This window comes from Buchnera aphidicola (Drepanosiphum platanoidis), assembly GCF_964020165.1.
Classification (GTDB): Bacteria; Pseudomonadota; Gammaproteobacteria; order Enterobacterales; family Enterobacteriaceae; genus Buchnera_J; species Buchnera_J aphidicola_BL.
The window spans coordinates 346,029-403,699 of the sequence record NZ_OZ026537.1; the positions used below are offsets into that span (position 1 = coordinate 346,029).

Annotated in this window: 45 protein-coding genes, 1 tRNA gene and 1 pseudogene (2 of these 47 cut by a window edge); 30 read left to right on the forward strand and 17 right to left on the reverse strand. The window is 18.7% G+C overall.

Annotated elements, in window-relative coordinates:
- Positions 1-423 carry the 3' end of an NADP-dependent phosphogluconate dehydrogenase gene (gndA, locus tag AACL42_RS01685; protein ID WP_340147421.1) on the forward strand. Its footprint begins 993 nt before the window's first position, so the window shows 423 of its 1,416 coding nt (coding positions 994-1,416); its start codon lies beyond the left edge, outside the window; the stop codon is at positions 421-423.
- 166 nt (positions 424-589) lie between these two features.
- On the opposite strand, the gene AACL42_RS01690 is transcribed toward gndA, so the two are convergent.
- The 4 genes from AACL42_RS01690 to leuB form a co-directional block, all read right to left on the reverse strand.
- The gene (locus AACL42_RS01690) at positions 590-2,146 is read right to left on the reverse strand and encodes a 2-isopropylmalate synthase (protein WP_340147422.1); all 1,557 of its coding nucleotides are present in this window, start codon (positions 2,144-2,146) and stop codon (positions 590-592) included.
- 74 nt (positions 2,147-2,220) lie between these two features.
- The gene (leuD, locus tag AACL42_RS01695; protein ID WP_340147423.1) at positions 2,221-2,847 is read right to left on the reverse strand and encodes a 3-isopropylmalate dehydratase small subunit; all 627 of its coding nucleotides are present in this window, start codon (positions 2,845-2,847) and stop codon (positions 2,221-2,223) included.
- Positions 2,848-2,860: 13 nt separating this feature from the next.
- A complete protein-coding gene (gene leuC, locus AACL42_RS01700) occupies positions 2,861-4,276 on the reverse strand; it encodes a 3-isopropylmalate dehydratase large subunit (protein WP_340147424.1) in 1,416 nt (471 codons plus the stop codon).
- A gap of 1 nt (position 4,277) precedes the next feature.
- Complete coding sequence (gene leuB / locus AACL42_RS01705) at positions 4,278-5,372, reverse strand: 3-isopropylmalate dehydrogenase (RefSeq protein ID WP_340147425.1); 1,095 nt, start codon at positions 5,370-5,372, stop codon at positions 4,278-4,280.
- A 324-nt stretch (positions 5,373-5,696) separates the two neighbouring features.
- Here leuB and metG point away from each other — a divergent pair, with 324 nt between their 5' ends.
- Positions 5,697-7,310, forward strand: a complete 1,614-nt coding sequence (gene metG, locus AACL42_RS01710; protein WP_340147426.1) for a methionine--tRNA ligase — start codon at positions 5,697-5,699, stop codon at positions 7,308-7,310.
- 26 nt (positions 7,311-7,336) lie between these two features.
- Here the strand turns inward: metG and tilS are convergent, their stop codons facing one another.
- Together tilS and AACL42_RS01720 are read right to left on the reverse strand one after the other, a co-directional pair.
- Positions 7,337-8,650 carry a tRNA lysidine(34) synthetase TilS gene (tilS, locus tag AACL42_RS01715; RefSeq protein ID WP_340147427.1) on the reverse strand — a complete coding sequence of 438 codons (1,314 nt, stop codon included), beginning with the start codon at positions 8,648-8,650 and terminating at the stop codon, positions 7,337-7,339.
- A 127-nt stretch (positions 8,651-8,777) separates the two neighbouring features.
- Positions 8,778-8,850: transfer RNA gene (locus AACL42_RS01720), tRNA-Val, on the reverse strand.
- A gap of 715 nt (positions 8,851-9,565) precedes the next feature.
- Between AACL42_RS01720 and tyrS the strand changes: the two genes are divergently transcribed.
- The gene (gene tyrS, locus AACL42_RS01725) at positions 9,566-10,858 is read left to right on the forward strand and encodes a tyrosine--tRNA ligase (RefSeq protein WP_340147428.1); all 1,293 of its coding nucleotides are present in this window, start codon (positions 9,566-9,568) and stop codon (positions 10,856-10,858) included.
- A gap of 74 nt (positions 10,859-10,932) precedes the next feature.
- Here tyrS and AACL42_RS01730 read toward each other — a convergent pair whose 3' ends face one another.
- Positions 10,933-11,295 carry an iron-sulfur cluster assembly accessory protein gene (locus AACL42_RS01730; protein WP_340147429.1) on the reverse strand — a complete coding sequence of 121 codons (363 nt, stop codon included), beginning with the start codon at positions 11,293-11,295 and terminating at the stop codon, positions 10,933-10,935.
- 480 nt (positions 11,296-11,775) lie between these two features.
- On the opposite strand from AACL42_RS01730, the gene AACL42_RS01735 reads away from it, so the two are divergent.
- From AACL42_RS01735 to pheT, 7 genes are all read left to right on the forward strand, one after another.
- Positions 11,776-12,822, forward strand: a complete 1,047-nt coding sequence (locus AACL42_RS01735) for a 3-deoxy-7-phosphoheptulonate synthase (RefSeq protein WP_340147430.1) — start codon at positions 11,776-11,778, stop codon at positions 12,820-12,822.
- Positions 12,823-12,944: 122 nt separating this feature from the next.
- Complete coding sequence (gene thrS, locus AACL42_RS01740; protein WP_340147431.1) at positions 12,945-14,864, forward strand: threonine--tRNA ligase; 1,920 nt, start codon at positions 12,945-12,947, stop codon at positions 14,862-14,864.
- Positions 14,865-14,867: 3 nt separating this feature from the next.
- Positions 14,868-15,404 carry a translation initiation factor IF-3 gene (infC, locus tag AACL42_RS01745; protein WP_340147700.1) on the forward strand — a complete coding sequence of 179 codons (537 nt, stop codon included), beginning with the start codon at positions 14,868-14,870 and terminating at the stop codon, positions 15,402-15,404.
- Between the two features lie 36 nt (positions 15,405-15,440).
- The gene (rpmI, locus tag AACL42_RS01750) at positions 15,441-15,638 is read left to right on the forward strand and encodes a 50S ribosomal protein L35 (protein WP_340147432.1); all 198 of its coding nucleotides are present in this window, start codon (positions 15,441-15,443) and stop codon (positions 15,636-15,638) included.
- Positions 15,639-15,676: 38 nt separating this feature from the next.
- Positions 15,677-16,030, forward strand: a complete 354-nt coding sequence (rplT, locus tag AACL42_RS01755) for a 50S ribosomal protein L20 (protein ID WP_340147433.1) — start codon at positions 15,677-15,679, stop codon at positions 16,028-16,030.
- Positions 16,031-16,191: 161 nt separating this feature from the next.
- Complete coding sequence (gene pheS, locus AACL42_RS01760) at positions 16,192-17,178, forward strand: phenylalanine--tRNA ligase subunit alpha (RefSeq protein ID WP_340147434.1); 987 nt, start codon at positions 16,192-16,194, stop codon at positions 17,176-17,178.
- 14 nt (positions 17,179-17,192) lie between these two features.
- A complete protein-coding gene (gene pheT, locus AACL42_RS01765) occupies positions 17,193-19,607 on the forward strand; it encodes a phenylalanine--tRNA ligase subunit beta (RefSeq protein ID WP_340147435.1) in 2,415 nt (804 codons plus the stop codon).
- Positions 19,608-19,689: 82 nt separating this feature from the next.
- Here pheT and glyS read toward each other — a convergent pair whose 3' ends face one another.
- Together glyS and AACL42_RS01775 are read right to left on the reverse strand one after the other, a co-directional pair.
- Positions 19,690-21,756: a glycine--tRNA ligase subunit beta gene (gene glyS, locus AACL42_RS01770; protein WP_340147436.1), complete on the reverse strand. Its 2,067-nt coding sequence runs from the start codon at positions 21,754-21,756 to the stop codon at positions 19,690-19,692.
- A gap of 74 nt (positions 21,757-21,830) precedes the next feature.
- Entirely contained in the window at positions 21,831-22,706 is an 876-nt protein-coding gene (locus tag AACL42_RS01775; protein ID WP_340147437.1) for a glycine--tRNA ligase subunit alpha, read from the reverse strand.
- Between the two features lie 368 nt (positions 22,707-23,074).
- Here AACL42_RS01775 and nfo point away from each other — a divergent pair, with 368 nt between their 5' ends.
- Both nfo and rplY read left to right on the forward strand, forming a co-directional pair.
- On the forward strand, positions 23,075-23,929 hold the full coding sequence (gene nfo, locus AACL42_RS01780; RefSeq protein ID WP_340147438.1) for a deoxyribonuclease IV: 855 nt from the start codon (positions 23,075-23,077) through the stop codon (positions 23,927-23,929).
- Between the two features lie 73 nt (positions 23,930-24,002).
- The gene (gene rplY, locus AACL42_RS01785) at positions 24,003-24,302 is read left to right on the forward strand and encodes a 50S ribosomal protein L25 (protein ID WP_340147439.1); all 300 of its coding nucleotides are present in this window, start codon (positions 24,003-24,005) and stop codon (positions 24,300-24,302) included.
- Between the two features lie 96 nt (positions 24,303-24,398).
- On the opposite strand, the gene AACL42_RS01790 is transcribed toward rplY, so the two are convergent.
- Complete coding sequence (locus AACL42_RS01790) at positions 24,399-25,019, reverse strand: DedA family protein (protein ID WP_340147440.1); 621 nt, start codon at positions 25,017-25,019, stop codon at positions 24,399-24,401.
- A gap of 442 nt (positions 25,020-25,461) precedes the next feature.
- Here AACL42_RS01790 and AACL42_RS01795 point away from each other — a divergent pair, with 442 nt between their 5' ends.
- Positions 25,462-26,784, forward strand: a complete 1,323-nt coding sequence (locus tag AACL42_RS01795; RefSeq protein WP_340147441.1) for a peptidylprolyl isomerase — start codon at positions 25,462-25,464, stop codon at positions 26,782-26,784.
- 65 nt (positions 26,785-26,849) lie between these two features.
- A complete protein-coding gene (gene rsmA, locus AACL42_RS01800; RefSeq protein WP_340147442.1) occupies positions 26,850-27,659 on the forward strand; it encodes a 16S rRNA (adenine(1518)-N(6)/adenine(1519)-N(6))-dimethyltransferase RsmA in 810 nt (269 codons plus the stop codon).
- Between the two features lie 146 nt (positions 27,660-27,805).
- Here the strand turns inward: rsmA and carB are convergent, their stop codons facing one another.
- The 4 genes from carB to ileS all read right to left on the reverse strand — a co-directional run bounded on the left by carB (position 27,806) and on the right by ileS (position 36,207).
- Positions 27,806-31,000, reverse strand: a complete 3,195-nt coding sequence (gene carB / locus AACL42_RS01805) for a carbamoyl-phosphate synthase large subunit (protein ID WP_340147443.1) — start codon at positions 30,998-31,000, stop codon at positions 27,806-27,808.
- A 20-nt stretch (positions 31,001-31,020) separates the two neighbouring features.
- A complete protein-coding gene (gene carA, locus AACL42_RS01810; protein WP_340147444.1) occupies positions 31,021-32,172 on the reverse strand; it encodes a glutamine-hydrolyzing carbamoyl-phosphate synthase small subunit in 1,152 nt (383 codons plus the stop codon).
- A 52-nt stretch (positions 32,173-32,224) separates the two neighbouring features.
- On the reverse strand, positions 32,225-33,031 hold the full coding sequence (gene dapB, locus AACL42_RS01815) for a 4-hydroxy-tetrahydrodipicolinate reductase (protein WP_340147445.1): 807 nt from the start codon (positions 33,029-33,031) through the stop codon (positions 32,225-32,227).
- 332 nt (positions 33,032-33,363) lie between these two features.
- The gene (gene ileS, locus AACL42_RS01820) at positions 33,364-36,207 is read right to left on the reverse strand and encodes an isoleucine--tRNA ligase (RefSeq protein WP_340147446.1); all 2,844 of its coding nucleotides are present in this window, start codon (positions 36,205-36,207) and stop codon (positions 33,364-33,366) included.
- Positions 36,208-36,534: 327 nt separating this feature from the next.
- Between ileS and rpsT the strand changes: the two genes are divergently transcribed.
- Entirely contained in the window at positions 36,535-36,822 is a 288-nt protein-coding gene (gene rpsT / locus AACL42_RS01825) for a 30S ribosomal protein S20 (protein WP_340147447.1), read from the forward strand.
- Positions 36,823-36,968: 146 nt separating this feature from the next.
- Here rpsT and dnaJ read toward each other — a convergent pair whose 3' ends face one another.
- Together dnaJ and dnaK are read right to left on the reverse strand one after the other, a co-directional pair.
- The gene (gene dnaJ / locus AACL42_RS01830; protein ID WP_340147448.1) at positions 36,969-38,111 is read right to left on the reverse strand and encodes a molecular chaperone DnaJ; all 1,143 of its coding nucleotides are present in this window, start codon (positions 38,109-38,111) and stop codon (positions 36,969-36,971) included.
- A 130-nt stretch (positions 38,112-38,241) separates the two neighbouring features.
- Positions 38,242-40,167, reverse strand: a pseudogene (gene dnaK, locus AACL42_RS01835) (molecular chaperone DnaK); the annotation flags it as partial.
- Positions 40,168-40,904: 737 nt separating this feature from the next.
- Between dnaK and ndhC the strand changes: the two are divergent.
- The 15 genes from ndhC to AACL42_RS01910 all read left to right on the forward strand — a co-directional run bounded on the left by ndhC (position 40,905) and on the right by AACL42_RS01910 (position 57,164).
- Positions 40,905-41,291: an NADH-quinone oxidoreductase subunit A gene (ndhC, locus tag AACL42_RS01840; protein ID WP_340147450.1), complete on the forward strand. Its 387-nt coding sequence runs from the start codon at positions 40,905-40,907 to the stop codon at positions 41,289-41,291.
- 60 nt (positions 41,292-41,351) lie between these two features.
- Complete coding sequence (locus AACL42_RS01845) at positions 41,352-42,014, forward strand: NADH-quinone oxidoreductase subunit B family protein (protein ID WP_340147451.1); 663 nt, start codon at positions 41,352-41,354, stop codon at positions 42,012-42,014.
- Between the two features lie 175 nt (positions 42,015-42,189).
- Positions 42,190-43,947, forward strand: a complete 1,758-nt coding sequence (gene nuoC, locus AACL42_RS01850; protein ID WP_340147452.1) for an NADH-quinone oxidoreductase subunit C/D — start codon at positions 42,190-42,192, stop codon at positions 43,945-43,947.
- A gap of 25 nt (positions 43,948-43,972) precedes the next feature.
- Positions 43,973-44,473 (forward strand): NADH-quinone oxidoreductase subunit NuoE, encoded by a 501-nt coding sequence (gene nuoE, locus AACL42_RS01855; protein ID WP_340147453.1) that lies wholly within the window; start codon positions 43,973-43,975, stop codon positions 44,471-44,473.
- Entirely contained in the window at positions 44,470-45,777 is a 1,308-nt protein-coding gene (gene nuoF, locus AACL42_RS01860; RefSeq protein ID WP_340147454.1) for an NADH-quinone oxidoreductase subunit NuoF, read from the forward strand. The genes nuoE and nuoF overlap by 4 nt, the downstream gene beginning before the upstream one ends.
- A gap of 90 nt (positions 45,778-45,867) precedes the next feature.
- Positions 45,868-48,582: an NADH-quinone oxidoreductase subunit NuoG gene (gene nuoG, locus AACL42_RS01865; RefSeq protein WP_340147455.1), complete on the forward strand. Its 2,715-nt coding sequence runs from the start codon at positions 45,868-45,870 to the stop codon at positions 48,580-48,582.
- A 21-nt stretch (positions 48,583-48,603) separates the two neighbouring features.
- A complete protein-coding gene (nuoH, locus tag AACL42_RS01870; RefSeq protein ID WP_340147456.1) occupies positions 48,604-49,584 on the forward strand; it encodes an NADH-quinone oxidoreductase subunit NuoH in 981 nt (326 codons plus the stop codon).
- A gap of 29 nt (positions 49,585-49,613) precedes the next feature.
- Entirely contained in the window at positions 49,614-50,159 is a 546-nt protein-coding gene (nuoI, locus tag AACL42_RS01875; RefSeq protein ID WP_340147457.1) for an NADH-quinone oxidoreductase subunit NuoI, read from the forward strand.
- 16 nt (positions 50,160-50,175) lie between these two features.
- Positions 50,176-50,667, forward strand: a complete 492-nt coding sequence (locus AACL42_RS01880) for an NADH-quinone oxidoreductase subunit J (protein ID WP_340147458.1) — start codon at positions 50,176-50,178, stop codon at positions 50,665-50,667.
- 35 nt (positions 50,668-50,702) lie between these two features.
- The gene (gene nuoK, locus AACL42_RS01885) at positions 50,703-50,987 is read left to right on the forward strand and encodes an NADH-quinone oxidoreductase subunit NuoK (protein WP_340147459.1); all 285 of its coding nucleotides are present in this window, start codon (positions 50,703-50,705) and stop codon (positions 50,985-50,987) included.
- 13 nt (positions 50,988-51,000) lie between these two features.
- A complete protein-coding gene (locus AACL42_RS01890) occupies positions 51,001-52,875 on the forward strand; it encodes an NADH-quinone oxidoreductase subunit L (RefSeq protein WP_340147460.1) in 1,875 nt (624 codons plus the stop codon).
- Positions 52,876-52,966: 91 nt separating this feature from the next.
- Positions 52,967-54,451 (forward strand): NADH-quinone oxidoreductase subunit M, encoded by a 1,485-nt coding sequence (locus tag AACL42_RS01895; protein ID WP_340147461.1) that lies wholly within the window; start codon positions 52,967-52,969, stop codon positions 54,449-54,451.
- A 176-nt stretch (positions 54,452-54,627) separates the two neighbouring features.
- Positions 54,628-55,929 carry a proton-conducting transporter membrane subunit gene (locus AACL42_RS01900; RefSeq protein ID WP_340147462.1) on the forward strand — a complete coding sequence of 434 codons (1,302 nt, stop codon included), beginning with the start codon at positions 54,628-54,630 and terminating at the stop codon, positions 55,927-55,929.
- Between the two features lie 148 nt (positions 55,930-56,077).
- Positions 56,078-56,548 carry a CvpA family protein gene (locus AACL42_RS01905; RefSeq protein ID WP_340147463.1) on the forward strand — a complete coding sequence of 157 codons (471 nt, stop codon included), beginning with the start codon at positions 56,078-56,080 and terminating at the stop codon, positions 56,546-56,548.
- A gap of 121 nt (positions 56,549-56,669) precedes the next feature.
- A complete protein-coding gene (locus AACL42_RS01910) occupies positions 56,670-57,164 on the forward strand; it encodes a TIGR00645 family protein (protein ID WP_425333441.1) in 495 nt (164 codons plus the stop codon).
- Between the two features lie 171 nt (positions 57,165-57,335).
- Here AACL42_RS01910 and AACL42_RS01915 read toward each other — a convergent pair whose 3' ends face one another.
- Positions 57,336-57,671 carry the end of a ribose-phosphate pyrophosphokinase gene (locus tag AACL42_RS01915; RefSeq protein ID WP_340147465.1) on the reverse strand. It continues 612 nt past the right edge of the window, so only the last 336 of its 948 coding nucleotides appear in the window; the start codon falls outside the window, past its right edge; the stop codon is at positions 57,336-57,338.

Here is a 57,671-nt window from a genome sequence, read left to right on the forward strand (position 1 = left end):
ATTATTGCTTATTCTCAAGGATTTTCTCAATTAAAGTCTGCTTCTAAAAAATATAATTGGAATCTTAATTATTCAAAAATTTCAAAAATATTTCGAGAAGGATGTATTATTCGAGCAAAATTTTTAGAGAATATTATTATTGCTTTTAAAAAAAATAATAATTTATTAAACATTTTGTTAGATTCTTATTTTTATGAAATTTCTAACAAGTATCAATCTTCTTTAAGAAAAGTTGTGTCTATTGCTATTAAATTAGGTATTCCTGTTCCTGCTTTCTCTTCTGCAATATCTTATTATGACTCTTATAGATCAAAATTTTTATCTACTAATTTGATACAAGCCCAAAGAGATTATTTTGGATCACATACATATAAGAGAAATGATAAAATTGGAAATTTTCATACTATTTGGGAAAAAAATTAAAAATATAATATTATAAATATAATAATTATATATATTTTTTTAAAATTTATAACGTTTTTTTAAAAAACCTTCTTATTTTATTTATTAAACAAAATTATTTTTTTAATAATTTTAATTATTTAATTAATAAGAAAGGTTTTTTAATAAAAATTTTTATGTATATTTTTTATTTTTTAAATATTTTTTCAGATATTTTTTTAGATATTTTTATAGATTTGTATATTTTGTTAAAAGATTTTATTAAAGACAAAATATAAGATTGATAGAATTCTAATGTTTTACTTTTTCCATAAAATTTTTGATTTTTATAATTTAAAAATATTTTACATATATAAAAAATTTTATTGTTTTTATTTATATTTTTAATTTTATTTTTTATTAAAGTGCATTTAATTTTAGTTAATTTTTTAAAAAATAAAAAAATTTTTTTTAAAATAAAAAAATTTTTTTTTAAATATAGTTTTTTTATTTTTTTTTTAAATATAACTTTTAATCTAATTAAAATTTTTTTGTTTAATTTAATTTTTATTTTTAGATCATGTAGTTTTAAAATTTTTATATTTAATTTTTGATTTTTCATAAACGCTAATTCTTCTAAATGATAGTTCAGTACCTCTCCTTTTTTATCAGCAAATTTTAAAAAATTTTTGTAAAGTGTATTTAAATCATAATCTTTTAAAGAATAACCCATTTTTTTCATTTTATATTTAACTGCAGCTCTTCCTGATCTAGAAGTTAGATTTAAGGTATTTTTTTTTCTTCCAATTAGATTTGGATTAATAATTTCATAATTTTCTCTATTTTTTAAAATTCCATCTTGATGTATTCCAGAAGAATGACAAAAAGAATTTTTTCCAATTATTGATTTGTTTATAGGAATTTTAAATTTGCAAATTTTACTAATTTTTTTACTAGTTTTATAAATATTTTTGCATTTTATTTTTGTATATAACGAATGAAAAATTTTTTTTTTTATTTTAATTATTGTTATTATATCTTCTAATGAAGTGTTCCCAGATCTTTCACCAATCCCAGTAATTGTTCCTTCTATTTGTCTAGCGCCTGCTTCAATAGCTGAAATGGAATTTCCTACTGCCATATTTAGATCATTATGACAATGTGCAGAAATAATTGCTTTGTCAATATTTGGAACATTATTTTTAATATTTTTTATTATTTTTTTAAATTCTGAAGGGCAAGTAAATCCAACAGTATCAGGAATATTAATAGTGTTTGCTCCTGAATTTATTGCAATTTCTATAAATTTATATAAATTAAAAATATTTGTTCTTCCAGCATCTTCACAAGAAAATTCTATATTTTCGGTATATTTTTTAGCATATTTAATAGAACTTTTCATCATTTCTATAATTTCTAAATAATTTTTTTTAAGTTTAGATTTAATATGTAAATTAGAAGTTCCTAAAAAAAGATGTATTCTAAAATTTTCTGAATTTTTCATAGCTTTTGCAGCTATTTTAATATCTTTTTTTATACACCTAGATAAACTACAAATAGTACTTTTTTTTATTATATTTGATATTAATTGAACGGCTTTAAAATCTTCAGGTGAAGATATTGGAAATCCAGCTTCGATTATATCTATATTCATTTTTTCTAATAATAGCGCAATTTTTAATTTTTTTTTAGCGCTTAAACTAAATTTTAAAGATTGTTCTCCATCACGTAATGTAGTATCAAAAATAATTATTTTTTCTTTCATTTTTTTTTCTTCATTTAAAATATTAATTTTATATATACATTAAATTAAATATATTTTTATAATTAGATTAATTTTTAACAATATAAATTTCTATTTTTTAATAAAAAAGTATTAAAATTTTTTTTTTCATATTTTAAAATTTGTTTTTCATTTTGTAATGTAATTTCAATTTGATCTAAACCATTTAATAATTTAAAACGATAAAATTTATCAAGTTTAAAAATATAATTTTTTTTTTTGATTTGTATATGATTTTTTTTAAGATTAATTTTGCATAGAACTTTTGGATTTTTAATAATTTTTTTTAAAATTTTTTTAATAACTTTTTTTTTTAAAGTAATTAATAAAAGATTATTATTTATACTATTATTATAAAAAATATCAGAAAATTTTTCAGAGATAATAACTTTAAATCCAAAATCTTGTAAAGCCCAAACAGCATGTTCTCTTGAAGAGCCACATCCAAAATTTTTCCCGGCAATTAAAATAGTAGATTTTTTATAATTTTTTAAATTTAGTATAAATTTTTTATTTTTGATTTTACCTTTTTTATCTAAAAATCTCCAACTATAAAATAAATTTTTTCCAAAATTTTTTTTATGAGTAACTTTTAAAAATTGTTTTGGAATCAATACATCTGTATCAATATTATCTATTATAATTGGAACAATAGTTCCAATATGAATTTTAAATTTTTTCATTTTTTTTATGTTTTTATTTTTTTTTTTTTAAATATTTTTGAATGTTTATAAATTTTCCAAATATTGCTGCTCCAGCTGCCATAATAGGGCTAACTAAATGTGTTCTGCTTTTTCTACCTTGCCTTCCTTCAAAATTTCTATTACTAGTAGAAGCACATCTTTCATATTTTTTAAGACTATCAGAATTCATTCCTAGGCACATAGAGCATCCTGCATATCTCCATTGAAATCCAGATTTTAAAAAAATTTTATCTAATCCTTCTTTTTCAGCATTTTTTTTTACTTCATTAGATCCAGGGACAATTATTGCTTCTACAGATTTATGTACTTTTTTATTTTTTACGATTTTAGCTACTTCTCTTAAATCTTCAAGTCTAGAATTTGTGCAAGAACCAATGAATACTTTATTAATAGGTAAATTTATTAATGAGGATTTTGGTTTTATATTCATATATTTAAAAGATTTTTTTAAAGTTTGTTTGTTATCATTTTTTTTTATTTTTTTTATTGAAGGAGTTTTTTTATTGATGGAAATTATTTGATCTAAATTAGTCCCCCAAGTAATTTGAGGTGATAGATTAGAAATATTTATTTTTACTATTTTATGAAAATAAGAGTTTTTATCGGATTTTAAAGATTTCCATTTTTTTATAGCTTTTTTCCAATTTTTTTTCTTAGGTGAAAAATGTTTATTTTTTAAATATTTGAATGTAACATTATCAGGGGCAATAATTCCAGATTTTGCTCCCATTTCTACCGCCATATTACAAATTGTCATTCTAGATTCCATACTCATAGAAGTGATTGTATTTCCAGAAAATTCGATTACATATCCATTTCCTCCTGAAGATCCTATTTTTTTAATTATTTTTAAAATGATATCTTTAGAAGTTATTCCTTTTTTTATTTTTCCTTTTACAATAATTTTCATATTTTTAAATAATTTTTGTTGAATTGTTTGTGTAGACAAAACATGTTCAACTTCAGAAGTTCCAATTCCAAATGCTAAAGCTCCAAAAGCTCCATGTGTTGAAGTGTGAGAATCTCCACATACAATAGTCATTCCAGGTAAAGTCATTCCTCTTTCAGGGGCAATTACATGAACTATTCCTTGGTATGGATTATATAAGTCATATATTGGAATATTATACTTTTTACAATTTTTAGACAATGTTTTCATTTGAAGCTTAGCCATTTTTCCAGAAGCATTTATATCTTTTTTTATAGTGGAAACATTATGATCCATAGTAGCAAAAGTTTTTTCTGGACATCTAATTTTTCTTTTTTTTTGTTTAATTTGAGAAAAAGCCTGAGGAGAAGTGACTTCATGAATTAAATGTAAATCAATATATAAAAGTGATAAATTTTTTTTTTTTGTTTTGATAAGATGAGCTTTATATATTTTTTCATATAAAGTTTTATTTTTCATATTAAAGTTCCTGAGCAAGAAATTTTAGTATAATATCACCCATTTGATTAGTATTTAAAAAATTTTTTTTTGTTTCATCTAAATCATATGTTTTGTATCCTTGTAATAAGGATTTTTCTACACAATAATTAATTTTTGTTGAAATTTCTTTTAAATTAAAACTATATTTTAAAAGCATAGATAAAGATAATATTTGAGCTATAGGATTTGCGATGTTTTGTCCCGCAATATCTGGAGCAGAACCTCCGGCAGGTTCATATATTCCAAAATTTTTTGTATTTAAACTAGCTGATGGTAACATTCCAATTGACCCAGTTAAAATTCCACATTCATCAGAAATTACATCACCAATTAAATTTGGACATAATAGTATATCAAAAATTTTTGGATTTTTGATAATTTGCATAACAGCATTATCAAAATATAAATGTGATAAATTAACTTCAGGATATTTTTTAGAAGTTTCTATTACAATTTCTTTCCATAATTTTGAAGTTTCTAAGACATTAGATTTATCTATAGAAGTAATTTTTTTTTTTCTTTTTAAGGCTAATTGAAAGGCAAAATTAGCAATTCTTTCAATTTCTTCTTTTTTATATATTGATGTATCAAATGCATAATAAGATTTTTTAGTTTTTTTTCTTCCTTTAGGTAATCCATAATAAATTCCACTAATTAATTCTCGAACGCAAATTATATTAAATCCATATTTTACAATTTTTTTTTTTAATGGAGAAAATTTATAAAGTTTAGGGTGAAGATATGAAGGTCTTAAATTGACAAATAAATTAAAATATTTTCTTAAAGGAAGCAAAGATGCAATTTCAGGTTTTTTATGTGCTTCTATATTCGTCCATTTTGGACCTCCAACTGAACCTAAAAGTATTGAATCAGAATTTTTACATCCATTTAATGTATGCTTTGGAAGAGCTTCATTATATTTATCAATTGCAATTCCTCCAATGTCATATTCATTAATTTCAATTTTAATAATTTTTTTTTTATTTAATAAATCAATAATTTTAATTGATTCTTTCATTATTTCTGGTCCAATTCCATCTCCAGATAAAATTGCAATTTTAAAATTTTTTTTCATATATTTTTTATTTTTTAAAGACAAAGTTTTTTATTTTTTTTAGATTTTTAGAAAATTTGAGAATTATAGTTTATTAGATCCTATCATATATATAATGTTAGTTTAACATTTTTAAATATTTTTGTAGAAATGTTTATAATATAAAATTTTTATATAAATAAAATTAAATATTTTTTATATAAATAAAAAAATTTTTTAATTTTTTTTAATTTTTTTTATTTATATATTTTTATTACTTTTCAATGTTAATATATCTATATTTGGTCGATGTATTATTAATAAAAAAAATTTTTTTTAAAAAATAGAGATAAGATAAATCAAATTATGAATACAAAAAAACCTTTTTTAGTTACATGTGCTTTTCCATATTCTAATGGTGATATACATATAGGTCATTTGTTAGAACATATACAAGCTGATATTTGGGTAAGATATCATAGAATGCAAGGAAGATCAGTTTTTTTTATTTGTGCAGATGATACTCATGGTACTCCAATTATGATTAAAGCTAATAATATGAAAAAAACTCCTGAAGAATTAATTAGCATAACATTAAAAAAACATATTTTAGATTTTTCAAGATTTAAAATTTCATATGATAATTATTATCATACTAATAGTAAAGAAAATTTATATTTTTCAAATAAAATATATTTATTATTAAAAAAAAATGGTTATATTAATAAAAAAAAAATTTTTCAATTATATGATAATTCAAAAAAAATTTTTCTTCCGGATAGATTTGTTAAAGGACAATGCCCTAATTGTTTTGCAAAGGATCAATATGGAGATAATTGTGAAAAATGTAGTTTTATATATGATGCTATTGATTTAATTAAACCTAAATCATTATTATCCAAATCTTCTCCTGTTTTAAAAGAATCTCTTCATATTTTTTTTAATTTACCTAGATTTCAAAAATTTTTATGGATTTGGATTCATTCAGGGGTTTTATCTAATTCTGTCAAAAATAAGTTAATAGAATGGTTTAAACATGGTTTGAAAGAATGGGATATATCTAGAGATTTTCCTTATTTTGGTTTTAAAATACCTAATTATTTGAATAAATATTTTTATGTTTGGTTAGATGCTTCTATCGGTTATATTAGTACATTTAAAAATTTATGTAATCATAATAAGAATATAAATTTTAATGATTTTTGGAAAAGTTCAAAAAATACTAATTTATATCATTTTATTGGAAAAGATATTATTTATTTTCATAGTTTGTTTTGGCCTTCAATATTAGAAGGAATAAATTTTAGAAAGCCAACAAAAATTTTTGTTCATGGTTATGTTACTATAAATAATAAAAAAATGTCTAAATCTAAAAATTTTTTTATTACAGCAGAAAAATGGTTAAAAAATTATGATTCAGATAGTTTAAGATATTATTTTTCTTCTAAATTAAACAATTCTTTTGAAGATATAGATTTTAATTTGAGAGAATTTGTTAATAAAATTAATTCAGATATTGTCAATAAATTAGTAAATCTAGCATCTAGATGCTCAAGTTTTATTAACAAAAATTTTGATAATTATTTAAGTAAAGAATTATTAGATTTCGAAATTTATAAAAGTTTTTTAAAAGAATCTTTATATATATCTAAATTATTTGAAAGTTTAAATTTTAAATTATTAATAAAAAGAATTATGTTGTTTGCAGAAAAGGCAAATTTATATTTTAATTCTAAAACTCCATGGTTATTATGTAAAAATGAATTTAGAATTATACATTCTGTGTCTTCAATGGGAATTAATTTATTTAGAATTTTAATGACTTGGATGAAACCTATTATTCCAGATTTATCTTTAAAAGTAGAAGAATTTTTAAACATAAAATTAAAATGGGAAGATATTAAAAATCCTTTATTTAATCATAAAATTTCTAATTTTAAAAATTTATATAATAGAATTAAATATAAAAAAATTTTTTAAAGTAATATTGTTATTAAATTATTTTTTTATTTTTTATATTTTATATAATATTTTTTTTTTTTTTTTTTTAAAATATTTTTTTTTTTAATAGAAAAACAATTTAAAGCACCTATAAAAGTATTATTAGAAAATAAAAAAGGAGAATGTTTTCTTTCTATTATATTGATTTTTAACAATTGCCAAATTTTTTTTATTTTAATTTTTTTTTTTTTTTTATTAATTAAAAACTTTCCTTTTATATAAAATCTAAAATTTAATAATTTTTTTTTATTTAAAAAAATTTTAATTGATTTTTTTGTTTTTTTTTTTGTTAATTTAACTTTTCCTAAAGAATATGGAAAAATTAATTTTTTTTTAGGATTGTGCCAAAATATTATTAGTTTTTTTATATTTTTAACATTTCTTTTTTGAATATAAATTTTTTTTTTATATATAATTAAATATACATATTTTTTAATTTCTATTTTATAAATTTTTTTTTTTTTTTTTTTTATAAAAAAATATATTTTTTTTATTATTTTATAATTATAAAATTTAATTTTATGATTTTTAATCCATTGATAAATTATAGAAACAAAAATAAATTGATTTAATTTAATAATTTTTTTTAGATTTAAACAATTTTTAAAAATTAAATTTTTTTTAATTATTTTATTATTATATTTTTTAATTATACTTTTATTTTTTTTTATAATTTTTATGCTTTTTAAACAATTTTTTAAAAAAAATTTCCATTTATTTGTAAATTTTGGTAGTATTTTTTTTCTTATAAAATTTCTTTCATATTTAATATTTTCATTACTATCATCATTAATCCAACAAATTTTTTTTTTTTTTATATATTTTTTTATTTTTTTTCTTGTGCAATTTAATAATGGTCTTATTAAAAAACTTTTATAAAATTTTTTTTTATATGCTATTCCAGATAATCCATTTAATCCGCTTCCTCGTTTCAGTGCTAGAAAAAATGTTTCACATTGATCATTTAAATTGTGTGCAGTAAGTAATATTTCATTTTTTAAAATATTTTTTTTAAAAATTTTATATCTTTGTTTTCTAGCTTGACCTTCAATTCCTAATTTAGTTTTTTGTATAAAAATATTTTTTATTATTAAAGGTATTTTATATTTTATACATATTTTTTTACAATGTTTTTCCCATATTTTTGATTTCTTTTGTAAATTATGATTAATATGAATAGCTCTTAATTGCAAATTTTTATTTTTTTTTTTTTTCCAATTTATTAATTTTATAAGTAATGCTGTGGAATCAATACCACCGCTATATGCTAACAAAAATTTTTTATTTTTATTTAATATTTTTTTAAATTTTTTTATCACTTTTTTTATTATCGTTTAAAATAAATATTTTTATTAATTATTTAATGATTTGTATTTATAATTATTATTTTTTTATATATTATAACAATAATAAATATTATTTTTTTTATTTTAATTTATTTTTTTTTACGTTTGAGTGGATTTGAACCACTGACTTCTACTATGTCATAGTAGCACTCTAACCACTGAGTTACAAACGTAAAAAATATAAAAATACTTTTTATTTTTTATAATTTTATACTAATTACTTGTAAAAGTAAAAAATAATTTTTTTATAAATTTTTTTATTTATAATAATATTTTTATAAATATAAAACATTTATACATTATATTATTTAAAGTAGGAATAATTATAATAAAATTTTTTTATTTTAGAATTTAAATTTTATAAATTAAAAATTTTTTAAATAATTTGATATTAATTTTAAATAAATTTTTTTAAATATTATAATATTATTTATATTATTAATATAATATAGTAAAAAAGTTTTCTTTATGTTTTTTTTTTTAAAAAAATTTTTGAAATAATTTTTAGTTTTTAATAATAATTTTATAAAAAATATTAAATTTTAATATAAAAAAATTAATATTTTTTTAAATATCTAAACATTTAAATATAAATTTTTATTTTTAAAAATCTTTTATTAATTTTAAAAAATAATAATAATTTTTTAAATTTTTATTAAAAATTTGTTTATAAAAAATAAATATTTTAAAAATTTAATTGAATATTTTTTTTTATTATTGTTTAAAGTTTTTTTAACATTTATAAAATTTTATAAAAATTTTAATAATTAAATTTAACGTATTTATTGTAATATTTTTATAATTTTTTAAAAATTTTCTTATTTTTTTATAAGTTTTTTTTATAAAAATTTATAATAATTTTAAATTTTTTAATTTTGGTAAATATTTATGTCAAAAAATATTATTAAAGAGTTATTATTAAGAAAATTAATTTTTCAATCAACTAATATAGATAAAATGAAAAATTTATTTTTTAAAAATAATATAAAACTATATTGTGGTTTTGATCCTACAGCAGATAGTTTGCATATAGGGCATATATTACCATTAATTTTATTAAAAAGATTTCAAGAATATGGACATACTCCAATTATTTTATTAGGAGGAGGAACCAGTTTAATAGGAGATCCTAGTTTTAAAAATTGTGAAAGAGAATTATATGTCAAAAAAAAAACATTTGGTTGGATTAAAAAAATTAGTGCTCAAATTTCTTCTATTTTTAATTCTAATATTTTTGAAAAAAAAATAATCATATTAAACAATTATGATTGGTTAAAAAATCTTAATTTATTAAAATTTTTAAGAAAAATAGGAAAATTTTTTTCTATTAATTCTATGATAAATAAAGAATCTGTTAAAAAAAGATTATTAAGTATAGGTAATAAAGGTCTTTCTTTTACAGAATTTTCATATAGCTTATTACAAGCATATGATTATTATTTTTTATATAAAAAGTATAATGTAAAATTACAAATTGGAGGTTCAGACCAATGGGGAAATATTACCTCAGGAATTCAATTAATTAAAAAAAAATTTCATAAAAATGTTTTTGGTTTAACATTACCTTTATTAGTCCAAAAAAATGGTAAAAAATTTGGTAAATCAGAAAAAAATACTGTTTGGTTAGACAAAAAAAAAACTAGTGTGTATGATTTTTATCAATTTTGGCTTAATATTAAAGATGAAGATGTTTATAAATATTTAAACTTTTTTACTTTTTTAAAAATTTATCAAAATTTTGATAAAAATATAAAATCTTTATCCTTTCAAAATATTATTAAATTAAAAAAAATTTTAGCAAAAGAAATGACTATTTTAATCCATGGAAAAGAAAATTTTAATTCAGCTAAAAAAGTATCTTATATTTTTTTTAAAAAAAATATTTGTAGTATGAAAATTGATAATTTTTTAGAACTAATTAAAAATAATGCTCCGCATATTATTTTAAATTATAAAAATAATAGTCATTTAAGTTTAAAAAATATTTTAATTTTAACTAAATTATCTTGTTCTAAAAAAAAATCGAAAAATATGATTTTATCAAATTCTATTATGATTAATAAAAAAATACAAAATAATGTTAATTATGTTTTAAAAAGTTCTGATAAAATATTTAACAAATATACAATTATATCTAAAGGGAAAAAACAATATTTTTTAATATGCTGGTCTAAATTGTAAAATTTAAATTAAAAATTTAATTTTTTATTATAAACATTAAAAAAATTTTAATAAATCTTATTATATATAATTTTTTAAAATTGAACACTTTCTCCGCATCCACAAGTATTTTTTATTTTTTTATGATAAAATTTAAAAGATTTTGAAAATTTTTTTTTTATAAAATCTATTGTTAAAGCATCTAAAAATTTTTTCTTACTTTTTGGAATGGCAATAATTATTTTTTTATATTTAAAAAAAATATCGTTTTTTATTTTTTCTTTTAATGGTTTTATAGTATGAGAAAATCCAACACAACCAAATTTTTTTAAGTTTAATCTTATTCCAATATATTTTTCTTTTATAATACAACAAATTTTTTTATATGCTTTTTTTGTTAAAAAAATTCCATTTAAATTTTTATTTTTTAATGGTTTGAAATGTTTTTTTAGAATCATTTTTTTATTTTCCTAAATATTGTTTTTATTAATAAATTTTATAATTTAATAAATTTTTTAATTTATATATATATAATTTTGATAACTAAAAGTTTATAAAAAAATAAATTTTTAATAAAATAATTTTATATAATTAAAAATATAAAATTTTATATTTTAAACTATTTTTTAATAACAAATAATAAATAATTAATATAAAAATTATAACTTGATAAAATTTTACATACAATATTTTTTTAATATTTTTTAATTTTTTTTAATTCTTTTTTTTTAATTATAAATATATTTATAAATTTTTAAATTTTAATAAAATATTTTTAATTATTTTTTAAAAAAAATAGTTGTACTTAAAAATTTTTTTTATAAATAATAATTTATATTTTTTAAAAATATAAATTATAATATTTTATTTTTAAAAATTTTTAATTTTTTATATATATATTTGTTGTAATAAAAATTTAAACATTTGAGAAAACAATTATGAAAAAGACAGATGAATTACGTACTACTCGAATTGATCCTTTAATTACTCCAGCTGCTTTATCTGAAAAACATTCAATAACTGTAGATGTAATGAACAATGTTGTAAATACTAGAAAAAACATTTCTAATATTATGTACAGAAAAGATAAAAGATTATTAGTAATAATAGGTCCATGTTCTATACATGACCCTATAGCTGCTATGGATTATGCATATAGATTAAATGATTTAAGAAAAAAATATTCTTCTAGTTTAGAAATAGTGATGAGAACATATTTTGAAAAACCTAGAACGGTTGTAGGTTGGAAAGGTTTAATTTCAGATCCTTTTCTAAATAATTCTTTTAAAGTAAATGATGGATTGTCTAAAGCTAGAAAATTATTATTAGATATTAATAAAATTGGTATGCCAGCAGCTACAGAATTTTTAGATATGATTGTTGGTCAATTTATTACTGATTTAATTAGTTGGGGAGCTATAGGTGCTCGAACAACCGAAAGTCAAATACATAGAGAGATGGCTTCAGCTTTATCTTGCCCGGTTGGTTTTAAAAACGGCACAGATGGTAATATTTTAATTGCAATTGATGCTATCAGATCTGCTCAATCAAAACATTTATTTTTAGCACCTAATAAAAATGGAAGAATGACAATAAATCATACTAGAGGGAATCCATACGGTCATATTATTATGAGAGGAGGGAAAAAACCTAATTACTATAAAAATGATATTGATTTTGCTATTTCTAAATTAAAAAGCTTCAATTTATTAGAAAGTCTGATGATTGATTTTAGTCATGGTAATAGTTCTAAAAATTATAAATTACAGTTTAATGTTTTAGACTCTGTTTCTAAACAAATTCAAGATGGTTCATTAAATATTTTTGGAGTTATGATAGAAAGTTTTTTAAAAGAAGGTAATCAAAAAATTAATTTATTAAACAATATGGTTTATGGTCAATCTATAACTGATTCTTGCTTAGGATGGGAAGATAGCAAATTAATTATTGATCAATTATCTAAATCAGTTAAGTTTAGATTGTAATAATATTTTTTTAATTTTTTAATTTTTAGAATATTATTTATTAAATCTATTTAAAAATTTAAAAATTTTTTTATATATTTAAATTTAAGAAATAGAATAAATTTTTATATAAAGGGTAAAAAATGTTAGTTATTAAATTTTCGAATAAAAAACAAATTTTGTATAAAAAATTTGTATCTATTCGTAAAATTCTAAAAGATCAAAACATAAATTTTAAAAATAAAAAATTTTTAGGAATTTTTTTAAATGATAAAATTGTTAATTTAGATAAAATAGTAAAAAAAAATTCTAAAATAAAAATTATATCTAACAAAAGTTCTATTTTTTTAAATATTATTAGAAATAGTTGTCTTCAGTTATTTTCTTATAGTATTAAAAATTTATGGCCAGATTCTAAATCTTATTTTGGCCATATTAATGATTGTGGTTTTTATTGTGATATTGTATTGAATAAACCATTAACAGAAAAAAAAATTTATTTAATTAAAAAAAAAATGTTAGATCTTTCTAATAGAAAGTACAATATTTTTGAAAAATTAATTACATTTAAAAAACTTGAAAATTATTATAAATCTTGTCAAGAAAATTATAAATTAAAATTTTTACAGAAGAATTATAAAAAAACTGATAATGTTAAAGTTTATTATCATGAAGATTTTATAGATTTAAAGTTAGATGATCAAGTTTTTAACATAAAATTATGTAAAAATTTTAAAATACAAAGTTTTTCTGGAATACAAAAAAAAGTTTCTTGTTTAAATCAACATTTTCAAAGAGTATATGTAACATCATGGATTAATAACATTCAATTAAAAAATTATTTAAAAAAAACACTTGATTTAAAAAAAAGAGATCATAGAAAAATTAATAAAACTTTAAATTTATATCATTTAGATAAAAATGTTCCGGGAATGATTTTTTGGCATGCTAATGGACTAATTATTTTTAAAGTTCTTAAAAAATTCATTCAAAAAAAATTAGAAAAATATTTATATCAAGAAGTTCAAACTCCTATATTTATGGATAAAAAAATTTGGGAAAATAGTGGTCATTGGCAAAATTATAAGAATTTAATGTTTTCTACTAAATCAGAAAATAAAAATTATTGTATAAAACCAATGAATTGCCCTGGACATATTAAAATTTTTAATAATACGATTAGATCGTATAAAGATTTACCATTTCGAATCTCAGAGTTTGGTTTTTGTCACAGAAATGAACCTTCTGGTTCTTTACATGGTTTATTAAGAGTTAGATGTTTTACTCAAGATGATGCTCATATTTTCTGTAAAATAAGTCAATTAGAAAAAGAAATAAAAAATTGTATAAAAATAATATATGATGTATATAATACTTTTTCATTCAAAAATGTTTTAATTAAATTATCTACTAGACCGGAACAAAGAATTGGAAAAGATAAAATATGGGATTATTCTGAATCAATATTATTAAAAGTTTTAAAAAATTTAAATTTATCTTTTTCTATTAGTTCTGGAGAAGGAGCATTTTATGGTCCAAAAATAGAATTTGAATTAGAAGATTCTTTAAACAGAAAATGGCAATGTGGAACTATACAATTAGATTTTTATTTACCAAAAAGATTAAATGCTTTTTATATAAATAAAAAAAATTTTAAAAAAAATCCCGTATTAATTCATAGAGCAATATTAGGGTCTATAGAAAGATTTATAGGAATTTTAATAGAAGAATATTCAGGAAAGTTTCCTTTTTGGTTATCTCCTATACAAATTGTAGTTTTAAGTATTAACAAAAAAATTAATTCTTATACTAAAAATATTTTTAAAATTTTAAAAAATAATAATATTAGAGTTTTATTAGATAATAGTATAAAAAATTTAAGTAAAAAAATTAAAAAATATATAGCATTTAAACCACCATATATTATTATATGTGGGAATAAAGAAAAAAAAAATTCTACTATTTCTGTTAGAAAAAGATCAAATAAATTTGATAAAAATATTAAGCTTAAAGATTTTATAAAAAAGATTATTGAAAAAAATAAAAAAAATTATAGGAGGTAAAATATTAAATTTAATAAAAGATATAATAATATTAGAACGCATAAAATTAATGATGAAATAATATCTAAATTAGTTAGATTAACTGATTCTTCTGGAAAATTTTTAGGTATTGTTAAAACCTCTGAAGCATTAAAGCGTTCAATTAAAGAAAATTTAGATTTAGTTGAAATTAGTCCTAATGTAAAACCACCAGTTTGTAAAATTATGAACTATGGAAAATTTTTGTATAATAAGACTAAAGCTTTAAAAGAACAAAAAAAGAAACAGAAAATAGTTCATATTAAAGAAGTTAAATTTAGACCTAGTACGGGAGAAGGAGATTATCAAGTTAAATTAAAAAGTTTAATACGATTTTTAAATTTTGGTAATAAGGTAAAAATAACTCTAAGATTTAGAGGTAGAGAAATGGCCCATCAAAAAATTGGTGTAGATGTTTTAAAAAGAGTTCAAAAAGATCTTCATAAAATATCAATAGTTGAATTTTTTCCTTATAAAATTGAAGGAAGACAAATGGTTATGATTTTGTCTCCTAAGAAATAGTATTAAATTTTTTATTTTTTTTTGATAAAATAATATATGCCAAAAATAAAAACTTTAAAAAGTGCTTATAAACGTTTTAAAAAAACGTCTTCTGGTAAATTTAAAAGAAAACAAGCTAATTTAAGACATCTTCTTACTAAAAAAGGAAATAATAGAAAAAGAAAATTGAGATTAAAAACTTTAGTATCTAAAAGAGATTTAACTTGTTTAAAATTATTTTTACCTTATTCATAATTTATATTTTAGTAAAAAATTTTTTGGAGACATTTAAAATGGCTAGAATAAAGAGAGGAGTAACATCTCGAGCACGCCATAAAAAAATCTTAAAAAAAGCATCTGGTTATTATGGAGCTCGATCTAGAAGTTATCGCTCTGCTTATCAAGCTGTAATAAAATCAGGTCAATATGCTTATAGAGATCGAAAACAAAAAAAACGTGTTTTTAGAAGTTTATGGATTTCCAGAATTAATGCCGCAATTAGAAAGAAAAAAATTTCTTATAGTAAATTTATGTATGGAATTAAGAAATCTTCTATTCAATTAAATAGAAAAATTCTTTCAGATATAGCTATTTTTGATAAAATAGCATTTTCTAAAATTATAAAAAAAGTGAGTTCCTTTTTTTAATTTTTAAATTTTTTTAATAAAATAAAATATTTTTTTGTTTTTTTATATTCAAAAATTTTTTTATTATATTTATTAAACTGATGAGCTTCCTTAAAGGAAGCTTTTTAGTCTTTATTATTAATAATTAAAATTTCAAAAATTTTTTTTTGGAGCTGAAAAATATGATTTTAACTTTAAACGATAAAAAAAAAATTTTTAATAGAATTAAAAATTGTTGGGATATTAATGATTTAGATTTAATAAGATTAAAATATTTGGGAAAAAATGGATATATAGTTAAAGAAATTAAAAAATTAAAAAAAATGTCTTTAAAAGAAAAAAAAATTTTTGGAAGTTTTATTAATGATTTAAAAAAAAAAATAATTTTTTGTATAAAAAAACAAAAACAAGCATTAAATATTTTAAAATTAAAGAAAAAAATTCATACAAATTATGTTGATGTATCTTTATCTACCATATATCATCATAATGATAAAGGAAGTATTCATATTATTACAAAATCAATAAATAAAATGAAGTCTTTTTTTTATAGATTAGGTTTTTCTTTATTTATTGGCCCTGAAATAGAAGATCAATATTATAATTTTGAATCGTTAAACATCCCATTTAATCATCCTTCTAGAAATAAAAATGATACTTTTTGGATTAATTCATCAAAGTTATTAAGAACTCAAACTTCTAGTATGCAGGTTAGGATTATGGAAAAATATTCTCCTCCTATAAAAGTTATTATTCCTGGAAAAGTATACAGAAAAGATTCTAGTTCTAGACATAGCCCTATGTTTCATCAATTAGAAGGATTTATAGTGGACAAAAACGTAAGTTTTTCTAATTTAAAGTGGATAATATATGAATTTTTAAAAGATTTTTTTAAAAAAAAAATTTCTATTAGATTTAGAAATTCTTATTTCCCTTTCACTGTTCCATCTTTTGAGATAGATATTTTAGATAAAAATTTAAAATGGTTAGAAATTTTAGGGTGTGGCATGATTCATCCTAAAATATTAAAGAATGCAAAAATTGATACAGAAATTTATTCAGGTTTTGCTTTTGGAATCGGAGTAGAAAGAATGATTATGTTAAAATATAATTTAACAAATATTAAATTTTTTTTTAAAAATCATTTAAGTTTTTTAAAACAATTTTAAAATAGTGAGAGAACATGAAAGTTAGTATGTTATGGTTAAAAAGTTGGTTTTGTCTTAAAACAATAAAAAATGATCAAATTTGTAATCAATTAACAAAAATAGGTTTGGAAGTAGAAAGTTTATTAGTAGAAGATAAAAAAATTTGTGATTATATTTTAGTTGGTAAAATTGTATCAATATCTTCTTTTTTATTTAATGACAATGTTATGAATATTTTTAAAATTTTTTTAGGACATAATAAAATTATTACAATTATTGATAAAAATAAAAATAATTTTTTAAATTTAGGTTTAAAAGTAGCAGTAGCTATAGAAAAGGCTTTGATTAAAAACAATATTAAAATAAAAAAAAAAAAAATAGGAAATTTTTTTTCTGAAGGAATTTTTTGCTCTTACATTCATTTAAATTTATTAGGAAATTTTAAAAAAATTATTATTTTTCCAAAATATTTTAAATCTGGTTTAAAAGTAACAAAAATTTTTAATTCTTCTAAAAAAAATTGTACAATTGTATTGAATATTACTCATAATCGAAATGATTGTTTAAGTATAATTGGAATAGCAAGAGAAATTTGTTCTTTTAATAACATTTTTCTAAAAAAAATAAATTTTTTTTCAATTATACCTAAAATTAAAAATAACTTAAATTATTTTATAGAAAGCTCTAAACTTTGTAAAAATTATTTAGGAAGATTTATAAAAAATGTTAATACTTCAATTAATACTCCTTTTTGGATGTTAGAAAAATTAAGATTATGTAATATTCAATCTATTAATATTATTTATGACATTATAAATTATGTATCCATTGAATTAAATCAGTCTTTTCATATATTTAGTTTAAATGAAATAAAAAAAAATATTTTAATTAGATTTTCAAAAATAAATGAAAAATTTTGCTTAAATGATAAAAAAGATATTTTAATAAAAAAAAAAATTTTAGTTATTTCTAATAAAAAAAAAATTTTATCTTTAGGTAATGGATTTATAACTTCAAAAAAATCATCCATTAATAAATTTATAAATAGTATATATATAGGAATTGGAGAATTTAATAAAAAAGAAATTGATAAAGTAAATTTAAAATATTATAAGTACAATAAAGGATTCGATAATAATTCTAGGTTCATAGATAAAAATTTACAAAATTATTCTTTAGAATATGCTTCTAAATTAATATTAGATTTATGTGGGGGTATACCAAGTACAATTAAGTATGTAAATAAGGAAAAAAATATATTTAAAAAAATAACCGTCTTTCATAAATGTTTTTATAAAATATTAGGATTTAATTTAAAAATTAGTATTTTTTTAACTATTTTAAAAAAATTAAGTTATAAAATATTTTGTATAAATAAAAAATTTTTTAAAGTGTCTCCTCCTACTTTTAGATATGATATTTCTTTACAAGAAGATGTAATTTCTGATTTTCTAAGAATATATGATATTAACACTATTAAATTAATTCCTTTAAAAAATAAATTAATAATTTCTAAAAAAAATAAAAAATTTAATAATTTAAATAAGTTAAAATATATTTTTTCAAATTTAGGTTATTCTGAAGTTATTAATTATAGTTTTATAAATAATAAATGGAAAAACTTTTTTTTCCCTAATAGAAAACCTATCAGGGTTATAAACCCTATTTCTAAAGATTTTTTATTTATGAGAAATTCACTTTGGAATAATTTATTGAAAAATATTATTTATAATAAAAACAGACAAGAAAAAACTATAAAAATTTTTGAGATTGGAGATTGTTTTTTTAAAAAAAATTGTTTTTCTCCAAATTTTCATCAAAAAACATTTTTTTCTGGAGCAATATTTGGTTTATTAAAGCAAAAAACATTTTTTTCTAAAAAAAAAATTTTTAATTTTTATTCTTTAAAAAAAGATTTAGAAAAATTATTAAAAATTTTTTTAGAAGATATTACATGTTTAATTTGGAAAAATAGTGTTATTCAAGGTTTATGTTGTTCAAACAGTGCTAAAATTTATTTAAATAAAACAAAAATTGGACATTTAGGAATGTTAGATTTTAAAATTCAAAATTTTTTAAATTTAAAATTTCCTGTTTTTTTATTTGAATTATTTTTGGATAATTTAGTTGTTAACAAAAATAAATTATATCGATCTCATTCTCCTTTTTTTCCAACAATAGAAAGAGACATATCTCTTTTAGTTTCAAAAAATTTTTTAGTTAATAAATTATGTGTAATATGTAAAAATTTTTCAAAAAAAATTTATAATGTTTACATTTTTGATATTTATCAAGGTAAAAAAATTCCTAAAAATAAAAAAAGTGTGTCTATAAAAATAATTTTTAAAAGTTTTAAAAAAACTTTAAAAGATTTGGAAATTGATTTAATAATAAAAAATTTTTTAAAATTTTTAAATAAAGATTATGCAATAAAATTAAGAAAACAATAGTTTTTTATAAATAAAATTTAAATTAATTTATATGTTTTAATTTATTTTAATAAATTTTTTTTTAAAAAAATTTTTTTATTTTTTATATTAAATAAGAAAAATTTGCTATTAAATAAAATATTTTTTTTATTTTTTTTAATATATATAATCTATTTTTTTTTATTTCAATATTATGATGATTAATCATAAAATTTGTAAAGAAATAATTAATTAATTTTTCAATTTTTAATAATTGATTAATAATTTTTTTAAATTTTTTTGATTTATTTAAAATATTAATAAAAAAATTAATTTTTTTTATTTTTTTAAAAAAAATTTTTTCTGATTGATTTTCAAAATTTTTAATATTTTTTTTTTCAATTTTTATATTTTTATTTTTATTTAATATATTGATTATTCTTTTATATAATAAAATTATTTTTTTTGATTTTGGTAAATCTAAAAAATAAAATATAGTTTGGATTTTTTTATTAATAACATTAATATCTTCGTTATTTATTTTTAATACTGATTTTATAACATTTTTATAATTTTTTTTTTTTTTATAAATTTTATAAAATCTTTTTATAATAAAATTTTTTATTTTTAAAATATTTTTTTTTTTAAAATTTTTAATTTTATAAATATAAAAAATTTTTTTTAATAAATACTTGATATTTATAAAAATATTATTATTTATTATAATTTTTAAAATTCCAATTGATAATCTTCTTAACGCAAATGGATCATAATTTTCTGAAATTTTCTTTTGTATTATAAATACACCTACTAATGAATCTAACTTATCTGATAAAGATAATATAGCTCCTATTGTTGTTTTAGGAGTATCATCATAAGAATTAATAGGTTTATATTGTTCTTTTATAGCTTTTGAAATTTTTTTATCAAATCCTTCTTGTTCTGCATAATAAGATCCTGCTACTCCTTGTAGTTCTGGGTATTCTATAACAATATTATTTAATAAATCACATTTTGATAAATTTGCAGAGATTATTGCTTTTTTTTTATTAAATTTTACATATAAATAAAAAATTTTTATTATTTTTTTTATTCTTTGCACTTTATCATAAATATTTCCTAGCTTATTATAAAAAATTTTTTTTTTTAATAAACTTAAATTATTAAGTATTTTTTTTTTTTTATCTTTTTTAAAAAAAAAATTTGCATCTTGCAATCTTGATTCTATTATTGAATTTATACCTTTGATAATATGATTATTTTTTTTATTTTTTGAATTTATTATAAAAATAAAATAATTAGATAATTTTTTATTTTTATTAAATAAAGGGAATATTTTTTGAATATTTTCAAGAATATGAATAATAAAATTTTCAGGAATCTTTAAAAATTTTTTTTTAAATTTTCCAATTATTGCTTGTGGCCATTCTACTATAGAAGTTATTTCATTTAATAATGATTTTTTATATCTTATAGTTTTTTTTATTTTTTTTAAAATATTTTTAATTTTTTTTATAATTTTTTTTCTTCTTATATAATAATTTGAATATACATATCCTTTTTTTATAAGAATTTTAGGGTATTTTTTAGCATGTATAATTTTAATTTTTTTATTTTTAATAAAAAAATTTCCTTTAGTAAATCTAGTAGAGATAACATCAAAAATTTTTATATTTATTATTTTTTCATTTAGTAATACTACAAGATTTCTTAATGGTCGGTAAAATTTATATTTTTTTTCGTTCCACCTCATAAAATAAAAACTTTTTATTTTTAATATTATAGAAAAAATAATATTACATAATATTTTTTTTATATTTTTAAAATTTTTTTTTGTTGGATATATTAACCATTTTTTATTTTTTTTTTTTAATATTTTTGTATCTTTAAGACAAATTTTTAATTTTTTCATCCAAAATAAAGCTGATTTCTTGACACTTCCATCATTATTAAATGATTGTTTTATTGATGGTCCTTTTTGAATTTTTTTTTTAAATGTTTTTTTAAAATTTATATTTTTTACTTTTATAGCTAATCTTCTAGATGATGCAAACCATTCAATTTTTTCATATTTTATATAATTTTTTTGAAATTCTAAGATAAATTTTTTTAATAAATTTTTTGCAATATTTTTTAATAATTTTGCTGGTAATTCTTCTGTTCCTAACTCAATAAAAAAAATTTTTTTCATTTTTATTTAGCTCTGTTAAAAATTTATTATAAATAAGTAAAATAATTTTATAGAAATTTTTATAGAATTTTGATTTATTTATAAATTTTCAAATATTTTTCTGCAATTTTTTTTGTAATTTTTCTAATTTTTATTATATAATTTTGACGTTCTGAAGAAGATAGTACTTTTCGAGCATCTAACAAATTAAAAAAATGAATAGAATATAATATTTTCTTATAAGCTGGTATTAATAAATTGTGTTTTTTTATTAATCTTTTTGATTCATTATAAAATAATTTAAATGCTGAAAATAAAAATTTTGAATTAGATTTTTTAAAATTATATAAAGATTCTTCTACTTCTTCTTTAAAAAAAAGGTCATGATAATTTTTTATATATTTTTTATTATTATTCCATATTAATTTATAAATATTTTTTACTTTTTGAATATGAGTCGAAAGTCTTTCTATTCCATATGTAATTTCTACAGCCACTGGTTTACAATCTAATCCTCCTATTTGTTGAAAATATGTAAATTGAGTTATTTCCATTCCATTTAACCATACTTCCCATCCAATTCCACAAGCCCCTAATGTAGGATTTTCCCAATTGTCTTCTATAAATTTTATATCATTTCTTTTTGTATTAATTTTTAATTTTTTTAATGATTTTAAATATATTTTTTGAATATTTTTTGGTGGAGGTTTAATAATTACTTGAAATTGATAATATTTTTGTAATCTGTTAATATTTTTTCCATTTCTTCCATCAGTAGGACGTCTAGATAATTGAGGATATGCATAAGCAAAATCATTTTTCTCTAAACAAGAGAAAAATGTTTTATAATGAAAGGTTCCTGCTCCAATTGGAAGATCTAAAGGTTGTAAAATGATACAATTATTTTTATTCCAATATTTTTCTAGTATTTTAATTGTATTATAAATATCTATTATGTTTTTATTTTTCATAGTTTTAAATTTTAATTTTAAAAAAATATTATTAAAAAATAAATAATAATTATTTATTTTTAATTTTAAATCTTTTAAGTTGATGAGATTGATATATTAATTTTTTTCAATAAATTTTTTTTAAATAATTTTATTTTATTTTATTATTAATTATAATAATAAACCAAATAATTTTTTACAATAAATAAATAAATTATTTTAATTTTTTTTATTATTTTTTTCAAAAATTTTTTTAATTTAGCATTTTTATTTTTTAAATTTTTTTGTATAATTAAATTTTAATAGTTTAATTAAAAAATAAACAATAGATAGTTTTTATATTAATTTTTAATTTTTTTTAAAATTAATTATTTTTTAGGAATATTTTTATGTATAATAATTATTATATTGGACCTCATATTAGTATTTTTGGAGGTGTAGAAAATTCTATAAAAAAAGCTTATAATTTAAATAGTACTGCATTTGGATTATTTTTAAAAAATCCTTTACAATGGAAATTTCCAGAAATAAAAAATTTTCAAATTGAAAAATTTAAGTATAATTGTAAAAAATATAATTTTTCTAATAATCAGATTTTACCTCATAGTAGTTTTTTAATAAATTTAGGTCATCCTGATAAAAAAAAATTAGAAAAATGCAGAATATATTTTTTAAAAGAAGTTAAAAGGTGTTATTTGTTAGGTTTAAAATTTTTAAATGTTCATCCTGGAAGTCATTTAAATCAAATTTCAGAAAATGTTTGCTTAAAAAATATATCAGAGTCTATTAATTTTGTTTTAAACAATACTGATGAGATAATTATAATTATAGAAAATACTGCAGGTCAAGGTACAAATGTAGGTTATAATTTTAAACATATTGCAAAAATTATTTCTAATGTTAATAATAAAAAAAGAATTGGGGTTTGTTTAGATACTTGTCATTTATTTGCTTCTGGTTATGATTTAAGAAACATAAAAAATTGTAAATTAATATTTAAAAATTTTGATAAAGTAGTAAACTTAAAATATTTAAAAAGTTTGCATTTAAATGATTCTAAAAAAAATTTTTTTAGTAGAAAAGATAGACATGAAAATTTAGGTTATGGAAAAATAGGTAAAAAATTTTTTTCGTGGATTTTTAAAAATAAAATTTTTTTAAAAAAACCTATTATTTTAGAAACTCCAAAAAAAAAATTATGGAAAAAAGAACTTAAATGGATAAAATCTAAAATTAAATTTTAATTTTTATTTTTTTTTTTTTTTTTTTTTTTTTTGGATTGTGTAAACAATTTAATTTATTATATGAGTTAATTTTATGATTGTTTTAAATGGCTTAAAAAGAAAAAAAAGTGGTACTCAAAATAGTAGAAGATTAAGACTAACAGAAAATTTTCCATCTATAATTTATAGAAAAAATTTATCTTCTATTTTGATTAGTTTAAATCAAAATGAATTATTAAAAATATATGATAAAATTGATAATTTTAAACATAAAAAATTTCAAATAAAATTAAAAAAAAAAAATATTTTTGTGAAAATTTTAGAAATTCAATTTCATTCTTTTAAACATAAATTTTTACATATAGATTTTTTATTTTTAAAAAAAATAATTTAATTTTTTTTTTTAATTTAAATATGATATATTTTTTATATATAAATTTTATAATAAAATTTTAAAATTATAAAATATATATTTTATATAAATAATATTTTATTTTTTTTTAAAAAAAAATATAGATTTTATTGATATAATCAATATTATTAATATTGTTATTATAATAATAATTGAATTGTAATAATTACAATTTTTATAAACAACATTTATTTTATTTATTAAAAATTCAGTAAAAATTCCTGGAGAAAAATATATAGGAGGCCATATAATACATCCTAATAAATTTGGAATTAAAAATTTTTTTAAAAAAGGAATGTTTAAAGTTCCAGACAAAATAGGTATAATAGGTCTTGTTAGTCCAATTAATTTTCCAAAAAAAATTGTCATTAAACTATATTTAAAAAGTAATTTTTCAGTTTTTTTAAAAATTTTTAATTTTTTTTGTATAAAATTATTTTTTTTTAGAAATTTTTTAAATTTCCATCCAATATAATAAGAAAACCAATCACCTAATATGCAACCTATTGTAGAGAATGAACAAGCATAATAAAAATTTATTTTTTGTTTAGAAATTATTGTTCCTAATAATGACATTAATATTAATCCAGGAAGAATGAAACTAATTAATGGGCAAGATTCTAAAAAAGATATAAAAAAAATTAAAATTAGGGTGTGTATAGAAGATTTTTTTGAAACTAATATCATCCAAGATTCCATTTTTTTTCCTATTTAAAAAAAATTAAATAATCATTTATTCTATAATGATTACTATAAATTAGTTTAATTATTATTTTATTAATAATTAATTTTTATATAAATAAAATTTTTTTAAATTTAAAATTCAAATTAGATATTTTTATATAATTTTTTTAAATTATATTTAATATATATATTTTTAAAATATACTATACAATATATAATATAATATAAAAATATTAATTCATTAAATATTAAAAAATTAATCTTTTGTATATTTTTTTTTATTATTAAAATAAAATTTTTAAAAATAAAAATTTTTATTTATATAAAATTAAAAAATTTAAATAATTTTCACAATACTTTAAAAATATAATTTTAAAAAATTATATTTAAAAAATTTATTTATAACAAAGTATATATAAAAAAATAAAAAAATATAAATATATTAAAATTAAATATTATGATAAAAAAATGGTTTATAAAATTTATATTCTTAAGTTGTATTTTTAATTTTTTTTCAGTAAATTTATTATATAAAATTAATAATTTTCATAAAATTTTTATAAATAAATTAGTAGCTAACATAAATGATGTTAATATTTTGCATAGTGATGTAAAAAAAGAAATATTTTTTATGTGTTTAAATGATTCTTTACATAAAAAAGATTTTTGCAAAAAGAAAATTTTTTTGTATGATCAAGCTTTAAATAATTTGATTATTAATAATTTGTTGTTACAAAATTCAGATCCTTCATTTTTATTAAAAATAAATAGTCATGTAGATCATGATATACAAGAATTTTTAAATACAAAAAAAATGTTAAATGAAAAAGATTTTTATTGTGCTTGTTCTCAATTAGATAAAAATTTTGAATTTACATATGAAGAATATTTAACAAAAATAAAAAAAGTAATAATATTAGAATATTTAAAAAATGATATTGTAAAATCAAATATTCAAATATCTTCTAAAGAATTTAATAAAATTTACAAAAAAAATTTGTTAGATGAAGAAAAAAAATATTATGTAGATTTTTGTATTGTAGTAAAAAATTTAATAAATGAAAAATTTGTTAAAATTATTGATAATTTTAATTTTATGAATGTTGATGATTATACAGAATATTTTAATACATTAGAAAAAGATAATAATGTAAAAAATGAAAGTATGAGCTTAAAAGATTTTGAAAGTTTTATACACCAAAAAGTTGATATAAACTTAAAAAATTACGTTTTTAAGCCTTTTATACAAGGAACACAAGCTTTTTTTATAAAAATAAATAATGTTTATTTAAATAAAAATAAATTTTTAAAAAAAATGTATAATGTTCATCATATTTTAATAAAATATGATTCTTACGGAAATCATAGTCCAGAATATATAAAAAATAAAGTTTATAGATTATATAATAACATTATAACTAATAAGAACTCTTTTGAAGAATTAGAAAAAAAATATTCTAATGATATTACATTAAGTAATTATGGAGATTTAGGCTGGTTTAATGATCAAGAGTTTGATAAAAACTTTAAAAATGTTTTTCCAAGTATAGATAAAAATAATTGTATTAGTAAGCCTATTGAATCAAAGTTAGGTTGGAACATTTTTCAATTAAATTATATAAAAAATAAAAATTTTTTTAATAAATATGTTGAAAATAATACTTATTTATATTTTTTTAAAAAAGATTATGATGATGTTTTAAACAAATATATTGATAAAATTAAGAAACTTTCTTATATAAAAATTTTTTATACAGGTAAAATTACGAAAAATTATTAATAAAAAAAAATCAATAAAATCATTATACATTTTTTTTAAATATAAAAATTTATTAAGTAACATATATGAAATACAAAAAAAAAAAATTTTTTTATAAAAAACATTTTGGACAATGTTTTTTAAAAAATAAAAAAATTATAGATAAAATTATAAAAACAATAAGTCCTGAAAAAAAAAAGTATACTTATTGTGAGATAGGTCCAGGTTTAGCTTCTTTAACTAAACCAATATCTATTTTTTTAAATAAATTGTTTGTTATTGATATAGATAAAGATGTTTTTAAATATTTTAAAAAAAAAAAATTTTTTAGTAATAAAGTAGTTTTTTTTTTAGAAAACGTTTTAAAATTTAATTTTTTAAATATTTTTAAAAAAAAAAAAATTAAAATATTTGGAAATCTTCCATATAATATTTCCACTATTTTAATTTTAAAACTTTTAAAATTTATTTCGATAATTAAAGATATGAATTTTATGTTTCAAAAAGAAGTAGCTTTACGTTTGTTTGCAAAACCAGGGAATAAAAATTATGGAAGACTTAGTATTATAGTTCAAAAATTCTTTAAAATATTTATTTTATTTGATGTTAATCCTAGTTCATTTTATCCTAAACCAAAAGTTTTTTCTACATTTGTGAGATTAGAACCGATTGAATCTATCATTTATAATTATAAATATATTAAAATTTTAGAAAAAATTACTTTTATTGCTTTTCAACAAAGAAGAAAAATGATTAAAAAAAATTTTTCTTCTTTGTTTTCAGAAAATTTTTTATTAAAATTAGGAATTAACCCTAATGATCGAGCTGAAAATATTCCTAAAGAAAAATATTATGCTATGAGTGATTACATAATTAAAAAAAATATTTTTATATAAATATATAAAAATATTTTTTATTAATTTAAAAATTTGATAAGTTTGAAAAATTATAATTTTATATTATTTTAATATGAATTTTAAAGATTGTTTAATGAATTAAAAAATTATAAATTAACAATTTTTACAATTTAATTTTTTTAAAATTATTTATTAATTTCTTGTAGAGAAATTATGTTTTTTGTAGGATCAATATTAATAGAATTTACAGTAGCAAAAGCTCCGTTCATAGTAGTATTAAAAAAAATTTTTTTTTGTATTGCCATTTTTCTTATTAGAGAAGATTTTTTAATAGATTTTCTAGAAGAAGCTGTATTGACTATATAAGAATATTTGTTACTTTCTATATTTTTAAGAATATCTTTCATATTATCTATGTTTTTTACTGAAATATTAGAATTTTTCAAGATTTTTGCAGTTCCTGTAGTTGCTTCAATAGAAAATTTAAATTTTTTAATTTTTTTTGCTAATTTAGCTATTTTATTTTTATCTGAATTTTGCACAGATAAAAATACGATTCCATTATTTTTTATTTTGTTATTTGATGCTAACATAGCTTTTCTAAAAGATTCAGAAAAATTTTTACCAATACCCATAACTTCTCCTGTAGAGCGCATTTCTGGGCCTAAAATAGGATCTACATTAGAAAATTTATTAAATGGAAATACAGATTCTTTAATAAAATGATATATTGGCTTAATTTCTTTAATAAATCCTTGTTTTTTTAAATTAATACCTAAAATTACTTTTAAAGCAATTTTTGTCAAAGAAATTCCGAGTGCCTTTGAAATAAAAGGTATTGTTCTTGCTGCTCTAGGATTTACTTCTATTACATATACTTTTTTTTTTTTTATAGCAAATTGAATATTAATTAATCCTTTTACTTTTAAATTTATTGCAATTTTTTTAGTTTGATTTTTAATTTTTTTTAATATTTTATCATTTAATGTATAAGCTGGAAAAGAGCAAGCAGAATCTCCAGAATGTATTCCGGCTTGTTCAATATGTTCCATAATTGCGCCAATAAACACATTTTTTTTATCACAAATAGCGTCTACATCTACTTCTATAGCATTTTCTAAATATTGATCAATTAATAAGGGAGTATTTTTATTTTCATTTTTTTTAAAATATTTTTTAAGTTCTTTTTTTTTGTATATTATTTCCATAGATCTTCCCCCAAGAACATAAGAAGGTCTAATCATAATTGGATATTTAATAATATTTGCTGTTTTTATTGCTTTAGAAAGTTCAAAAACTGTAGCATTTTTGGGTTGTTTTAAATGAAGTTTTTTAACAATTTTTTGAAATTTTTTTCTATTTTCAGCTTTATCAATAGAATCTGTACTTGTTCCTAAAATTTTTATTTTTGATTTTTTTAATTTTTTAGCTAATTTTAATGGTGTTTGTCCTCCAAATTGTATAATTACTCCTTTAGGATTTTCTATTCTTACAATATCGATAATTTTTTCTAAAGTAATTGGTTCAAAATATAATCTATCAGAAATATCATAGTCTGTAGAAACGGTTTCAGGATTACAATTTATTATAATTGTTTCAAACCCTTGGTTTCTTAAAGTTTGTATAGCATGAACACAACAGTAATCAAATTCTATTCCTTGTCCAATTCTGTTTGGGCCACTTCCAATAATTAGTATTTTTTTTTTATTTTTTGTAGGTAAAGATTCGCATTCTTGCTCCCAAGTTGAATACATATATGCTGTAGAAGTTTTAAATTCTGCTGAACAAGTGTCTACTCTTTTATATACAGGATATAATTTATGAAAATTTCTAATTTTTCTTATTTTTTTTTCTTTTATATTAGATAATTCTGCAATTCTAGAATCAGAAAATCCTTTTTTTTTTAAATATCTTAAAAAAATTTTATTTTTTATTTCTTTAGGATTTTTAATAATTTTTTTTTCTATTAAAATTAATTTTTTAATTTCATTTAAAAACCAAAAATCAATTTTTGTAAGTTTCATAATTTCTTTAATTTTTATTTTTCTTCTAAAAGCATCAGCTATATATAAAAATCTTTCTGATCCAGGATTTTTTAATTCTTTTTTTATTCTTTTTATTGGATTTTTTTCATTTTTTTTAATTTTAGAATTTAATCCATTATATCCTGATTCTAAACTGCATATTGCTTTTTGAAAAGATTCTTGAAAAGTCCTACCAATAGCCATGACTTCACCAACAGATTTCATTTGAGTAGTAAGTCTATTGTCACAATTATCAAATTTTTCGAAATTAAACTTTGGTATTTTTGTAACTATATAATCTATAGATGGTTCAAAAGAAGCAGGAATAGAATTTCCTGTAATGTCATTATGAAGTTCGTCTAAAGTGAATCCTACCGATAATTTTGCTGATATCCTTGCTATAGGAAATCCTGTAGCTTTGGAGGCAAGAGCTGATGATCGAGATACTCTTGGATTCATTTCTATAACAATAATTTTTCCATTTTTTGGATTTACAGCAAATTGAACATTAGATCCTCCGGTTTCTATTCCAATTTCTTCTAATACTTTTATAGAGGCATTTCTTAAAATTTGATATTCTTTATCTGTAAGAGTTTGAGCTGGAGAAACAGTGATAGAATCTCCTGTATGAATTCCCATAGGATCAAAGTTTTCAATGGAACAAACAATAATAGAATTATTTTTTTTATCTCGAATCACTTCCATTTCATATTCTTTCCATCCAATTAAAGATTCATCAATTAATAGTTCTTTGGTGGGAGATAAGTTTAATCCTCTTATACATATTTCTTTAAATTCTTTAATATTGTAGGCTATCCCTCCTCCAGTTCCACCCATAGTAAATGATGGTCTAATAATACATGGAAATTTTACTTTGTCTAAAATTTTTAAAGCTTCTTTTAAATTATGAGCAATTCCAGATTTTGCAGTTTTTAAATTAATTTTTTTCATAGATTTTTGAAATAAAAATCTATTTTCAGCTTTTTCAATTGATTTTATTGTAACACCTAATATTTTTACATTAAATTTAGAAAGTATTTTTTTTTTATATAATTTTACAGCACAATTTAATGCTGTTTGACCACCCATAGTAGGTAATAAGGCTTCAGGTTTTTCTTTTTTTATAATTTTTTTTACTATTTTCCAGTGTATGGGTTCTACATAAGTTACATCTGCAACTTTAGGGTCTGTCATAATTGTAGCAGGATTAGAGTTTACTAAAATTATTTTGTAACCTTCTTCTTTAAGAGCTTTACAAGCTTGAGCTCCAGAATAATCAAATTCACAGGCTTGGCCAATGACAATAGGACCAGCTCCTAATATTAAAATAGATTTTATATCTGTTCGTTTTGGCATATTTTTTTTATTTTCCTAATTTAAATTATATTTTTTTTATTAATCATATTTATAAATTTATCAAATAAAAATTTTGCGTCTTGAGGGCCTGGACTAGCTTCTGGGTGTCCTTGAAAACTAAATGCAAAATTTTTTTTTATTTTTATTCCTTGTATTGTATTGTCAAATAATGATCTATGAGTAATTTTTATATTTTTTGGTAATTTTTTTTCATTAATTACATAATTATGATTTTGTGAAGTAATTATAATTTTATTGTTTTTTAAGATTTTTACTGGATGATTAGCTCCATGATGTCCAAATTTCATTTTTTTTATTTTAGCTTTGTTAGCTAATGCTAATATTTGATGTCCTAAACATATACCAAATATAGGTATTTTTTTTTTTAATATTTTTTTAATTATTTTAATAGAATTTTTAAATTTTCTAGGATCTCCAGGGCCATTTGATAAAAATATTCCCTGTGGTTTATATTTTTTAATTTTTTTATATGCAGTATTTTTTGAAACTACTGTAATATTGCAATTTCTATCAAATAACATTTTTAGTATATTTTGTTTAACTCCAAAATCATATACGATAATATTTATTGGTTTTTTATTAAAATATTTAAAATTTTTTTTTATTTGAATTTTTTTTTTTAAGTTTAAACTTTTTTTTGACCAAGAGTATGTTGTTAATTTTTTTTTTGATTTTGTTTTTTTTTTATTTTTTTTTTTTAATAAAATTGCATCTTGATAATTTTTAATTGCATAAATATTTTTATATTCTGAAATTATGCAACCTTTTTGTGATCCTTTGTTTCTAATTATTCTAGTTAATTTTCTTGTATCTATATTAGTTATAGTAATTTTATTATTTTTTCTTAAATATTTTTGTAGAGTTTGTTTACTTCTATAATTACTAGGTTTTAAAGATATTTTTTTAATAACAATACCTTTAGCATGTATTTTTTTGGATTCTTCATCATTAGAATTTGTGCCTACATTTCCAATATGTGGAGCTGTAAAAGTAATTATTTGATTTTTATAAGATGGATCTGTTAATATTTCTTGATATCCTGTCATAGAAGTATTAAAAACAATTTCACCAGATGTTATTCCTTTTATTCCTATAGATTTTCCGTAGAAAATATTTCCATCTTCTAATATTAAAACCGCATTTTTTTTCAAAATTTTTTCCTTAATTTTTTTAGAATAAAAGTTTTTAAATTTTTTAGATATCTTAAATTTTTAGTACATCTTGCATATTGAATAGTCCATTTTTTTGTTTATGCAACCATATAGATGCTAAAACAGCTCCTTTAGAGAAAATTTTTCTATTTACAGCTTCATGTTTAATTTTTAATATTTCATTATTATTTGCAAAAATTACAGAATGTTTTCCAGCAAGATTTCCTATTCTTAAACTAGAAAATCCAATTTCTCTTTTTTTTCTTTTTGATTTTTTAACATGTCTATCATAAATTGCACTTTTTTCATAATTCCAATTCATACATGCTGCAATTTTTTTCCCTAAAGATATTGCAGTTCCTGAAGGAGCATCAATTTTATTTTTATGGTGAGATTCTATAATTTCTATGTCTGAAGTTTTTCCTATTGATTTTGTTATCGTTCCTAATAATTTTATCATTAAATTAATACCTATACTAAAATTACTAGAATATAAAATACTAGTTTTTTTAGAAGCTTTTTTAATAAAGTTCATCTCTAAATTAGAAAATCCTGTTGTTCCAATTACTATTTTTTTTGAATTTTTTTGACAATATAAAACATTTTCGATTGTTTTTTCTGGAGTAGTAAAATCTATTAATACATCGAAATTATTAGATTTTTTTATTTTTGGTTGAAAAACTATTTTTGTTGGTTTTATCTTTAAAACTTTTCCAACTTCTTTATTTATATTTTTATCATATTTATTTACTATGGCAGATTCTAAAGAAACTATTTTATTATTTTGAATTTCTTTAATAATTAAACGTCCCATTCTTCCTAAAGCGCCACATACGGCTATTTTAATTTTTTTTTTCATATTTTTTCTTTTTTAAATAATTGTTATATATGTGTATTAGTATATTGTTAGAATTAATTTTTTTTATATTTTAAAAATTTTATTTTATTAATGTTTATATATTTATATAAATCTTATGATTTTATTTTTATATTAAAAAATAATTAATTTTTTTTATTAAAATTTTTTAAAAATTTTTTTTATATATAAACAAATTTAAAATATGAATTAATGTGTTATTATAAATTTTTTAAAAAATTTATTTTAAAATATTTTTTATAAAAAATTTTTAATTTTTTTAAATTAAAAAATTTTATAATTTTAAAAAATTTTTTTAATATATATTAAATATTTTATGCAAAATATCGTTTTTCTCCAATATTTTTTTTCATTAAATTTAGTAAACATCTATTACAAATTTTTTTATATTTTTTATAATAAAAAATTTTTTTTGAATAACTCCAGCATCTTTGACATTTTTTTTTAGAATATTTTTTTATTTTAATTTTTAAATTTTTTATTTTTTTATTTTTTTTTATTTTTTGATCAGCATAATAATAATTTTTAACTATTACTTTCGATACAATAAAAATAAATTTTAATTCTTTTTCTAAAATTTTTAATAAATTAAACAATTTTTTTTTACTATATAAAATTATTTTTATTTCTAAAGAACTTTTAATATTTTTATAACTTTTAAATTTTTCTAAAATTTTATTAATTTCATTTTTAATTTTAAAAATTTTTTTCCAATTTTTAAATTTAATTTTTTTATAAAAATTTTTTTTTATTATGTTTTTATTCCAATTATATGTAAAAATATTTTTTTTTTTTTGAGGGATATGAGTCCAAATTTCGTCAGCTGTAAAAGATAAAATTGGAGAAATCCATTTTGATAAACATATGATTATAAAATATAATGAAGTTTGACAACTTTTTCTTCCTATACTATTTTTTTTCATTGTATATTGTCTATTTTTAATTATATCTAAATAAAAAGAACTCATATATATAGAACAAAATTTTAATAGGTATTTAACTAATTTGTGAAAATTGTATTTTTTATAAAAATAAATAATTTTTTTTTGAGTTAATTGAGTTTTTTTTATAGCCCAAATATCTATTTCTAACATTTGATTTTGACAAATTGCATCTTTTTTAGGGTCAAAATCATAAAGATTAGAAAGTATGAATCTACAAGTATTTCTAATTTTTCTATAGAATTCAGATATTTGTTCAATGATATCTTTAGAAATTGTGATATCTTTAGAATAATTACTAGAAGCTACCCATAATCTTAATATTTCTACTCCATAATTTTTGATTATATCATTAGGTTGTATAGTATTTCCTATAGATTTAGACATTTTTCTTCCGTGATGATCTATTACAAATCCATGTGTGAGAACTTTTTTAAATGGTTTTTGATTTTGTGTAATTTCTGAAGTTATTAAAGATGACATAAACCAACCTCTATGCTGATCGACACCTTCAATACAAATATCAGAAATTTCTTTTTTAGAATTTATAGAAATATATTTTTTAGAATTATGAATGCATCCTGAATCAAACCAAACGTCTAATATATCTTTAGATTTTTTATATTTTTTTTGATCTTTTTTATTTAATATTTTTTTAAGTTTAAAATCATACCATGTTTGAATTCCTTTTAATTTAATTTTTTGAATTATTTTTTTAACTAATATAGAGTTTTTTTTATGTATTTTTCCGTTTTTTTTATTTATTAAAAGTGGAATTGGAACACCCCAAATTCTTTGTCTAGAAATACACCAATCTGGTCGATTTAAAAAAAGTTTAGTAATATTTTTTTCTGACCATTTTGGAATCCATTTAATTTTTTTTATATTTTTTATAATTTTTTTTTGAAAATTTTTTTCATTTAGTTTAATAAACCATTGTTTGGTAGCTTTAAATATAATAGGTTTTTTATGTCTCCAACAATGAGGATAATTGTGTTTAATAATTGATTTTTTTATTAAAAAATTATTTTTTTTTAAAAATTTTATAATAATTTTATTACATTTAAAAATTTTTTTTTTGTTTATAATTTTGTTTATATTATCTTTATATATTCCTTTAGAGTTTATTAAATTTATAGGTTTTATATTATAGCTTTTACAAGCTATATAATCTTCTAGTCCATGATCTGGGGAAGTATGAACAATTCCTGTTCCGGAATCTAAATTGACATGATTACTTAATATTATTTTTACTTTTTTTTTGAAAAATATATGAAAAAATTTTAAATTTTCTAATTTTTCACTTAATATAGAACAAATTATTTTATATTTTTTTTTTTTAAAAATCTCTAAATTTTTTTTTATTAATTTTTTAGATATAACAAAAATTTTTTTTTTTGTTTCAATAAAACTATATAAAGATTTTGGCTTAATAGATATTGCTTGATTTGAGGGAATAGTCCATGGAGTAGTTGTCCAAATTAATAAATTAATACTTTTTTTTTTTATATTTTTATTTTTTATATTTAAAATTTTAAAAATTTTTTTTGGAGATTCTGATTTCATTGTAAAAATAATAGAATGAGATTTTTTTTTTAAATGATCAACTTCTGCTTCAGCTAATGAAGATTGGCATTTTAAGCACCAATATACTGGTTTTCTTTGAGAATATAAAAAATTTTTTTCATAAATTTTTAATAAATTTTTCATTATATTAGCTTGATTATTATAATCCATTGTTAATATAGAATTTTTCCAATCCGCAAATATTCCTAATCTAATAAAATTTTTTTTTTGATTTTTTATTTGTTTTAAAGCATATTTTTGGCAATCTTTTCTAAAAAATTTTTTAATAATTTTTTTTTTTATTATTTTTTTTTTGTTTTTTTTTTTTTCTATTTGATGTTCAATAGGAAGACCATGACAATCCCAAGAAGGAATAAAAGAAATATAATAACCAGATAAAATTTTAGATTTTAGAATTATATCTTTTAATATTTTGTTTAATGCATGACCAATGTGAATATTTCCATTTGCATATGGAGGCCCATCATGAATTACAAATTTTTTTTTTTTTTTTTTAGATTTTTTATTTAAATTGTAATATATTTTTTCTTTTTTCCATTTTTTTATGATTTGAGGTTCTTTGTGAATTAAATTTGCTCTCATAGAAAATTTTGTTTTTGGTAAATTTAAACTTTTTTTATAAATATTCATAAGATATTTTTTTATAAATTCTCAGTTTTTAAAACAATTTTTTATATTTATTTTATAAATATATTCAATTTTATAAAATATAAATTTTTTATTTAAATTATTATATTATATAATATGTGTATATTTAAAAAAAATTTAAATAATTTTTTTTTAATTTTTTTTTAATTAATTATTAAATTATTTTTTTTAAGTATTATTAATAATACTTTAAAATTTTTAGCTTTATATATCTTATTATATATTTTATTAATAAAAATTTATATAAATTACTCTATGTTAAAATTAAAATTTTTTAATAATATAATAAAATTTTAAGGATCATAATTTATGGCAAATCTTAAATCTTCAAAAAAATATTCAAGATATTCTAAAAATAAACGAAAGTTTAATATTGGAAGAAAGTCTAGAATTAAAAATTGTATAAAAAAAATAAATTTTTTATTAAATATAAAGAAAAATCATGATTTTAATATAATAAAAAAAAAATTTTCTGAAGTACAATCTATAGTTGATAAAGGAGCATTAAAGAGGATTATTCATAAAAAAAAAGCCTCTAGAATAAAATCATCTTTAACATTAAAAATAAATCGATTAAAAACTCAAAAAATTAAATAATTTTTACATTTATTGTTTTAAATTTTTTTAAAAGCAGTATTGCTCATTTTATTCTAATAAAAAAAATTTTTATAAGTATAAGTATATTACTTAAAGAATAAATAAAAAAATAAAAAAAAAAATAAGCAGTACTGCTTAAAAATTTTTTATTTTGTTAAAGAATCAAAAAATTTTTTAACTCCATCAAAAAAAATTCTTGATTTTGGAGTGTTTTCATTTTTTTTTTTTTTGTTAAAACTTTTTCCTAATTTTTTTAATAGTTTTTTTTGAGTATTGTTCAGATTTATAGGGGTTTCTACAATTATTTTACAAAATAAATTTCCTTTTTGTTTAGTTTTTAAAGAAATAATTCCTTTGTTTCGAATTCTAAAAAGTTTAGAAGATTGAGTTTCTTTTGGGATATTTAATTTTACTTTTCCATATAAAGTTGGAACTTCAACTTTTCCCCCTAAAGCAGCCATAGAGAAATTTATTGGAATTTCACAATATAAATTATTTTTCTTTCTTTTAAATATAGAATGTTTTTTTACAAAAATTTCTATATATAAATCACCAGGTTTACCACCTTGTATTCCATATTCTCCTTCTTCCGATAGTCTAATTCGATCATTTGTATTAATTCCAGCTGGAATTTTAATAGATAATTTTTTATATTTTTCTTTTCGTCCTTCTCCATGACAAAATTTACATGGATGATTTAAAATTTTTCCATTACCATAACATTTAGGACAAGTTTGTTGTACAGTAAAAAATCCTTTCCTAATATGTATATTTCCAGATCCGTTACATGTAATACATTTTTCTATAAAATAACCTTTTTCTATTCCAGTTCCTTCACATTTTATACATTTTTGTAATATTGGAATATTTATTTTTTTTAAAGTTCCCGTAGAAGATTCTTCTAAAGTAATTTCTATTTTATAACTTAAATCAGCTCCTTTTTTTTTTGTAGTATTTTGTGTTTTTCCTCCAAATATATCTCCAAAAACATCTCCAAAGATATCTCCAAAATCTGAAGAATCACTAGTAAAACTTTCACTCCATTCTTGTTGCGATTGATTTTGATTAAATGCATCATGTCCATATTGATCATAATTATTTCTTTTATTTTCATCAATTAAAATTTCATAAGCTTCTTTAATTTCTTTAAATTTTTTTTCTGCTTGCTTATTATTTGGATTTCTATCTGGATGATATCTTACTGCAAGTCTTTTATAAGCTCTTTTTATTTCTATATTATTAGAATTTTTAGAAATCCCAAGAATATCGTAGTAATCTTTTTTTTGCATTTTTTACCTTACATTTTATCGATGAATTTTAAATTTTTTTATGTATAAATAACGGGCGTAGAAATTTTTCTACGCCCGTTATAATTTAATTTAATTTATTATTGAAATTATTTATTTTATATAATTATTTTTTTTTATTATCTTTTATTTCTTCGAAATCTGCATCTACAACATTAGAATTTTTTTTATCTTTGTTTTTTTTTTCAGTTGTAGAAGTATTTTTTTTATTAGTATTATTATATTGTGTATTATTTATTTTCATAAGAATTGACGAAGATTTTATTAATTCTTGTATATTTTTTTCAATTTCTTCTTTGTTATCTTGTTTTAATGAATAATTTAAGTTATTAATAGATTTTTGAATTTTTATTTTATCTTTTTCGGAAAGTTTGTCTTTGTTTTCATTAAATTGCTTTGTAGTGCTATGAACGATTTGATCACCTTGATTTTTAATTTGAACGAGTTCTTCAAATTTTTTATCTTCTTCTAAATTTATTTCTGCATCAGAAATCATTTTTTTGATTTCTTCTTTATCTAACCCTGAAGAAGATTTTATAATTATTTTTTGTTCTTTTCCAGTTTTTTTATCTTTAGCTGAAACATGTAAAATTCCATCTGCATCGATGTCAAAAGTAACTTCAATTTGAGGTATTCCTCTAGGAGATGCATGAATACCATCTAAATTAAATTGTCCTAAAGATTTGTTATGAATAGATTTTTTTCTTTCTCCCTGAAGAACATGAATAGTTACTGCTGTTTGATTATCTTCTGCAGTAGAAAATACTTGGCTATGTTTTGTAGGAATTGTAGTATTTTTAGATATTAAAGCAGTCATTACTCCTCCCATAGTCTCAATCCCTAAAGATAAAGGAGTTACATCTAATAATAAAACGTCTTTTACTTCTCCTGATAAAACTCCTCCTTGTACTGCTGCTCCTACTGCTACAGCTTCATCTGGATTCACATCTTTTCTTGGTTTTTTTTTAAAAAATTCTTCCACTTTTTTTTGAACTAAAGGCATTCTTGTCTGTCCTCCAACAAGAATAATATCATTAATTTTATCAATAGATAATTTTGCATCTTGTAAAGCAATTTGTATAGGTTTAATAGAAAGGTTAATTAAATCTTCTACTAAAGATTCAAGTTTTGATCGTGTAATTTTTATATTTAAATGTTTTGGTCCATTAGAATCTGCAGTAATATATGGTAAATTAACTTCTGTTTGTTTAGATGAAGATAATTCAATTTTTGCTTTTTCTGCTGCTTCTTTTAATCTTTGCATAGCTAAAGCATCATTTTTTAAATTTATATTTTGTTCTTTTTTAAACTCTTTAGCTAAATAATTAATAATTCTACTATCAAAATCTTCTCCTCCTAAATGAGTATCTCCATTTGTAGATAATACTTCAAATGTTTTTTCTTTGTCTACTTCATCAATTTCAATTATAGAAATATCAAAAGTCCCTCCACCCAAATCATATACAGCGATAGTTCTATTTCCCTTTCCTTTATCTAATCCATAAGCTAAAGCAGCTGCAGTAGGTTCATTTATAATTCTTTTTACATTTAACCCAGCTATTTTACCAGCATCTTTTGTAGCTTGTCTTTGCGTATCATTAAAATAAGCTGGTACCGTAATTACTGCAGAGTCAATTTTTTCTCCTGTAAATTCTTCTGCAGTTTTTTTCATTTTTTTTAATATTTCAGCAGATATTTGAGGAGGGGCTATTTTTTTATTTTTTATTTTTATCCATGCATCTCCATTTTTTGATTTAGAAATTTTATAAGGCATTATTGAAATATCTCTTTGTACTTCTTTTTCTTTAAATTTTCTTCCTATTAATCTTTTTATAGCAAATAAAGTATTTTTTGGATTTGTGATAGCTTGTCTTTTAGCAGGTTGCCCAACTAATATTTCTCCGTTATTTGTATATGCAATTACTGATGGAGTAGTTCTTTCTCCTTCTAAATTTTCAAGAACTCTTGCTTTCTTACCATCCATTATAGCTACACAAGAATTAGTAGTTCCAAGATCAATACCAATTATTTTTCCCATATTTTTCCTATATTGTTTAAATTAATGATTAAATATTTATGTAGTTAATAAGTTAAAATTTTTTTAATTATAAAATAATTTTTTTAAATATTAATTTTATTAATAATTTATATTTGTTTAGTTTTTTTTGTTATGAATAAAAATAATTTTTTATATATAAAAAAAATTACTGTAATATAAATTACATGGGGGCACTTTATATTACCTCAAGGTCTGAGTTAAAAAATAAAATTTATAATTTTGTTAAAAATATTTTTTTAAAATAATAAAAATATTTTATATTTTATATAGTATTTTATTTTTAAATGATTTTTCTTTAAAAATAATTTTTTACATTTTAATAGTAAAAGCTATTATTAATAAATTTATAATTAATTATATATTTTAAATTATTATGTTTATTTATTTTATTTTGGTTTATAAATAGATAGTAATAAAACAATAAATAAAATAAATTTGTTTAAATTAATTTGAATGTACTGTTTAAAAATGAAGTTATTTGAAGTAATTTAATAAAAACGTAAAAAAAATTTTTTGTAAAAATGTTAAAATATATAAAAAAATTATTTTTTTAATTTTTTTTTACAAATAAATAAGATTAAAAATTAAAATTTTTTTATTTTATTATAATTTAATTTTTTATTATTTTTTAAATATTTTAACATATTATAATTCTTTTAATTAAACATATAATTAATTTTTAGTTTTTTTAATTACAAAAAAAAGAGTTTATTACAATGAAACAAAATTTTTTTCAGCCTGAGTTTACTTTTTTATTTTTTATTTTTTTTACTTTTTTATTTTCTTTTTTCATTCTTTTTATTAGTTATTTTTTAGGTGGAATTTCTTCAAACATTAAAAAAAATATTCCTTTTGAATCAGGAGCTCCGGATACGGGAGGTGTTAATTTAAGTATTTCTATTAAATTTTATTTAATTGCTATTTTTTTTGTAATTTTTGATGTTGAATCTTTATATTTATATTTATATTCTATTAGTATCCAAGAAAATGGTTGGATTGGATTTATAGAGACATTTTTTTTTATATTTATGATTTTTATATCATTATTTTATATTTTTAAAGTAAATGATTTTATTTGGAAAAAACAATCTCAAAAAAAATAATTTATATAAAAAAATTTAATTTTTTTTATTAACTATCGATTTTTAGGAGAAAACTATAAAATGAAATATTATTTAACAAAATTAAATGATGAAAACAATATAATTTCTGAAAAAAATGTAAATAAAAAAAAAAAATTATATGATGATCCTTTAAAAAAATCTATTGAAAATAATATTTTTTTAGGAAATTTAAAAAAAACATTGCATCATTTAGTCAATTGGGGGAGAAAAAATTCTTTGTGGCCTTATAATTTTGGATTGTCATGTTGTTATGTAGAAATGGTTACTTCTTTTACTTCTATTCATGATGTTTCAAGATTTGGGTCAGAAGTATTGAGAGCTTCACCTCGTCAAGCAGATTTTATGGTAATAGCTGGAACTCCTTTTATTAAAATGGCTCCAATTATAAGAAGATTATATGATCAAATGTTAGAGCCAAAATGGGTTATTTCTATGGGGTCTTGTGCAAATTCTGGTGGTATGTATGATGTTTATTCTGTAGTTCAGGGAATTGATAAAATTATTCCAGTAGATGTTTATATACCCGGTTGTCCTCCTAGACCAGAAGCATATATGCAAGGATTAAAATTATTACAAAAATCTATAGAAAAAGAAAGAAGACCTTTGTCTTGGATAATTGGAGATCAAGGAGTTTATAAGGCTAAAATGCCATCTGAAAAAAAAAAAAAACAATATTTAAGATCAAAAGTTTATAAAATATAAAGAATTTTACAATAATTTATAATAATAAAATTTTAATTTTTTTTCATATTTTTAACATTTTCTATTATATTGAATGTTCAATAAAATAACTTTTTAAAATATTTGTTATAGAATATTATTAAAAATAATTATTTTAATAATTAATGATTTTAAAAATTTTTTGTAAAATACTAAAATGAAAATATTAAAAAAAAATTTTTCTGTGATCAAAAAGTTAAAAAATTATTTTGGGAAAAAAAAAATATTTTTACAAAATACTTTAATAGATTTTCCTGTAATTTGGGTAAAAAAAAAAATAATAAGAGAAATATTATTATTTTTAAAAAAATCTAATTATTGTTATCATATGTTATTTGATTTACATGCAATAGATGAGAGAGTACGTAAGCATAGAAAAAATCTACCAAAAGCAGATTTTGTTGTATTTTATCATTTGTTATCAATAGAAAAAAATATTGATATTTTAATTAAAGTTCCTTTATTAGAAAATGATTTAAATATTCCTACAATTACAAAAATATTTAAGAACGCTAATTGGTATGAGCGTGAAGTATGGGATATGTTTGGAATTAATTTTATTAATCATCCCACTTTATTTAGAATTCTTATGCCTGATTATTGGAAAGGACATCCTCTTAGAAAAGATTATTCTTCTAGAGCCACAGAATATAAACCTTATTTTTTAACTGAAGAAAAAAATAAGTTAGAAACTAAATGTTTAAAGTTTGATCCAAAAAAATGGGGAATGAAAAAAACTAAAAAAAATCAAGATTTTATGTTTTTAAATTTAGGTCCTAATCATCCTTCTGCTCATGGAGCTTTTAGAATAATTTTACAATTAGATGGAGAAGAAATTATTGATTGTGTTCCTGATATTGGTTATCACCATAGAGGTGCTGAAAAAATAGCTGAAAGACAATCTTGGCATTCTTATATTCCTTATACTGATAGAATTGAATATTTAGGAGGATGTGTTAATGAAATGCCTTATATTTTATCTATAGAAAAATTATTAGGAATTTCAGTTCCAGAAAGAGTGAAATGTATCAGAGTAATGTTATCTGAATTATTTAGAATTAATAGTCATTTGTTATATATTTCTACATTTATTCAAGATGTAGGGTCTATGAGTTCTGTTTTTTTAGCTTTTACAGATCGTCAAAAAATATATGATATTATAGAATTAATTACAGGCTTTAGAATGCATCCTGCTTGGTTTCGAATTGGAGGTGTTTCTAAAGATTTACCTAAAAATTGGAATAAATTATTAGCAGAATTTTTATTATGGATGCCTAAAAGATTAAAATTTTATAAAGATGTAGCTTTAAAGAATGAAATTTTAATTTCTAGATCTAAAGGAATAGCAGAATACTCTAAAAAAGATGCTTTTAATTGGGGTATAACAGGAGCAGGATTACGTGCTTCAGGTGTAAATTTTGATGTTAGAAAACAAAGACCATATTCTGGTTATGAAAATTATACTTTTGAAGTTCCTGTAGGATATAAAAATAGTGATTGTTATACTAGAGTAATTTTAAAATTTAAAGAAATTTATCAAAGCTTATCGATATTAAAACAATGTTTAGAAAATATGCCGTTAGGATCTTTCAAAGCTGATCATTCTTTAACTACACCTCCATTAAAAAATTATACTTTATCTAATATAGAAACTTTAATACATCATTTTTTACAAGTATCATGGGGAACAGTTGTACCGTCAGGAGAAAGTTTTCAAATGATAGAAGCTACAAAAGGTATAAATAGTTATTACTTAATAAGTGACGGAGGTACTTCTAGTTATAGAACTAGAATTCGAACTCCTAGTTTTCCTCATTTGCAGCAAATTCCATCTGTGATTCGAGGCAGTTTAATTTCTGATTTAATCGTATATTTAGGAAGCATAGATTTTGTAATGTCTGATGTAGATAGATAAAATAATATATTTGGGAAAATATTTTATGACTAATATAATTTATAAAAATAAAAATGTTTCTTTTTTAAGTAAACATGAAATAAAAGAAATCAAAATTGCTCGTTCGCATTATCCTAATAGTCAAGCAGCTATTATAGAATGCTTAAAAATTGTTCAAAAATATAGAAGATGGGTATGTAACAATTCTATTAAAGAAATTTCTAAAATTTTAAAAATTTCTTCTAGCGAAATAGAATCTATAGCAACTTTTTACAATCAAATTTTTAGAAAACCAGTAGGAAAAAATATTATAAGAATATGTGATAGTTTTGTTTGTTTTATTATGGGTTATAAAAAAATTAAAAATTTTTTATGTAAAAGCTTAAAAATAAATTATGGAGAAACCACGCAAGATAATAAATTTACTTTATTACCAACATGTTGTTTAGGGGCATGTGATAAAGGCCCGGTTATAATGATAAATAAAGAGATATATTTTTTTATTAAAAAAAGTTCTGTTGTTAATATTTTAGGTAAATACAAATGAATGTTAAAAAGATTACAGAAGAATCTCATCCATTAACATGGAGATTTCGAAAAGATAAAAAAACTATATGGTTAGATGAATATGTTAAAAAAAAAGGTTATTTATCTTTGAAAAAATCTTTATATAATATGACCTCGAAAGAAATTATACAAATTATTATTTCTTCGGGTTTACAAGGAAGAGGAGGAGCTGGTTTTCCTACTGGTATAAAATGGAATTTAGTTTTTAAAAATTCAAATATTAATAATATGACGTATTTAATTTGCAATGCTGATGAGATGGAACCTGGAACGTATAAAGATCGATGGATGATAGAAAATTGCCCTCATTTACTTATAGAGGGTATGTTAATTAGTGCTTTTGCTTTAGGTTCTTCTTCTGGTTTTATATTTTTAAGAGGAGAATATACATATCCAAAAAAAATTTTAAAAAAAGCTATTCAAGAAGCATATAATAAAAACATTTTAGGAAAAAATATTTTTAATAGTAAGTTTTCATTTGATTTATTTTTACATACTGGAGCTGGCAGATATATATGTGGAGAAGAAACTGCATTAATTAATTCTTTAGAAGGAAGAAGAGCTAATCCAAGATTTAAACCTCCATTTCCTGCTAATTTAGGTTTGTGGGGTTGTCCTACTTGTGTTAATAATGTAGAAACTTTATGTAATGTACCAGCTATAATTTTAAATGGTGCAAAATGGTATAGAGATATTTCGAAATGTAAAACTTCAGGTACTAAATTAATGGGTTTTTCTGGTAGAGTAAAAAATCCTGGGGTATGGGAAGTTCCCTTTGGGACTGTAGCTAGAGAAATTTTAGAAGATTATGCTCAAGGTATGTTAAAAAATTTTTTTATTAAAGCTTGGTTGCCTGGAGGAGCTGGAACTTCTTTTTTAAAAGAAAAACATTTAGATTTACCAATGGATTTTTTATCTATTCAAAATGCTGGTAGTAGATTAGGAACTGGAATATCTACTATTGTTGATCATACAATTAATATTGTTTCTTTAGTCAAAAATTTAGAAAAATTTTTTTCAAGAGAATCATGCGGTTGGTGTACACCTTGTCGTGAAGGATTACCTTGGGCATTAGAAATTTTAAAATCTATAGAATCTAATAATGGAATGGAGGGAGATATTAAAATTTTAGAAGATTTATGTATTAATTTAAGCCCAGGAAAAACTTTTTGTGCTCATGCTCCAGGAGCTATTTCTCCATTGTTGAGTGCAATAAAATATTTTCGAGATGATTTTGAAAAAGGAATTAAATATATTTCTTCAAGTTCTATTAAACCATTTTAAGTATTTTATGTTTATAAAAATTTTTATTGCCTTTAAAAATTTTTATTTTTTAAACTTTTTTAAAATATGTATTAATTGGAAATTTTGATTATGACAAAAATTTTTATAAATGATAAAAAATATTATGTAGATTCTTCAAAAAATCTTTTACAAACATGTTTGAATTTAGGTATAGAATTACCATATTTTTGTTGGCATCCTGCTTTAGGTAGCGTGGGAGCATGTAGACAGTGTGCTGTAAAAAAATGTTTTAATCATAGCGAAAAATCAGGAATTTTGGTAATGTCTTGTATGACTAAAATAGAAAAAAATTTAATAATTACAACTCATGATGAAGAATCTATTAATTTTAGAAAAAATATAATTGAGTTTTTAATGATTAATCATCCGCATGATTGTCCAGTTTGCGAAGAAGGTGGAAATTGTCATCTTCAAGATATGACAGTATTATCTCAACATTTTAAAAGAAGATTTATTTTTAAAAAGAAGACTTATAAAAATCAAAATTTAGGTCGTTTTTTATCTCATGAAATGAATCGATGTATTTCTTGTTATAGATGTGTAAGATATTATAAAGATTATTCAGATGGAAAAGATTTTAATGTTTATGGGTCAAACCAAAATCTTTATTTTGGTAGATTAAAAAGTGGAGATTTAGAAAGTGAATATTCAGGAAATTTAATTGAAATCTGTCCTACAGGAGTGTTTACAGATAAAACAAATTCTTTAAATTATGTTAGAAAATGGGATATGCAATATTCTCCTAGTATATGTTCTCATTGTTCTTTAGGATGTAATATTATTGTTGGAGAACGTAATGGTTATATTAGGAAAGTAGAAAACAGATATCATGGAGAAATTAATCATTATTTTTTATGTGATTTAGGTCGTTTTAGTTATGGACATTCTAATAATAAAAGTCGACCAAGTAAATGTTTAATATATAAAAAAAAAAAATTTTTAGAGATAAATTCAAAAAAAATTTTAAAAAAAGTAAATAAATACTTAAAAATTTCTCATAAAATTATTGGTATTGGATCTAGTAGATCAAGTATAGAAAATAATTTTGCTTTATTAAAAATTGTTGGAAAAAAAAATTTTTGCACAGGAATGACTCATAAAGAACATCAATGTTCAATTTTAATTGCTAAAATTTTAAAAAAAAATTTTTTTAAAAATCCTTCATTAAAAGAAATAGAATCTCATGATGTAATTTTAATTTTGGGAGAAGATGTTACTCAAACATCTTCAAGAATGGCACTATCTATTCGTCAAGCAATGAAAAATGTTTCAAATCATAAATTTATAAAATCACAAGAAATTTCTGCATGGAATTCTTTTTCTACTTCTTTACTGAACAAAAATATTAATACACGTTTATTTATTACAAATACGGAAAAAACTAAATTAGATGATATTGCTAATATTTCTTATTATGGATCTTTACAAAAACAAAAAAAAATAGGTTTTAATATTTTAAATTTATTAAAAAATTTATATTTTAAAAATAAAAATATTAAGACTTGTCATTATTCTTTAGAAATATTTGAAAGTTTGAGAAAAGCTAAAAAACCTTTAATTATATCTGGATTACAAAATTTAAGTAAATCATTAATTAAAATAGCATATAACATAGCATATTTTTTAAAAAAACTTCAAATTAATGTTTCTTTAACCTTATTAACTCCTAATGTAAATACAATGGGTTTATCTTTACTAAAAGGAATGTCTTTAGAATCTTCTATGAAAAAAGTAAAAAAATTTAAATCTTATTCTGTTATTATTTTAGAAAATGATTTATATAGACATTCTTTAAAATCTAAATTAGATTTTTTTTTAAAAAATAGCTTGAAAGTAATTGTGATTGATCATCAATTTACAAAAACAATGAAAAAGTCTAATTTTATTCTTCCATCTTGTAATTTTTTTGAAAGTTCTGGTACAGTAATAAATAATGAAATGAGATCTCAAAAATTTTTTCAAGTGTATAAGCCAAGTTTTTATAAAAAAAAAAATTATATAAAATGTGGTTGGATATGGTTAAAAAAAATTTTTAATAAATTTAAAGAAAAAAAAATTTTTTGGAATTATACTCATGATGTATTGAAACATTGTATATCAAAAATTTCTGATTTTAAAAATTCAAATTTTTCTTCTCCTAATTCTAAATTTAGAATATTTAATCAAAAAGTTCCACGATCTCCTAATAGATTTTCAGGGAGAGCTGTTGCACATTCTGATTTTAGTATTCATGAAAGACAACAACCTAAAGACCATGATTCTATGTTTTCTTTTTCTAATGAAGGGAGCACAATATATGAGAAATATTCTACTTGCATTCCATTTGTATCATCTCCAGGGTGGAATTCTTCGAACGCTTGGAATAAATTTCAAGATGAAATTTTTGGAAATATTTATGCGGGGAATCCTGGAGTTAAATTATTTAGAAATGCTAAAATACATTTAGAAGAAAGAAACTTTAAAAATATTTATTTAAAAAAAAAAATTAGTAAAAATTCTTTTATAGTTTCTCCTATTTTTAATTTGTTTTGGAGTGATGAAATTAGTCAATATTCTAATGTTTTTAAAAAAAAAAAAATTTTTTTAAAATCTTTTATTAATATTAAAGACGCTCAAAGGAAAAATATTTGTAAAGAAGGATTAGAGTTTAAAATAAAATATAAAAAAAATATTTTTAAAATATTTATTTATTTTTCAAAAATTTTAAAATCAGGACAAATTTCTATTCCAATTGGAGGGAAAATTCCTAGATGTTTAATTGGGAAAAAAATAAAAATTTTATAAAAAAAGATAGGAAAAATATTAATGAGTAATTTTTGTTATAATGAAAAAACGTTTTTTTCTGGAATATTAAATTCGTTATTTTTATTTTTTTTATTTGTAATTTTTGGTTCTTTTTTAAGTTTTATTGAAAGAAGAATGTTAGCTTTATTTCAAAATAGATATGGTCCAAATAGAGTAGGTTGGTTTGGAAGTTTACAAGTATGTGCAGATATGATTAAAATTTTTTTTAAAGAAGATTGGACCCCTCTTTTTAGTCATAGAATATTATTTAATTTAGCTCCAATTATTTCTTTTTCTTCGATGTTAATTGTAGTTTCTATAATTCCTTTTAGTCAAAATTTTTATATTATAAATTTAGATATAGGTATTTTATTTTTTTTAATGATGGCTAGTATTTCTGTATATTCTATTTTAATTTCTGGTTGGGCTAGTCGAAATAAATATTCTTTATTAGGTGCTATAAGAGCAGCGGCTCAAACCTTAAGTTATGAAATTTTTTTAGGTTTATCAATAATGGGGGTGATTGCTCAGTCTGGTTCTTTTAATTTATTAGAAATAGTTCATTATCAAACAAATGTGTGGAATATTGTTCCTCAATTTTTCAGTTTTTTTTTGTTTTTTATATCTGCATTAGCAATATGCCATAGACATCCATTTGATCAACCAGAATCTGAACAGGAATTAGCTGATGGATATCATATTGAATATTCTGGAATGAAGTTTGGTATGTTTTTTATTGGTGAATATATTTCTATTATAGTTCTTTCATCATTAATGACAATTTTATTTTTTGGTGGATGGCAAGGTCCTATTTTATCTCCGTTATTATGGTTTTTTTTAAAAACTATGTTTTTAATTTTTTTATTTATTTTAATTCGAGCTTCTTTACCAAGACCTAGATATGATCAAGTAATGTTTTTTGGTTGGTTTTTTTGTTTTCCTTTATCTTTAATAAATTTATTAGTTACATCATTTTTTATAATTTTAAAAAATAAATTATAATATTTATGAGAATTGTACAAGGATATAAAATGTTTTTACATAAAGTTTTTTTATATATTTTTACTAATGCTAGAAGTTTATTTTTAATGTTTAAAAATGTTTTTTCTTCTAGAGAAACTAGAATGTATCCTGAAGAAAAAATTTCTTTATCAAAAAGATACAGAGGAAGAATCGTATTAACAAGAAATGAAGATAAAACAGAAAGATGTGTAGCTTGTAGTTTATGTTCTTCAGTTTGTCCTGTTAGTTGTATTGCTTTGGAAAGATCATCTTGTAAAAAAACTAAAAGATGGTACCCAAAAACTTTTAAAATTAATTTTTCACGATGTATTTTTTGTGGATTATGTGAAGAAGCTTGTCCAACTTCTGCTATTCAATTAATACCTGATGTAGAAATGTCTGAATATAATAGAAAAAATTTAGTTTATAAAAAAAAATATTTATTAATTTCGGGACCTGGAAAATATACTGATTATAATTTTTATAAATTTACTGGTATATCTATAAAAAATAAAAACCCAGGAGATTTAAAAATAGAAAAAAAACCTGTTGATCCAAAAAATTTATTTCTTTAAAAATTTAGGATATTAAATGAATTATATATTTTATTTTGCTGGTTTTTTTTCAATTTTTTTTACTATTTTAACAATTTTTCAAAAAAATTTAGTATATGCTTTATTTTATTTAATAATGTCTTTTTTTTCAGTTTCAGCTGTGTATTTTTCTTTAGGAAATGTTTTTATTGGAGTTTTAGAAGTAATAATTTATTCTGGAGCAATTATGGCTCTATTTGTTTTTGTATTAATGACTTTAAATTTCTCTAAAAAAGATAAATTTTATAAAGAGTATTTTTTTATTGAATTTATTTTTAAAATTTTTTTAACTTTAATTTTATTTTTATTTTTAATAATAAGCATATTTTTTTTAAATCAGACTGAAATTATTGACAAAAATGTTTTTACTATTAAACAAATTGGAATTCATTTATTTGATAAATATGCAATTTTAGTAGAATTTGTTTCTATAATATTATTATCTTCTTTAATTATTGTATGTAATTTAGGAGTTAAAAAAAAATTTTAATTATTTTTTAATTATTTGTTTGTAAAGGAATTTTTATGATTTTATTTTTTCATGGTTTAATTTTTTCGATGATATTATTTTTTTTAGGAATATCATGTTTATTATTTAATAGAAATTTTTTATTTATTTTAATAGGTTTAGAAATAATGATAAATTCTTTAGCTATGGCTATAGTTATAATTTCAAATTATTATAAAAATATAGATGGTCAAATTATGTATATATTTTTAATAACTATAGCTGCAGCTGAAGCAGGAATAGGATTAATATTTTTAGTTAATTTATTTAAAAAAAAAAATACTTTAAATATTGAATTTTAAGTGAGATATAGAAATGAATTTTATTTATTTGACTATTTTAATTCCTTTTTTAAGTTTTTTTATATTACTTTTTTTTAGTAAAAAATTTAAAAGCAATTATATATGTTTTTTTGGTGTAGTATCAATTTTTATTTCTTTTTTAATTACTTTAAAATCTCAATTTTATTTTTTAAGTCAAAAACAATTATTTTATGAGATCATTTATTTTAAAATAATTAAAATTCAGAATATAAATATAAATCTTAGTTTTCTTATTGATCAATTATCTTTAACTATGTTAGAAATAATTAATGGAGTCGGTTTTTTAATAAGTATTTTTTCAATATGGTATTTTAAGAATGAAAAAAAATGTTATTTAAGATTTTTTATTTATGTAAATTTATTTATTTCGAGTATGTGTTTTTTAGTATTATCAAACAATTTTTTTATGATTTATTGTGGTTGGGAATTAGTAGGTTTTTGTTCTTATTTACTTATTGGATTCTATTATTATAACAACAAAAATATAAATTCTGCCGTTAAAGCTTTTTTTATTACAAAAATAGGAGATTTTTTTTTATTATTTGGTATTTTTATAATTTATTATGTTTTTAACACATTAAATTTGAAAAATTTAATTGAATTAGTTCAAAATAATAAAATTGTAGAAAATATTTTTTTATTTAAAGTTGCATTATATTTAATATCTATTGGGGCGTGTGCAAAATCTGCACAATTTCCTTTTCATAACTGGTTATTATTAGCTATGGCTGGTCCTTCTCCAGTTTCTGCTTTAATACATGCAGCTACAATGATTACTGCTGGTGTTTATTTAATTACACGACTTCGAGATTTAATTTCTTTTTTTCCTGAAATATTTTATTTTTTATCTTTTATCGGTGTATTAACATTAATATTTTCTAGTTTCTTAGCAATTTTTGAAAAAAATATAAAAAAAATATTAGCATATTCTACTATTAGTCAGTTAGGGTATATGTTTTTAGCTATGGGTTTTAAACTTTGGAATATTGTAATTTTTCATTTATCAATGCATTCTTTTTTTAAATCTTTATTATTTTTATCTAGTGGATCTTTAATAATTTTAAGCAATTATCAGAAAAATATTTTTAAAATGCAGTTTAAAAAAATAAAAAATATTATTTTTATTTTTTTAGTATTTCTAATTGGAGGTCTTTCATTAATTTCATTTCCATTATTTAGTTCTAGTTTTTATACAAAAGGAGCTATTTTATGGAATATTTTTTTAAATAAAGAATACTTATATTTTAGTATTAGTGTTTTAGGGTCTTTTTTTACTTCTATTTATTTTTTTAGAATGATATTTCTATTATTATTTAATAATTTAAAATATATAAAATTTATAAAAATAAAGCATTTTTACGAAATAAATGTTTTTCATAATTTTTCCTTACTTGTATTATCTATTTTATCTACAGTTTTAGGTTTATTTTTTATTTATCCTATATTGGATTCAAAAGAATCTATTATTGAGTTTTCTAATTCAAAAAAAAATTTTTTAGAAATTTTTTTATCTTTAATTTCTATATCTGGTATTTTTTTATCTTATTTTATATATTTCAAAAAAAATATTTTTTTAAAAAATATTTTTTATTGTAAATATTTATATTTTAGTTATATAAAAATAAGAAAGTTATTTAAATTTATTATTAAATCTATAATTTGTTTTTTTAATTTTTCTTTAAATATTTTAAATTTTTTAATATATTTTTTTTTAAAAAAAATATTATTTTTATTTTCTTTTATATTTAATTTTATACATAAATTTTTTTTAAAAATTGAAATAAATTTTTTAAATTGGTATATATTATTAATTTTTTCAATCTTTGTTTTCATTATATTAATAGAATTTATTTTTATAAAATTTTAAATTTTTTAATTTATTTTAAATAAATATTAAAATATATTTTTCATAATTTTTTAAAATATTTTTTTAAAAAATAAAATAGGATTTTTATAATATGTTGCTTTATTTTTTTTTAATAATACCATTTTTAGGTTCGTTTTTATCTTTTTTTTCTCAAAAATTTGGATATAATAAACCTCGTCTATGTGCTATTTTGACATTATTTGTAAATTTTTTAACATTATTATTTATATATTATAAATATTTTTTTAGTATCAATTTATTGATTTTTCCAAAAATTTACTGGAATTTAGAATATTTTACTCCATGGATTCAAAGTTTAGGAATAAGTTTTCATTTAGCTTTAGATAATTTTTCATTTTTAATGATTTTTTTTACTTTAATATTAGGTTTATGTTCTGTTTTATTAACATGGAATAATTTAGAAAAAAATATAGGAATATTTTATTGCGGATTAATGAGTCTAATTGGATCATTAATTGGTGTTTTTTTATCTGTAGATTTATTTTTATTTTTTTTATTTTGGGAATTAACAATTTTTTTAACATATTTTTTATTAATTTTTTATGGAAATAATAAGTATTCTAAGAAAAATAGAATATTTTATGCAAACAAATTTTTAATATATTCTCAAATTTCTGGATTTTTTTTATTAATTTCTATTCTTGGTTTATCTATTAATTATTTTATTTATAAACATTTATGGACATTTGATTATAATGTTTTAAAGAATTTTAATTATAATAATTTTAATAATTTTAATTTTTATTTTTTAATGTTTGGATTTATTTTTTCATTTTTAATTAAAATTCCGATAGTACCATTTCATTCTTGGTTAATAGATTTTTATAAAATTTCTCCTGTTTCAGGATCTTTAGACATTTTAGGAACTTTAATTAAAACTTCATTTTATGGAATTTTTAGATTTAATATAGTATTTTTTCCAGAATTATTGCAAAAATTTTCTATTATTTTTATTATTATAAGTATTTTTAGTATGTTTTATAGTTCTTTTTTAGCTATGAAATCAAATAATGCAAAAAAAATATTAGCATATGGATCAATTTCTCATATGAGTTTAATGTTTTTATCACTTTATATTGGAAATTTTTTATCTTATCAAGGAGTATTATTACAAATTTTTGCTTCTAGTATTACTTTTTCTGCTTTGTTTATAATATTAGGAAAAATTTTTAATAAATTTAAAAAATTTAATTTTTTAAATATTAGTGGTTTATGGAAAAAAATAAAGTATCTTCCAGAATTTTTTATTTTTTTTACTATATCTAACGTTGGTTTACCAAGTACAGGTAATTTTTTAGGAGAATTTTTAATTTTATTAGGAATTTATAATAATTCTTGGAAAATATTAATTCTAGTATTATGCAATTTACTGTTTTCTTTTTTTTATTATTTAAGAGTTTTTCATAATATATGTTACGGAAAAAAAAATATATTTTTTAAAAAAATTAATATTTATAAAAAAGATTTTTTTATGCTTTTATTTTTTTCTATATTACTAATAATTTTAGGATTATTTCCAAAAATTTTTTTATTTAATATTTTTAATATAATATAAATTTTAAAGATTTTTATTTTATAAGGTATTTTATGATAATTTTTTTGCAAAATTTAATTTTTTTTTCTCCTATAATAAACTTAATTTTTTTAATATTATTTAATTTTTTGTTTATTTTTGATAAACGAAATATTTTTAAGTCTTTTATAGTAAATTGTTTAGGTATATTTTTTTCAATGATATTTTTTAATTTATTAAAATATACTCATTTAAAATTTATTAATTTATTAAGTTTGAGAAATTGTAATTTTTTTTTAATTAATTTATTTTTTTTAAGTGCATTTTTTACTATTTTAATTTCATATTTTTGGAATAAAAAAAAATTTATTTGTAAAGAAGAATTTTATCTATTAGTAATTTTTTCTATTATTGGTGGTTATATTTCTGTTATTTCTAATAATTTTATATCTATGTTTATAGGAATAGAATTATTTTCAATATCTTTTTTAGGGTTAATTAGTTTTTTTTCTAGAACAAATACAGATATTTTAAAATTTTCTTTAAAATATTTTATAATATCTAGTCTTTCTGCTATTTTTTTATTATTAGGGATTTGTATTTTTTACTTTTGTTTTGGAACATTAACGTTTAATTTTGAAACTTTTTTATGTAGTTTGAAAAATTCATATTTTTTTATAAAATTTTTAGGAATAATATCAATTATTTTTGCATTATTTTTAAAAATTTCTATTTTTCCATTTCATTTTTGGCTATTAGAATTGTATAAAAAAAGTTCTTTTAATTTGTTAATATATTATAATAATGCTGTTAAAATAGTATATTTTTTAATTTTATTAAAGTTATTATCTTTTATTGTAAAGAAAGATGCTTTTTTAATACAGAATATTTTAGAATTTTTATCTATTTTTTCTATTATTTATGGAAGTTATTTAGCTATTTTTCAAAATAATATAAAAAAATTATTAGCTTATTTATCTATTTCTAGTTTAGGTTATTTAAGTACGGTATTAATTTTATTTTCTCCGACTGATAGTATATCTACTATTGCTATTAAACTTTATTTTCTTGAGTCTTTTGTAAGTAGTATTATTTTATTTTCATCTTTTTCAATATTAGAATATATATATTCTTCTAGAAATAATGTTTTATCAAATAAAATTTTGTTTTATAAAGGTTTATTTTGGAAACAACCAATTTTATCTACATCTATAATTATTGCTTTTTTATCAAATTCTGGTATTCCTTTTACTCTTGGTTTTATTAGTAAATTTTATTTTTTTTTAATTAGTATAAAAAAACAATTTTTTACAGTAAGTTTATGCATGTGTATAAGTAGTATTATTAATATTTATATTTATTTAAATTTAATATTAACAATTTTTAAAAATAATTTTTTTGAGTCTAAAGAAAAATTTTTATTTAATATAAATAAAAAATTATTTTTTTTTAAATTTTTTGTTTTAATATTTTCAATATTTCTTATATTTTTAGGTATTTTTCCTCAATATTTAATTTAATTTTTTTTAGTTTTAAAAATCAATATTTTTAAAAATTTTTTTTTATTAATATTATGTAATATTTTTGTGTTTTTTAAAATTTTTATTTTGATGATAAATATTTTTTAAAATTAAATTTTAATAAATATTTTATATTTTGGAATTTCTGATGTATAACTCTGCAATAGATTGTAATTTTTTAGTAATAATTTTTTTATGTGGTGTATTTAGTGCTCGTAGAAAATTTATAAAAGAAGTTGTTCTTTTATTATCTTTTTTTTTAAGTCTTTTTTTATGTATGCATTTTAATTTATATATTAAAGAGAATATTTTTTATTTTCTTAACGATCATGTAAAAAATGTAGCAATTGCTTTTTTAATTATATATTTATCTATTTTTGCTGAATTTTTTGTAAAAATTTTTTTATATTTTTTTGATGTTGGTTTAAAAATTCCTAAAATTATTGATATAATTTTAAGTTTTGGTATAGGTTGTTTTAGAGGTTTATTGTTTGTTTCTTTTATTGTTCATTTTTTTAATTATTATATTGATGCATGGTTATTTTTAAAAAATTATGAAATTTTATATAAAAGTTATTACATTCAATTGATTGATTTTTTATTAAATGTTATGTCGTAAATTTTAAACTATTAAATATTAATTTCTAAAAATTTATTGTTATTTTTTAAAATTAACATAAATATTTCAATATATGTAAAAAATAAAATTTAAAAGATTTTTAATTACATAAAGGTTGAAAGTGGATAAAATTATTTATGCATCTAGATGGTTAATGTTGCCAGTATATTTTGGTTTGTCATTTGGGTTTATGTTATTAACAATAAAATTTTTTCAACAAACTATTCTTATAATTCCAGAAATATTTTATATTTCAGAATCTGATTTGGTTCTTATAGTTTTGTCATGGATAGATATTGCTTTAGTTGGAGGATTATTAGTTATGGTAATGTTTTCAGGATATGAAAATTTTATTTCTACTATGACGTCTAAAAATAATAAAGATAGTTTGAGTTGGATGGGAACTATGGGTATAAATTCTATGAAAAACAAAGTATCTTCATCTATAGTATCTATTTCCTCTGTTCATCTTTTAAGATTATTTATGGAATCTGATAAAATTTTAAATGATAAAATTATGTGGTCTATAATTATGCATATTACTTTTGTTTTTTCAGCAGTCGGAATGTTTTATCTGGATGGTATAAATAAAAATAATGTAAAATTAAAAAAATAATTTTTTATATTTTGTCTTTTTATTTTTATTTTTTTAATATAATTTTTAAAAATTTTAAATTTTAATTTAAATTATAAATAAATATTTATAAATTTTTTATAAATATTTATTTATATTAAAATAAATATCAATAAATGAAAATTTATTTATAATGATGACGATTCATAATAATCAATTTTTAAACATTTCTGATATAGATTTTTCATTTCCTAAGCGTCTAATAATTTCAGAAAGCATTTTAGCGATACTTAAGACCTTAACTTGAGGTAATAATTTCATATTTTTTGATAATGGAATGGTATCACAAACTATTACTTTATTTAAACAAGATTTTGCTATGTTTATAAATGCATTACCTGAAAAAACTGGATGTGTTGCGTATGCATAAATTTTTTTTGAACCCATTTTTTTTAATGCTTTAGCTGCATTACATATAGTTCCTCCAGTATCAATCATATCATCAATTAAAATACAATTTCTTTTATTAACATTACCAATAACGTTCAT

Bases quoted from the DNA above. Each gene is read 5' to 3' on its own strand.
- pheS (WP_340147434.1), top strand. From the start codon at position 16,192: ATGATTTTAACTTTAAACGATAAAAAAAAAATTTTTAATAGAATTAAA.
- nuoG (WP_340147455.1), top strand. From the start codon at position 45,868: ATGACAAAAATTTTTATAAATGATAAAAAATATTATGTAGATTCTTCA.
- leuB (WP_340147425.1), bottom strand. From the start codon at position 5,372: ATGAAAAAAAATTTTAAAATTGCAATTTTATCTGGAGATGGAATTGGA.
- ndhC (WP_340147450.1), top strand. From the start codon at position 40,905: ATGAAACAAAATTTTTTTCAGCCTGAGTTTACTTTTTTATTTTTTATT.
- rplT (WP_340147433.1), top strand. From the start codon at position 15,677: ATGGCTAGAATAAAGAGAGGAGTAACATCTCGAGCACGCCATAAAAAA.
- pheT (WP_340147435.1), top strand. From the start codon at position 17,193: ATGAAAGTTAGTATGTTATGGTTAAAAAGTTGGTTTTGTCTTAAAACA.
- AACL42_RS01735 (WP_340147430.1), top strand. From the start codon at position 11,776: ATGAAAAAGACAGATGAATTACGTACTACTCGAATTGATCCTTTAATT.
- tyrS (WP_340147428.1), top strand. From the start codon at position 9,566: ATGTCAAAAAATATTATTAAAGAGTTATTATTAAGAAAATTAATTTTT.
- AACL42_RS01845 (WP_340147451.1), top strand. From the start codon at position 41,352: ATGAAATATTATTTAACAAAATTAAATGATGAAAACAATATAATTTCT.
- carB (WP_340147443.1), bottom strand. From the start codon at position 31,000: ATGCCAAAACGAACAGATATAAAATCTATTTTAATATTAGGAGCTGGT.
- leuC (WP_340147424.1), bottom strand. From the start codon at position 4,276: ATGAAAAATAAAACTTTATATGAAAAAATATATAAAGCTCATCTTATC.
- dnaJ (WP_340147448.1), bottom strand. From the start codon at position 38,111: ATGCAAAAAAAAGATTACTACGATATTCTTGGGATTTCTAAAAATTCT.
- rsmA (WP_340147442.1), top strand. From the start codon at position 26,850: ATGAAATACAAAAAAAAAAAATTTTTTTATAAAAAACATTTTGGACAA.
- metG (WP_340147426.1), top strand. From the start codon at position 5,697: ATGAATACAAAAAAACCTTTTTTAGTTACATGTGCTTTTCCATATTCT.
- AACL42_RS01895 (WP_340147461.1), top strand. From the start codon at position 52,967: ATGTTGCTTTATTTTTTTTTAATAATACCATTTTTAGGTTCGTTTTTA.
- glyS (WP_340147436.1), bottom strand. From the start codon at position 21,756: ATGAAAAAAATTTTTTTTATTGAGTTAGGAACAGAAGAATTACCAGCA.
- nuoH (WP_340147456.1), top strand. From the start codon at position 48,604: ATGAGTAATTTTTGTTATAATGAAAAAACGTTTTTTTCTGGAATATTA.
- rpmI (WP_340147432.1), top strand. From the start codon at position 15,441: ATGCCAAAAATAAAAACTTTAAAAAGTGCTTATAAACGTTTTAAAAAA.
- dapB (WP_340147445.1), bottom strand. From the start codon at position 33,031: ATGAAAAAAAAAATTAAAATAGCCGTATGTGGCGCTTTAGGAAGAATG.
- rpsT (WP_340147447.1), top strand. From the start codon at position 36,535: ATGGCAAATCTTAAATCTTCAAAAAAATATTCAAGATATTCTAAAAAT.
- AACL42_RS01905 (WP_340147463.1), top strand. From the start codon at position 56,078: ATGTATAACTCTGCAATAGATTGTAATTTTTTAGTAATAATTTTTTTA.
- leuD (WP_340147423.1), bottom strand. From the start codon at position 2,847: ATGAAAAAATTTAAAATTCATATTGGAACTATTGTTCCAATTATAATA.
- nuoC (WP_340147452.1), top strand. From the start codon at position 42,190: ATGAAAATATTAAAAAAAAATTTTTCTGTGATCAAAAAGTTAAAAAAT.
- AACL42_RS01775 (WP_340147437.1), bottom strand. From the start codon at position 22,706: ATGAAAAATAAAAACATAATAGATATTTATAATACAATTAAAATACTA.
- nuoI (WP_340147457.1), top strand. From the start codon at position 49,614: ATGTTTTTACATAAAGTTTTTTTATATATTTTTACTAATGCTAGAAGT.
- AACL42_RS01795 (WP_340147441.1), top strand. From the start codon at position 25,462: ATGATAAAAAAATGGTTTATAAAATTTATATTCTTAAGTTGTATTTTT.
- AACL42_RS01880 (WP_340147458.1), top strand. From the start codon at position 50,176: ATGAATTATATATTTTATTTTGCTGGTTTTTTTTCAATTTTTTTTACT.
- nuoE (WP_340147453.1), top strand. From the start codon at position 43,973: ATGACTAATATAATTTATAAAAATAAAAATGTTTCTTTTTTAAGTAAA.
- AACL42_RS01890 (WP_340147460.1), top strand. From the start codon at position 51,001: ATGAATTTTATTTATTTGACTATTTTAATTCCTTTTTTAAGTTTTTTT.
- AACL42_RS01900 (WP_340147462.1), top strand. From the start codon at position 54,628: ATGATATTTTTTAATTTATTAAAATATACTCATTTAAAATTTATTAAT.
- nuoK (WP_340147459.1), top strand. From the start codon at position 50,703: ATGATTTTATTTTTTCATGGTTTAATTTTTTCGATGATATTATTTTTT.
- nfo (WP_340147438.1), top strand. From the start codon at position 23,075: ATGTATAATAATTATTATATTGGACCTCATATTAGTATTTTTGGAGGT.
- ileS (WP_340147446.1), bottom strand. From the start codon at position 36,207: ATGAATATTTATAAAAAAAGTTTAAATTTACCAAAAACAAAATTTTCT.
- rplY (WP_340147439.1), top strand. From the start codon at position 24,003: ATGATTGTTTTAAATGGCTTAAAAAGAAAAAAAAGTGGTACTCAAAAT.
- nuoF (WP_340147454.1), top strand. From the start codon at position 44,470: ATGAATGTTAAAAAGATTACAGAAGAATCTCATCCATTAACATGGAGA.
- AACL42_RS01730 (WP_340147429.1), bottom strand. From the start codon at position 11,295: ATGATTCTAAAAAAACATTTCAAACCATTAAAAAATAAAAATTTAAAT.
- AACL42_RS01790 (WP_340147440.1), bottom strand. From the start codon at position 25,019: ATGGAATCTTGGATGATATTAGTTTCAAAAAAATCTTCTATACACACC.
- thrS (WP_340147431.1), top strand. From the start codon at position 12,945: ATGTTAGTTATTAAATTTTCGAATAAAAAACAAATTTTGTATAAAAAA.
- AACL42_RS01690 (WP_340147422.1), bottom strand. From the start codon at position 2,146: ATGAAAGAAAAAATAATTATTTTTGATACTACATTACGTGATGGAGAA.